The organism is Candidatus Pelagibacter sp. (assembly GCF_052049935.1).
Classification (GTDB): domain Bacteria; phylum Pseudomonadota; class Alphaproteobacteria; order Pelagibacterales; family Pelagibacteraceae; genus Pelagibacter.
Window position 1 is genome coordinate 1 of the sequence record NZ_JBNGZA010000008.1, and the last position, 56,967, is coordinate 56,967.

General features: G+C 28.1%; 65 protein-coding genes and 2 tRNA genes (1 of these 67 only partly in view). 33 read left to right on the plus strand and 34 right to left on the minus strand.

Annotated elements, in window-relative coordinates:
- Nucleotides 1-598 (minus strand): glycosyltransferase family 9 protein (locus ACTT90_RS04620; protein WP_440937657.1); only part of this gene is annotated, 598 nt, incomplete at its 3' end.
- A 45-nt stretch (nucleotides 599-643) separates the two neighbouring features.
- Here ACTT90_RS04620 and ACTT90_RS04625 point away from each other — a divergent pair.
- The 3 genes from ACTT90_RS04625 to ACTT90_RS04635 all read left to right on the plus strand — a co-directional run bounded on the left by ACTT90_RS04625 (nucleotide 644) and on the right by ACTT90_RS04635 (nucleotide 4,903).
- The gene (locus ACTT90_RS04625) at nucleotides 644-1,447 is read left to right on the plus strand and encodes an FkbM family methyltransferase (protein ID WP_440937658.1); all 804 of its coding nucleotides are present in this window, start codon (nucleotides 644-646) and stop codon (nucleotides 1,445-1,447) included.
- Between the two features lie 121 nt (nucleotides 1,448-1,568).
- Complete coding sequence (locus ACTT90_RS04630; protein WP_440937731.1) at nucleotides 1,569-3,620, plus strand: DNA gyrase subunit B; 2,052 nt, start codon at nucleotides 1,569-1,571, stop codon at nucleotides 3,618-3,620.
- Nucleotides 3,620-4,903 (plus strand): ActS/PrrB/RegB family redox-sensitive histidine kinase, encoded by a 1,284-nt coding sequence (locus ACTT90_RS04635; RefSeq protein WP_440937659.1) that lies wholly within the window; start codon nucleotides 3,620-3,622, stop codon nucleotides 4,901-4,903. The genes ACTT90_RS04630 and ACTT90_RS04635 overlap by 1 nt, the downstream gene beginning before the upstream one ends.
- Here the strand turns inward: ACTT90_RS04635 and ACTT90_RS04640 are convergent.
- From ACTT90_RS04640 to ACTT90_RS04650, 3 genes are read right to left on the minus strand one after another with little or no spacing between them, the layout of a single operon-like run.
- Nucleotides 4,900-6,702, minus strand: coding sequence for a cobaltochelatase CobT-related protein (locus tag ACTT90_RS04640; protein WP_440937660.1), 1,803 nt, complete (start codon nucleotides 6,700-6,702; stop codon nucleotides 4,900-4,902). The genes ACTT90_RS04635 and ACTT90_RS04640 overlap by 4 nt on opposite strands.
- Nucleotides 6,703-7,677, minus strand: coding sequence for a cobaltochelatase subunit CobS (gene cobS / locus ACTT90_RS04645; protein ID WP_440937661.1), 975 nt, complete (start codon nucleotides 7,675-7,677; stop codon nucleotides 6,703-6,705).
- Nucleotides 7,667-8,194: a J domain-containing protein gene (locus tag ACTT90_RS04650; RefSeq protein WP_440937662.1), complete on the minus strand. Its 528-nt coding sequence runs from the start codon at nucleotides 8,192-8,194 to the stop codon at nucleotides 7,667-7,669. The genes cobS and ACTT90_RS04650 overlap by 11 nt, the downstream gene beginning before the upstream one ends.
- Nucleotides 8,195-8,209: 15 nt before the next feature.
- Between ACTT90_RS04650 and ACTT90_RS04655 the strand changes: the two genes are divergently transcribed.
- A complete protein-coding gene (locus ACTT90_RS04655) occupies nucleotides 8,210-8,470 on the plus strand; it encodes a BolA/IbaG family iron-sulfur metabolism protein (RefSeq protein ID WP_440937663.1) in 261 nt (86 codons plus the stop codon).
- Here the strand turns inward: ACTT90_RS04655 and aroB are convergent.
- Entirely contained in the window at nucleotides 8,459-9,562 is a 1,104-nt protein-coding gene (gene aroB / locus ACTT90_RS04660; protein WP_440937664.1) for a 3-dehydroquinate synthase, read from the minus strand. The genes ACTT90_RS04655 and aroB overlap by 12 nt on opposite strands.
- Nucleotides 9,549-10,061: a shikimate kinase gene (locus ACTT90_RS04665; RefSeq protein ID WP_440937665.1), complete on the minus strand. Its 513-nt coding sequence runs from the start codon at nucleotides 10,059-10,061 to the stop codon at nucleotides 9,549-9,551. The genes aroB and ACTT90_RS04665 overlap by 14 nt, the downstream gene beginning before the upstream one ends.
- Nucleotides 10,062-10,121: 60 nt before the next feature.
- Between ACTT90_RS04665 and ACTT90_RS04670 the strand changes: the two genes are divergently transcribed.
- Genes ACTT90_RS04670 through truA form a run of 5 tightly spaced genes read left to right on the plus strand, consistent with a single transcriptional unit; the run spans nucleotide 10,122 to nucleotide 14,263 of the window.
- Nucleotides 10,122-10,304, plus strand: coding sequence for a hypothetical protein (locus tag ACTT90_RS04670; RefSeq protein WP_440937666.1), 183 nt, complete (start codon nucleotides 10,122-10,124; stop codon nucleotides 10,302-10,304).
- Complete coding sequence (locus ACTT90_RS04675; RefSeq protein ID WP_440937667.1) at nucleotides 10,279-12,057, plus strand: hypothetical protein; 1,779 nt, start codon at nucleotides 10,279-10,281, stop codon at nucleotides 12,055-12,057. Before ACTT90_RS04670 ends, ACTT90_RS04675 begins: the two co-directional genes overlap by 26 nt.
- Before the next feature lie 21 nt (nucleotides 12,058-12,078).
- A complete protein-coding gene (gene def, locus ACTT90_RS04680) occupies nucleotides 12,079-12,597 on the plus strand; it encodes a peptide deformylase (protein ID WP_440937668.1) in 519 nt (172 codons plus the stop codon).
- 3 nt (nucleotides 12,598-12,600) lie between these two features.
- On the plus strand, nucleotides 12,601-13,530 hold the full coding sequence (gene fmt, locus ACTT90_RS04685; RefSeq protein WP_440937669.1) for a methionyl-tRNA formyltransferase: 930 nt from the start codon (nucleotides 12,601-12,603) through the stop codon (nucleotides 13,528-13,530).
- Nucleotides 13,523-14,263 (plus strand): tRNA pseudouridine(38-40) synthase TruA, encoded by a 741-nt coding sequence (truA, locus tag ACTT90_RS04690; protein WP_440937670.1) that lies wholly within the window; start codon nucleotides 13,523-13,525, stop codon nucleotides 14,261-14,263. Before fmt ends, truA begins: the two co-directional genes overlap by 8 nt.
- Here the strand turns inward: truA and ACTT90_RS04695 are convergent.
- From ACTT90_RS04695 to rpmH, 10 genes are read right to left on the minus strand one after another with little or no spacing between them, the layout of a single operon-like run.
- Nucleotides 14,237-14,734, minus strand: coding sequence for an SET domain-containing protein (locus ACTT90_RS04695; protein WP_440937671.1), 498 nt, complete (start codon nucleotides 14,732-14,734; stop codon nucleotides 14,237-14,239). The two genes, truA and ACTT90_RS04695, sit on opposite strands and share 27 nt — an antisense overlap.
- A 33-nt stretch (nucleotides 14,735-14,767) precedes the next feature.
- Nucleotides 14,768-15,697 (minus strand): histone deacetylase family protein, encoded by a 930-nt coding sequence (locus ACTT90_RS04700; protein ID WP_440937672.1) that lies wholly within the window; start codon nucleotides 15,695-15,697, stop codon nucleotides 14,768-14,770.
- Complete coding sequence (dapE, locus tag ACTT90_RS04705; protein WP_440937673.1) at nucleotides 15,694-16,848, minus strand: succinyl-diaminopimelate desuccinylase; 1,155 nt, start codon at nucleotides 16,846-16,848, stop codon at nucleotides 15,694-15,696. The genes ACTT90_RS04700 and dapE overlap by 4 nt, the downstream gene beginning before the upstream one ends.
- Nucleotide 16,849: 1 nt before the next feature.
- Nucleotides 16,850-17,677 (minus strand): 2,3,4,5-tetrahydropyridine-2,6-dicarboxylate N-succinyltransferase, encoded by an 828-nt coding sequence (gene dapD / locus ACTT90_RS04710; protein ID WP_440937674.1) that lies wholly within the window; start codon nucleotides 17,675-17,677, stop codon nucleotides 16,850-16,852.
- A 3-nt stretch (nucleotides 17,678-17,680) separates the two neighbouring features.
- Entirely contained in the window at nucleotides 17,681-18,352 is a 672-nt protein-coding gene (locus ACTT90_RS04715; protein WP_440937675.1) for a pyrimidine 5'-nucleotidase, read from the minus strand.
- Entirely contained in the window at nucleotides 18,349-19,215 is an 867-nt protein-coding gene (gene argB, locus ACTT90_RS04720) for an acetylglutamate kinase (protein ID WP_440937676.1), read from the minus strand. The genes ACTT90_RS04715 and argB overlap by 4 nt, the downstream gene beginning before the upstream one ends.
- Nucleotides 19,216-20,898, minus strand: a complete 1,683-nt coding sequence (gene yidC, locus ACTT90_RS04725) for a membrane protein insertase YidC (protein ID WP_440937677.1) — start codon at nucleotides 20,896-20,898, stop codon at nucleotides 19,216-19,218.
- Nucleotides 20,898-21,149, minus strand: coding sequence for a membrane protein insertion efficiency factor YidD (gene yidD, locus ACTT90_RS04730; RefSeq protein ID WP_440937678.1), 252 nt, complete (start codon nucleotides 21,147-21,149; stop codon nucleotides 20,898-20,900). The genes yidC and yidD overlap by 1 nt, the downstream gene beginning before the upstream one ends.
- A complete protein-coding gene (rnpA, locus tag ACTT90_RS04735) occupies nucleotides 21,149-21,490 on the minus strand; it encodes a ribonuclease P protein component (protein WP_440937679.1) in 342 nt (113 codons plus the stop codon). The genes yidD and rnpA overlap by 1 nt, the downstream gene beginning before the upstream one ends.
- Nucleotides 21,491-21,499: 9 nt before the next feature.
- Nucleotides 21,500-21,661: a 50S ribosomal protein L34 gene (rpmH, locus tag ACTT90_RS04740; RefSeq protein WP_014953810.1), complete on the minus strand. Its 162-nt coding sequence runs from the start codon at nucleotides 21,659-21,661 to the stop codon at nucleotides 21,500-21,502.
- A gap of 98 nt (nucleotides 21,662-21,759) precedes the next feature.
- Here rpmH and ACTT90_RS04745 point away from each other — a divergent pair, with 98 nt between their 5' ends.
- Entirely contained in the window at nucleotides 21,760-22,479 is a 720-nt protein-coding gene (locus ACTT90_RS04745; RefSeq protein ID WP_440937680.1) for a TVP38/TMEM64 family protein, read from the plus strand.
- Here the strand turns inward: ACTT90_RS04745 and ACTT90_RS04750 are convergent.
- Nucleotides 22,480-22,553: transfer RNA gene (locus tag ACTT90_RS04750), tRNA-Thr, on the minus strand.
- A 103-nt stretch (nucleotides 22,554-22,656) separates the two neighbouring features.
- On the opposite strand from ACTT90_RS04750, the gene ACTT90_RS04755 reads away from it, so the two are divergent.
- The 15 genes from ACTT90_RS04755 (at nucleotide 22,657) to ACTT90_RS04825 (ending at nucleotide 34,305) form a co-directional block, all read left to right on the plus strand.
- Complete coding sequence (locus ACTT90_RS04755; RefSeq protein ID WP_440937681.1) at nucleotides 22,657-22,857, plus strand: hypothetical protein; 201 nt, start codon at nucleotides 22,657-22,659, stop codon at nucleotides 22,855-22,857.
- A 97-nt stretch (nucleotides 22,858-22,954) separates the two neighbouring features.
- Nucleotides 22,955-23,512, plus strand: coding sequence for a dCTP deaminase (dcd, locus tag ACTT90_RS04760; protein ID WP_440937682.1), 558 nt, complete (start codon nucleotides 22,955-22,957; stop codon nucleotides 23,510-23,512).
- Nucleotides 23,513-23,516: 4 nt separating this feature from the next.
- Nucleotides 23,517-24,776, plus strand: a complete 1,260-nt coding sequence (gene murA / locus ACTT90_RS04765) for a UDP-N-acetylglucosamine 1-carboxyvinyltransferase (RefSeq protein WP_440937683.1) — start codon at nucleotides 23,517-23,519, stop codon at nucleotides 24,774-24,776.
- Nucleotides 24,773-25,165, plus strand: coding sequence for a DUF2948 family protein (locus ACTT90_RS04770; RefSeq protein ID WP_440937684.1), 393 nt, complete (start codon nucleotides 24,773-24,775; stop codon nucleotides 25,163-25,165). The genes murA and ACTT90_RS04770 overlap by 4 nt, the downstream gene beginning before the upstream one ends.
- A 1-nt stretch (nucleotide 25,166) precedes the next feature.
- Nucleotides 25,167-26,453, plus strand: coding sequence for a histidinol dehydrogenase (gene hisD, locus ACTT90_RS04775; protein ID WP_440937685.1), 1,287 nt, complete (start codon nucleotides 25,167-25,169; stop codon nucleotides 26,451-26,453).
- Between the two features lie 2 nt (nucleotides 26,454-26,455).
- Nucleotides 26,456-26,671, plus strand: coding sequence for a translation initiation factor IF-1 (gene infA, locus ACTT90_RS04780; protein WP_075519823.1), 216 nt, complete (start codon nucleotides 26,456-26,458; stop codon nucleotides 26,669-26,671).
- Between the two features lie 5 nt (nucleotides 26,672-26,676).
- Nucleotides 26,677-26,751 (plus strand) — tRNA-Phe (locus ACTT90_RS04785).
- A gap of 88 nt (nucleotides 26,752-26,839) precedes the next feature.
- A complete protein-coding gene (locus tag ACTT90_RS04790; RefSeq protein ID WP_440937686.1) occupies nucleotides 26,840-27,055 on the plus strand; it encodes a cold-shock protein in 216 nt (71 codons plus the stop codon).
- Nucleotides 27,056-27,361: 306 nt separating this feature from the next.
- On the plus strand, nucleotides 27,362-28,756 hold the full coding sequence (gene hisS / locus ACTT90_RS04795; RefSeq protein WP_440937687.1) for a histidine--tRNA ligase: 1,395 nt from the start codon (nucleotides 27,362-27,364) through the stop codon (nucleotides 28,754-28,756).
- On the plus strand, nucleotides 28,734-29,780 hold the full coding sequence (locus ACTT90_RS04800; protein WP_440937688.1) for an ATP phosphoribosyltransferase regulatory subunit: 1,047 nt from the start codon (nucleotides 28,734-28,736) through the stop codon (nucleotides 29,778-29,780). The genes hisS and ACTT90_RS04800 overlap by 23 nt, the downstream gene beginning before the upstream one ends.
- Nucleotides 29,777-30,466: an ATP phosphoribosyltransferase gene (gene hisG / locus ACTT90_RS04805; RefSeq protein WP_440937689.1), complete on the plus strand. Its 690-nt coding sequence runs from the start codon at nucleotides 29,777-29,779 to the stop codon at nucleotides 30,464-30,466. The genes ACTT90_RS04800 and hisG overlap by 4 nt, the downstream gene beginning before the upstream one ends.
- 189 nt (nucleotides 30,467-30,655) lie before the next feature.
- A complete protein-coding gene (locus ACTT90_RS04810) occupies nucleotides 30,656-31,753 on the plus strand; it encodes a DNA recombination protein RmuC (protein WP_440937690.1) in 1,098 nt (365 codons plus the stop codon).
- A 37-nt stretch (nucleotides 31,754-31,790) separates the two neighbouring features.
- A complete protein-coding gene (locus ACTT90_RS04815; RefSeq protein WP_440937691.1) occupies nucleotides 31,791-32,477 on the plus strand; it encodes a hypothetical protein in 687 nt (228 codons plus the stop codon).
- Nucleotides 32,474-33,922, plus strand: coding sequence for an exonuclease domain-containing protein (locus tag ACTT90_RS04820; RefSeq protein ID WP_440937692.1), 1,449 nt, complete (start codon nucleotides 32,474-32,476; stop codon nucleotides 33,920-33,922). The genes ACTT90_RS04815 and ACTT90_RS04820 overlap by 4 nt, the downstream gene beginning before the upstream one ends.
- Nucleotides 33,923-33,987: 65 nt before the next feature.
- Nucleotides 33,988-34,305 (plus strand): thioredoxin family protein, encoded by a 318-nt coding sequence (locus ACTT90_RS04825; protein ID WP_440908714.1) that lies wholly within the window; start codon nucleotides 33,988-33,990, stop codon nucleotides 34,303-34,305.
- On the opposite strand, the gene ACTT90_RS04830 is transcribed toward ACTT90_RS04825, so the two are convergent.
- From ACTT90_RS04830 to ACTT90_RS04895, 14 genes are read right to left on the minus strand one after another with little or no spacing between them, the layout of a single operon-like run.
- On the minus strand, nucleotides 34,302-35,567 hold the full coding sequence (locus ACTT90_RS04830; protein ID WP_440937693.1) for a bifunctional folylpolyglutamate synthase/dihydrofolate synthase: 1,266 nt from the start codon (nucleotides 35,565-35,567) through the stop codon (nucleotides 34,302-34,304). The two genes, ACTT90_RS04825 and ACTT90_RS04830, sit on opposite strands and share 4 nt — an antisense overlap.
- On the minus strand, nucleotides 35,521-36,453 hold the full coding sequence (locus ACTT90_RS04835) for an acetyl-CoA carboxylase carboxyltransferase subunit beta (RefSeq protein ID WP_440937694.1): 933 nt from the start codon (nucleotides 36,451-36,453) through the stop codon (nucleotides 35,521-35,523). Before ACTT90_RS04835 ends, ACTT90_RS04830 begins: the two co-directional genes overlap by 47 nt.
- Nucleotide 36,454: 1 nt before the next feature.
- A complete protein-coding gene (trpA, locus tag ACTT90_RS04840) occupies nucleotides 36,455-37,255 on the minus strand; it encodes a tryptophan synthase subunit alpha (RefSeq protein WP_440937695.1) in 801 nt (266 codons plus the stop codon).
- Nucleotides 37,248-38,438 carry a tryptophan synthase subunit beta gene (gene trpB / locus ACTT90_RS04845; RefSeq protein ID WP_440937696.1) on the minus strand — a complete coding sequence of 397 codons (1,191 nt, stop codon included), beginning with the start codon at nucleotides 38,436-38,438 and terminating at the stop codon, nucleotides 37,248-37,250. The genes trpA and trpB overlap by 8 nt, the downstream gene beginning before the upstream one ends.
- Before the next feature lie 9 nt (nucleotides 38,439-38,447).
- Nucleotides 38,448-39,068, minus strand: a complete 621-nt coding sequence (locus ACTT90_RS04850) for a phosphoribosylanthranilate isomerase (protein WP_440937697.1) — start codon at nucleotides 39,066-39,068, stop codon at nucleotides 38,448-38,450.
- Nucleotides 39,065-39,742, minus strand: a complete 678-nt coding sequence (pyrF, locus tag ACTT90_RS04855) for an orotidine-5'-phosphate decarboxylase (RefSeq protein WP_440937698.1) — start codon at nucleotides 39,740-39,742, stop codon at nucleotides 39,065-39,067. The genes ACTT90_RS04850 and pyrF overlap by 4 nt, the downstream gene beginning before the upstream one ends.
- On the minus strand, nucleotides 39,732-40,019 hold the full coding sequence (locus ACTT90_RS04860) for an HU family DNA-binding protein (protein ID WP_440937699.1): 288 nt from the start codon (nucleotides 40,017-40,019) through the stop codon (nucleotides 39,732-39,734). The genes pyrF and ACTT90_RS04860 overlap by 11 nt, the downstream gene beginning before the upstream one ends.
- Nucleotides 40,020-40,030: 11 nt before the next feature.
- Nucleotides 40,031-41,752 (minus strand): S1 RNA-binding domain-containing protein, encoded by a 1,722-nt coding sequence (locus ACTT90_RS04865; protein ID WP_440937700.1) that lies wholly within the window; start codon nucleotides 41,750-41,752, stop codon nucleotides 40,031-40,033.
- On the minus strand, nucleotides 41,739-42,407 hold the full coding sequence (locus ACTT90_RS04870; protein WP_440937701.1) for a (d)CMP kinase: 669 nt from the start codon (nucleotides 42,405-42,407) through the stop codon (nucleotides 41,739-41,741). The genes ACTT90_RS04865 and ACTT90_RS04870 overlap by 14 nt, the downstream gene beginning before the upstream one ends.
- Nucleotides 42,404-43,738, minus strand: coding sequence for a 3-phosphoshikimate 1-carboxyvinyltransferase (gene aroA, locus ACTT90_RS04875; protein WP_440937702.1), 1,335 nt, complete (start codon nucleotides 43,736-43,738; stop codon nucleotides 42,404-42,406). Before aroA ends, ACTT90_RS04870 begins: the two co-directional genes overlap by 4 nt.
- Before the next feature lie 8 nt (nucleotides 43,739-43,746).
- Nucleotides 43,747-44,526 (minus strand): ATP-binding cassette domain-containing protein, encoded by a 780-nt coding sequence (locus ACTT90_RS04880; RefSeq protein WP_440937703.1) that lies wholly within the window; start codon nucleotides 44,524-44,526, stop codon nucleotides 43,747-43,749.
- A gap of 2 nt (nucleotides 44,527-44,528) precedes the next feature.
- Nucleotides 44,529-45,137, minus strand: a complete 609-nt coding sequence (locus ACTT90_RS04885; protein ID WP_440937704.1) for a hypothetical protein — start codon at nucleotides 45,135-45,137, stop codon at nucleotides 44,529-44,531.
- 3 nt (nucleotides 45,138-45,140) lie between these two features.
- Nucleotides 45,141-46,112, minus strand: coding sequence for a KpsF/GutQ family sugar-phosphate isomerase (locus tag ACTT90_RS04890; protein ID WP_440937705.1), 972 nt, complete (start codon nucleotides 46,110-46,112; stop codon nucleotides 45,141-45,143).
- Between the two features lie 11 nt (nucleotides 46,113-46,123).
- Complete coding sequence (locus ACTT90_RS04895) at nucleotides 46,124-46,735, minus strand: ribonuclease D (protein ID WP_440937706.1); 612 nt, start codon at nucleotides 46,733-46,735, stop codon at nucleotides 46,124-46,126.
- Nucleotides 46,736-46,750: 15 nt separating this feature from the next.
- Here ACTT90_RS04895 and ACTT90_RS04900 point away from each other — a divergent pair, with 15 nt between their 5' ends.
- Entirely contained in the window at nucleotides 46,751-47,710 is a 960-nt protein-coding gene (locus ACTT90_RS04900; RefSeq protein ID WP_440937707.1) for a complex I NDUFA9 subunit family protein, read from the plus strand.
- Between the two features lie 8 nt (nucleotides 47,711-47,718).
- Here ACTT90_RS04900 and ACTT90_RS04905 read toward each other — a convergent pair whose 3' ends face one another.
- A complete protein-coding gene (locus ACTT90_RS04905) occupies nucleotides 47,719-48,210 on the minus strand; it encodes a GcrA family cell cycle regulator (RefSeq protein ID WP_440937708.1) in 492 nt (163 codons plus the stop codon).
- A 135-nt stretch (nucleotides 48,211-48,345) separates the two neighbouring features.
- On the opposite strand from ACTT90_RS04905, the gene ACTT90_RS04910 reads away from it, so the two are divergent.
- Both ACTT90_RS04910 and argF read left to right on the plus strand, forming a co-directional pair.
- Nucleotides 48,346-49,509 carry an aspartate aminotransferase family protein gene (locus ACTT90_RS04910; RefSeq protein WP_440937709.1) on the plus strand — a complete coding sequence of 388 codons (1,164 nt, stop codon included), beginning with the start codon at nucleotides 48,346-48,348 and terminating at the stop codon, nucleotides 49,507-49,509.
- Between the two features lie 4 nt (nucleotides 49,510-49,513).
- Nucleotides 49,514-50,443 (plus strand): ornithine carbamoyltransferase, encoded by a 930-nt coding sequence (gene argF, locus ACTT90_RS04915; protein ID WP_440937710.1) that lies wholly within the window; start codon nucleotides 49,514-49,516, stop codon nucleotides 50,441-50,443.
- On the opposite strand, the gene ACTT90_RS04920 is transcribed toward argF, so the two are convergent.
- Nucleotides 50,435-50,974, minus strand: a complete 540-nt coding sequence (locus ACTT90_RS04920) for a c-type cytochrome (RefSeq protein WP_440937711.1) — start codon at nucleotides 50,972-50,974, stop codon at nucleotides 50,435-50,437. The genes argF and ACTT90_RS04920 overlap by 9 nt on opposite strands.
- Nucleotides 50,975-51,064: 90 nt before the next feature.
- Between ACTT90_RS04920 and kdsB the strand changes: the two genes are divergently transcribed.
- The 5 genes from kdsB (at nucleotide 51,065) to recR (ending at nucleotide 55,368) form a co-directional block, all read left to right on the plus strand.
- Nucleotides 51,065-51,796: a 3-deoxy-manno-octulosonate cytidylyltransferase gene (gene kdsB, locus ACTT90_RS04925; protein ID WP_440937712.1), complete on the plus strand. Its 732-nt coding sequence runs from the start codon at nucleotides 51,065-51,067 to the stop codon at nucleotides 51,794-51,796.
- A 1-nt stretch (nucleotide 51,797) separates the two neighbouring features.
- A complete protein-coding gene (locus ACTT90_RS04930) occupies nucleotides 51,798-52,631 on the plus strand; it encodes a prephenate dehydratase (RefSeq protein WP_440937713.1) in 834 nt (277 codons plus the stop codon).
- Nucleotides 52,632-52,768: 137 nt separating this feature from the next.
- A complete protein-coding gene (dnaX, locus tag ACTT90_RS04935) occupies nucleotides 52,769-54,433 on the plus strand; it encodes a DNA polymerase III subunit gamma/tau (protein ID WP_440937714.1) in 1,665 nt (554 codons plus the stop codon).
- 2 nt (nucleotides 54,434-54,435) lie between these two features.
- On the plus strand, nucleotides 54,436-54,753 hold the full coding sequence (locus ACTT90_RS04940) for a YbaB/EbfC family nucleoid-associated protein (protein WP_014953728.1): 318 nt from the start codon (nucleotides 54,436-54,438) through the stop codon (nucleotides 54,751-54,753).
- A 3-nt stretch (nucleotides 54,754-54,756) separates the two neighbouring features.
- Nucleotides 54,757-55,368 (plus strand): recombination mediator RecR, encoded by a 612-nt coding sequence (recR, locus tag ACTT90_RS04945; RefSeq protein WP_440937715.1) that lies wholly within the window; start codon nucleotides 54,757-54,759, stop codon nucleotides 55,366-55,368.
- Here recR and ACTT90_RS04950 read toward each other — a convergent pair.
- On the minus strand, nucleotides 55,355-56,967 hold the 3' portion of the coding sequence (locus ACTT90_RS04950; protein ID WP_440937716.1) for a malate synthase G. Its footprint extends 550 nt past the window's final position; only the last 1,613 of its 2,163 coding nucleotides appear in the window; its start codon lies beyond the right edge, outside the window; the stop codon is at nucleotides 55,355-55,357. The genes recR and ACTT90_RS04950 overlap by 14 nt on opposite strands.

Sequence of the window (56,967 nt, forward strand, 5' to 3'; positions counted from 1 at the left end):
ATATAATATTTTTTTTTGAGAGTTTATCGGCTAAATCAACATAGTTTTTTATATCCCAATTATTTTGATCGTGATGTGAGTCTATACTCATGAATATCTTTTTTTTACTTTTAGTATTATTTAATTTTTTTGAATTGAGAAAAAAACTTTTATCTGTTTTCTTAAGTTTTAAATTTTTAGTATAAATTATTAATCTTTCTGAAATAGTTAAATGATTTAAAGATTTATCTTTATTTATTATTAAATTTCCTTGTCCAAAAATCTCTTTTTTTTTTATATTCGATAAAATTACTGGTAAAATAAGTCTTGTAGCATTAGATGTAAGAATTATTTGATCTACATCATACGAGTTTATCAAATTTTTAAATGATATAATATTTCGTATTGTTTTAATTATTCCATATCTGTTATTATCAAAATATCTTATATCATGATAAAAACTCTCATTTTTAAAAACATGTTTTGCCTTACTTACTTTATTGGATAAAATATAAATCCTATTTTTATATGTCTTATGTAAAGATCTAAGAAGTGGTAGATGATATATCAAATCTCCGATACCTCTTGCACCTATAATTACTAGAGTTTTTTTTATCATTTGATATTATATAAACTAAATTAATTTACCTACCATCAGATATTTATGATTTTAAATTCAAAATATAATTTTTTATGTCCTTATAAAGTTAAAAATTTAATAAGAATTGGAAGAGAATTTGATGGCGGATACTTAATTTGTGAAGACTCTTTAAAGCATGTAAAAAACTTGATTACCCTTGGCGTTGGAGATGATACCTCATTTGAGCGAGATCTTAATAATAGAATAAAATTAAATAAAATATTATTATTTGACTATACTATAAATAATTATTTATTTGTTAAAATTATTTTAAAATACTTTAGACGATTTATAACTTTCAGATCTCCATTAAAAAACTTCACTTACAGCATAAAAAATTTTTTTGATTTTTTAAACTTTATAAAGAAACCAAATGTAAGTCTTTTAAAATTAAGAGTAGTAAGTCATATAAGAGAAAAAATTGATATTAATTTAAAGAAAATATTTGAAATGCATTTGAATGAAAAAAATTTTTTGAAAATTGATATAGAGGGTGGTGAATATGAAATCATTGAAGATATAATTGATCATAGTCAAAAGATAAGTGTTTTAATTATAGAGTTTCATTGGATTAACAGACAAAAAGAAAAGTTTATTAATTCTGTAGAAAAATTAAAAGAAAAGTTTGACATAATTCATATTCATCCAAACAATTATAAACAAATCCAAAATGATGAGGATTTTTTTGATGTAGTTGAACTGTCTTTTGTTAACAAATCAATAAATAGTTTTAATAATGAAAAGAGATATAATTTTCCAATAGATGGTTTAGATTTTGATTGTTTTCCTAATCACAAAAGTTTTATTTTTTCTTTTCAAAAAGATTAATTAAAAAGCAAGTAAAATAAGATCTATTTTGACAAAAAAAAATTAATTTATAACCTTTTAAATAATTAAATGTACGATCTTATAAAAAAAGATGTTATAATAATTTTTTCCATAAAATAAAATTATGAACAAAAATACATATCAAGCAGACTCCATTAAAGTCTTAAAAGGTTTAGAGGCAGTTAGAAAAAGACCAGGAATGTATATTGGTGATACTGATGATGGAACTGGTCTGCATCATATGGTTTATGAGGTTGTCGATAATTCAATAGATGAAGCTCTAGCAGGATTTTGTAAAAAAATTGAAATAACCCTAAATTCTAACGGCACCGTAACAGTGAAAGATGATGGTAGGGGAATACCTGTGGATATGCATAGAGGTGAGAAAAAATCAGCTGCTGAAGTAATTATGACACAACTACATGCTGGAGGAAAATTTGACCATGATTCTTACAAAGTTTCTGGGGGATTGCATGGTGTAGGAGTATCAGTTGTGAATGCATTATCAGAAAAATTAGAATTAGAAATTCATAGGGATGGAAAAAAGCATTTTATAAAATTTAAAAATGGAGAAGCCGAAAGCCCACTAAAAACAACAGGAAAATCAAAAGACACTGGAACTCAAATTACATTTCTTCCATCTAAGGAAATTTTTTCTTCTATAAAATTTAGTGGAAGTATTCTTATAAAAAGAATGAGAGAACTAGCTTTCTTGAATAAGGGAATAAAAATTATTTTTATAGATGCCACTCTGAAAAAAGAAAAAAGAAGTGAATTTAAATTTGATGGTGGTGTTTTAGAGTTTGTAAACCATTTAGATGAAAAAAGAGAAAAATTACAAAATAAAAATGGAAATGAATTATTCAAAAAGCCAATATACATTGAGGGAAAAAAAGAAAATATAGAAATAGAGTGTTCTTTAAAATGGAATGCTAGTTATTCTGAGGATGTTTATCCATATACTAATAATATTTTTCAAAAAGATGGTGGTACTCACTTATTAGGTTTTAGAAGCGCATTAACAAGAGTTGTAAACAAATATGCTAATGAACATAATTTATTAAAAAAAAATAAACTTACAATTTCTGGGGATGATATTAAAGAAGGACTGACTTGTGTCCTCTCAACCAAAATACCAGATCCAAAATTTTCATCTCAGACTAAGGATAAACTTGTTTCTTCAGAAGTAAGAATGATAGTAGAAACGATTGTTAATGAAAAATTATCAATTTGGTTTGATCAAAATCCGTCGATTGCTAAAATTATTTTAGCAAAAATAATTCAAGCTGCTCTAGCGAGAGATGTGGCAAGAAAAGCAAGAGAAAATGTAAGGAGAAAAGGCGCTCTAGAGTTGAGCGGACTTCCTGGAAAGTTAGCCGATTGTCAAATAGGCAAACAGGAAGGGACAGAGTTATTTATAGTAGAGGGAGATTCTGCAGGAGGCTCTGCGAAACAAGGAAGAAATAGATCAAACCAGGCGGTATTGCCATTAAGAGGTAAAATTTTAAATACTTACGTTGAGGATGTTAATTCAAAAAAAAATGGAAATGGAACAGATCAAAGAACTAAAGCTTTATCAAAAATGGTTTCATCTAATGAAATTCTGACTTTAATTAACGCTTTAGGTTTAGATCCAAAATCTCATGAAATAGATTTAAAAGATTTAAGATATGGAAAAATAATTATAATGACCGATGCTGATGTTGATGGCTCGCATATAAGAGCATTACTGTTAACATTCTTTAACAATAAACCATTTAACAAGCTTATTGAAAATGGAAATATATATTTAGCTCAACCTCCTTTGTTTAAAATTAATAAAGGTTCAAAAGGAATTTATATTAAAGATGAAAATGAATTAGAAAATTACATAATAAACAATAGTAAAGAGCTAAAAAAATTCAAAAAAGGATCGAAAGATTTTTTAAAAGCAATTGATTTAGAAAAGTCAAAAATGGTCATACAAAGGTTTAAAGGTTTGGGTGAGATGAATCCCGAAGAGTTATGGAATACTACTTTAAATCCAGAAACAAGAAATTTATTACAAGTTCAATATTCTAAAGATACAAAAAAAGATCAAAGTTTAATTCATACATTAATGGGCAATGATGTTGCTCTTAGAAAAGATTTTATTACATCAAATGCGATCAATGTAAAAAATCTTGATATTTAGTGAACAATTTTTTTGAAACATCAAAATATTTTACCTTAAAAAAATCCACCTATGTTTTCTTAAGATGGATAGGTATTCTTGGTCAATTATTTTCAATAAGTTTAGTCTATTTTATATTTGATTTTAAATTTGATTATTTTGCTTGTTTTTCAATAATTTTAATAGGAGGAATAAGCAATTTATACTTGGATTTTATTTACAAAAAGGTCCAAATTACAGAGCAAAGTTCTTTTTTATTCCTAGTTTTTGATACTTTGCAGCTTAGTATTTTAACTTATTTAACTGGAGGGATAACCAATCCATTTATTATCTTCTTAATTATCCCAAGTGTATTTTCTGCAGCAAATTTAGGTTTTAGAATTAATCTCAGTTTAGTTGTGATTACTTCGATTATAATAGTATTTTTAACTTTTAATTATCAGCCCCTTCCTTCGCCCTTAAATCTTGATAATAAACTTAATCAATATGTTTACTATTCAATTCCACTTGCATTAATTATAGCATTAGTTTTTTTAAATTATTTTGCGCTTTCTTTTGTGAAAGACTCTAGAATAAGAAAAGAAGCACTTCATAGAATGGAAGAAGTAATGGCCAAAGAGCATGAGCTATTATCATTAGGAGGACAAGCTGCTGCTGCAGCTCACTCATTAGGGACGCCGTTATCAACCATTAAACTGATTTCTCAAGAATTATCTAAACAACTAAAGAGTGATAAAGAAATAAGCAAAGATATTGAACTACTTTCAAGTCAAATAGAAAGATGTGAAGAAATACTTAAAAAATTAAGCATTAACCCTTCAGAAGAAGTTGAATTTATAGATGATGATTTAAGTATGAGAAATTATTTGAAAGATATTACTAAAAGTTTTGAGGAAGTTGGTAATAAAAAATTTATTTTTAATTTTGACCAAGATTCAAATCCAAAAAAAATATCGAAATCTATTGAAGTAGTTTATGGATTGAAAAACTTTATTGGAAATGCTTATAAATTTTCAAAAGAAACAGTTTTTATTAATCTGAAAAGTGATAGTACAATGACTGAAATAACCATTGAAGATGATGGCGATGGTTATCCAAAAGATGTACTACCTAAAATTGGAGAACCTTATTTAAAAACTTCTAATATAGAAAAAAAAGATAAAGCTGGCCTAGGTTTAGGAATATTTATTGGAAAAACTTTATTAGAAAAAAATTTTGCAAAAACTATCTGTCGAAATTCAAAAACACGATCAGGTGCTGAAGTTTTAATAAAATGGAAAAATAGAGAGTTATTTAATATTTAGTGAAATCTTTTTTTTGTCTCAAATAATGAACTTAATTGTGAAACCATAACGTCACCCAATTCATTAACATCAGTTATTTTTATAGCTTTATCATAATATCTTGAAACATCATGACCTATTCCAATAGCTAGTATTTCTATATCTGATTTATCCTCAATAAATTTAACCATTTTTTTTAGATGTTTTTCTAAAAAGTCACCTGAATTTACTGAGAGTGTGGAGTCGTCTACTGGTGCTCCATCAGAAATAACCATTAAAATTTTTCTTTCTTCTTTCCTTTTTTTAATTCTATTAAAAGCCCATTGTATGGCTTCTCCATCTATGTTTTCTTTAAGTAAACCTTCTTTTAACATTAAGCCAAGATTATTTTTGGCCTGTCTCCAATGTGTATCACCACCTTTGTAAATGATATGTCGAAGATCATTTAATCTTCCTGGTGTCTTTGGTTTTTCTTTTTTATTCCAAAGCTCTCTACTTTTTCCACCTTTCCAATTTTTAGTTGTGAAACCAAGTATCTCAACTTTAACTGAGCATCTCTCTAAAGTTCTTGATAAAATATCCGCACATATTGCGGCAATTGTAATTGGCCTACCTCTCATAGAACCCGAATTATCTATTAATAATGTTACAATTGTATCTTTAAATTCTTGATCTTTTTCTTTTTTAAAAGAAAGAGAATTATATGGATCCATAATAATTCTTGGTAATTTAGAACTATCAAGCAGACCTTCTTCTAAATCAAAGTCCCAAGCTCTGTTTTGTTTTGCTAACAATTGTCTTTGTAATTTATTTGCCAGTTTTGTGATTACATCTTGGAAACCTATTAATTGTTGATCTAAGGTTCGTCTTAATTTTGCAGATTCTTCCGAATTTTCTAAATTTTCAGCCTTAATTACTTCATCAAACTGATTGGTAAAGACTTTATATTCAAGATTTAAATTTTTGAGATTAGTTTTTTGAATTACTTGTTCAGAACTTTCTTTATCAGAGTCTGTATCTACAAGCTGTTCATCCATTTTGTATTCATCAATATCATAATCTGAGTCTAGACTAGTTTCAGTCTCTTCGTCTTTACTTTGTTCTTTTTGATCTTCGGACTCAGCTTCCTCATTTTCATTTGATGGATTATCTTGACCTTCGTCGTTATTTTCTTCTTTTTGTTCCTCATTTTCCTCAGTATCAAAAATGTCCATATTTTGAAGAATTTCAGAAAATTTAGATGAATATTTGTTTTGATCATCCAAATTTTCTTTTAAAAAATGAAAATGATCTTTAACTGAGAGATCAAAATCTTTTTCCCAAAATTCTAACATTCTACTCGTTAAAGAATTTAGTTTTACGTTATGAAAATGTTTAAGCATATAAAGTTCAAAAGCTTCAGCAACTGATACGTCTTCTTTAGTTTTAAGTTGGTCTTTTCTTTTAAGACTAATTATTTGTTCATAGTTTTGATTTAAGTTTTTTTCAATGCCTTTAAGCATTCTGAAGCCAAGTTGTTCATATCTTATTTTTTCAGCAATTGTGTATAGAGATTTACAAGAAGAATTTGATGGGAGATTTTTTTTAAAAACTAGATCATCAGAAAATTTTTTCTTAAGTGCCGCAGAATCAGACTCAGCTCTTAATCTTACAAAATCTCTAGGTCCAGCAAGATTATCTATTTCAAAAAAATCAAATTTCTTTGAACTTTTGTTTTTATCTTGTTTTTGATTTAACTCTAAATCATCAGATATAACGCGTACTGTTGATGAAAGGGCTTGTTTAAGTTTTTCTTTAAGAGAGGCTTCTTTGTTGCTCATTTAAATTTGAATATTTACTAAAGACTCTGGCAATTCTTCCCCAAAACATCTTTGATAATATTCAGCTATAGTATTTTTCTCTAGCTCGTCACATTTATTCAAAAATGTAACTCGAAATGCATATCCAGTATCTTTAAATATTTCAGCATTTTCTGCCCAGTGTAAAACAGTTCTTGGACTCATTACTGTTGATATATCTCCAGCTATAAATCCTTTTCTTGTCAATGAAGCAACTTTAATCATATTAGACACTTTTTCTTTACCTTTTGCATTGTTTAGATTTTTGTTTTTGGCAAGTACGATATCCATTTCACGCTCAAGACTTAAATAATTTAAAGTGGTAACGATATTCCATCTATCCATTTGACCTTGATTTATTTGCTGAGTTCCGTGATATAAACCCGTTGTATCACCCAATCCAACTGTATTAGATGTTGCAAATAATCTAAAATATTTGTTTTGTTTAATAACTTTATTTTTATCTAGTAGTGTAAAATTACCTTCAGCTTCCAAAACTCTCTGAATTACAAACATTACATCAGGTCTTCCAGCATCATACTCGTCAAAAACTAAAGCAACAGGATTTTGTATTGACCATGGTAATATCCCCTCATTAAATTGAGTAACCTGTTTTCCATCTTTTAAAACAATTGCGTCTTTTCCTATTAGGTCTATTCTACTTACATGGCTATCTAAGTTAACTCTTATACAAGGCCAATTTAATCTTGCGGCTATTTGTTCTATATGTGTTGATTTACCTGTTCCATGATAACCTTGCACTAAAACTCTCTTATTGAATGCAAACCCAGATATTAGTGCTAAAGTGGTATCTTTATCAAATTTATAACTCTTATCTATTTCAGGCACATATTCTGATTTTTCAGAAAAGGCATCTACCTCCATCTCAGAGTCGATCCCGAAAGTATTTTTTAATGATATTTTAATATCAGGTTTTATATTTAAATTAGGTGTCAATTTTTTCCTTATAAGTATTTTTTAGCTGTGTATATGCTAATGTGATTAATTTAAGTTTTTCCTCGTATTTTTTATTGCCAGCATTAATATCAGGGTGAAATTTTTTGACAAGGGCTTTGAATTTTTCCTGTATTTTCTGCCATTTTAAACCCACAGAAACACCTAGAACACTAAATGCTTTGATATCCTTATGATCAAATTTAAATTTGCTCATATGATTATAATCACTTTTAAATTTATCTTTATCCATCTCATCTTTAAGAGTGTCATTCCACAAAACTTTAAAAAAATTATCTGAAGAGCTAAAATTTTGAGTAGGTTTATGCCATGTCATATCAGATTTTAAAAAATCCATTATCTGATCATCATTCATGCCAGAAAAATAATTCCAATTTTTATTAAATTCCTTCACATGTTCAAGACATAGAAGTCGGTATTTTCTGCTATTATCTTTTTCAACCGGAGCTTTATATTCTCCAATTTCGTTACAATTATTCCAATCACAAATATTTTTCATGTTATAAATAAAGTTATGAAGATAAATAATTTAATTTCAATCATAAAAGAAAAAATTTCAAAAAATATAGTCTGTGAAGATTTAAAAATTGAAGATAAAAGCTTTTTACACAAAAACCATAAAGGTAATGATGGTTCAAGATTTCATATAAAACTTACAATTAAGTCTGATGAATTAAAGAACAAGTCAAAAATTGAAAGCAATAAAAAAATATATAAAATTCTAGATGAAGAGATGAAACAATTTATTCATTCTCTTCAAATATTAATTATCTAAAAATTTTAGAAAGAATTGCTTTAATTTTGAAGTATTAAATTTATTTTTATAATTTACTTTACCAATATAATTAAGAAGTATTAAATTTATATCATTAGATATATTTTTTTTATCATTTTTCATAAATCTAATAAGTTTATTAATATCTTTTTTTGAAAAATATTTTTTCACGTTATTCGGTAAGTTAGCTTTTTGATAATGATTAAAAATTTGATTAAAATCTTTATTTTTTATGATGTTGATTTTTTTACTAAAATTAATTGTGGATATCATACCTAATAGAACAGCCTCTCCATGATTTAATTTTTTTGAGTAATTTAACCCAGCCTCATATGCATGTGCAAAGGTATGACCAAAGTTTAAAATTTTTCTAATACCACTTTCTTTTTCATCTAGCTGAACAATTTTTTGCTTTACTTTACAACTTTCTAAAATTGATTTTTCTATATACGGAGATTTTAATTTTAAAATATTGACAACATTTTTATCTAAAAAGTTAAAAAATTTTCTGTCTTTAATAATTGAATGTTTTAATATTTCACCATAACCACAAGTTATCTCTCTTTTGGGTAATGATTTTAAAAAGCTAGTATCACTGATAACTATTTCAGGTTGATAAAAACTTCCTATCAAATTTTTACCATAAATTGTATTCACACCTGTTTTTCCTCCAATCGAAGAGTCAACTTGTGCAAGTAAAGTTGTTGGGATATTAATAAATTTTAATCCTCTTTTAAATAAGCTTGCAGCAAAACCTCCTGTATCACCTGTTATGCCTCCTCCTATCGCAATTAGACAATCGTTTCTATTAAAATCTTCTTTTTGCAAAATCTCTAGAATATTTAATATCGATTTAAAATTTTTATTTTTTTCGTTTGAATTAAAAAAAATTAATTTTGATTTTTTTTTAAATGGATATGTAATTTTTTTGATTTTGTTTTTATTTAAATTATTATCTATTAAAAATAGACAATTATTAAAGTTAATTTTATTTTGCTTAAATACACGATTTAGATTTTCAGCAATTTTGTCACCGATTATAATAGGATATTTCTTTGATGAGGTATTTACTAATAATTTATAATTTTTCATTTAATTTAATTATTTTATGTACAATTTCTTGTTTGCTTAAATTATCACATTTTATTTTTAAGTGTGATTTTGAATAAATTTTTGATCTTTCTTTAATAAGCTTTTTTAACTCATCTTCATTAAGTTTTGTGGCAACTGGCCTTTTCCTATTATTTTTAATCCTTTCAATTAGAGTTATATCGTCCCATTTTAACCAAACTGATAAATGATTTTCTAAAACTTCTTTTTGTATGTTCTTATTCAAAAAAGCACCACCTCCTAGAGAAATAACTCCCTGGTTTTTTCTTAAAATTGCTAAAGAAACTTTTTCTTCTAACTTTCTAAAAAAAAACTCACCTTTCTTTTCAAAAATATCTTTAATTGATTGTCTTGTTTTATTTTCTATTTCTAGATCAACATCAAAGAAATCAATATTCAATTTTTTTGAAATCATTTTTCCAATTGTGGTCTTACCAGAACCCATCATGCCTAAAAAAACTATATTTTTAAAAGATTTCATCAAGTTTATTTATTGAAAAAACACAAATATGTCTTAATTTGAAAATAATTCTTAGACTATATGCAATTACAAAAAAAAACAAGATCATCCAATTTCAATATAATTAGTCTTTCGATTAAATTAGTAATTGTTGCATTAATTTTTTTTGGTATTGTTTTTTTGCTAAATAAAGTTGATTTTCCCTCACCAAAGAAAACTATTGAGAAAATAATTCCCAATGAAAATTTCAAAATTGTTAAATAAAAAAAATAGTTTTTTTTTAATATTATTTTTTCTATTTTCATTTAACTCATATGCACAAGATGAGCCAGTTGATATCTGGAATATAGATAAATCTAAAACTGATGAACAAGTAATTACAGAAGAGAAAGATGAAACAACAGAAACAAACGAGGAAATTGTTGAGCAAAAAACAATTGATACAGAAGACTTAAAAATTGAAAGTGAAATATTACTGGATCAAAAACTCGAATCTAAAGATGTAAAAATACTTGGATTGTATGATCCTTCTGAAAATGGTTTGAGTATGCAGATGTGGCGTAATTCGAATGGAAATGAATTAAAGAGTATATTTGCAAGTTTAGATAAAATAGATTTATCAAAAGATGCAAATAAAATAATTGAAATTTCATTATTAACTAATGCAAATTATCCAAGTAAAGATATATCTTTTGAAGAATTTTCAAATATTAAATCAAATTGGTTAATTAAAAATTCAAATTTGGATTTAATAGAGGAATACTTAATAAGTAATGAATTATTAAATGAGAGTCCAGAACTGGTTAATCATTTAATAAATGAGCACTTATCAAAATCAAATCTTGAAAAAGCATGTCAAATTTTTGAAAAATCAAAAACTTCACCTGAAGATAAATATTTATTTAAATTTAAATTATATTGCTTGATAAATTCTGATCAAAAAGAACAAGCACAATTAATTTATGATTTAAGAAAAGAATTAGGATTTGAAGATGAATATTTTGAAATAAAAATAAATTATTTACTAGGCTTAACGGAAGAAATGCCTGAAGAAATTTCAGAAAATTCAATATTAGATTTTCATTTAGCACATAGAACTAATCCCAATTTTATATTTGAGCCAAATCAAAATACTTCAAAAATAATTTGGAGTTATTTATCTTCTTCAAATTTATTATTTAAAGCAGATCAAATAGATATTTCGGATCTCGAAAAAATATCTGTTATTGAAAATGCAACAAATGATCAAAATTATTCAGAAAAAGAGTTGTATGAAATATATAAAAAATTTCAGTTTAATATAAATCAATTACTTACAATAAAAGACTCATATAAATTGCTTCCAAAATCTGAAGGTAGAGCTCTTGTATATCAAGGAATTTTACTCACAACAGATATTCCAAAAAAACTAGAATTAATGAAAATTCTTAAAGACTCTTTCCTTGAGGAAAACATTGGTAATGCTTTTGACAGTGAGTTAGATAAATTTTTAACAAATATTGATATAGAGGATGTGCCATCAAATTTTACTACATTTTATAGTACTAATACAAATAAAACAGTAGCAAGTGAAAACTCTGAAATAAAATTTAATAATAAAATATTACATCAATCAAAATTAGTTAATTACTTTGATAATGGATACAAATTAAAGGAAATTGAAAAAGAAGTAGAAAATTTTTTAAAAAAAATAAAAAAGAATAAAAAATATTTTATTTCAAAAAAAGATATAATTTTTTTAGAGACTTTAAAATCTGATGGCATCAAAGTTTCTGAAAAATATAATGATCTTTATGAAATTGATGATGACAAAGAAATACCAACTGATATTCAAAATATGATAATTAAAGAAGATATAGGTGGCGCTTTATTAAGAATTGCACAAGTTATTGGTCAAGACAATATTGAAGAAATAGATGATGATACAATTTACTTTATAATCAGTACTTTGAATAAATTAGACATTGATCCAATAAGAAACAGAATGCTTTTAAAAGTTCTACCTTTAAAAGTCTAAAAATTAGATTAAAATAAAATTATGACCTTAAGAACTATTTTAACAGAACCAAATAAAATTTTAAGACAGATATCTCAAACTGTAGAAAGTGTGGGCAAAGAAGAACAGATGTTAATGGATGATATGTTAGAAACCATGTATGCAGCAAATGGAATTGGTTTAGCAGCAATACAAGTTGGAATACCAAAAAGAATTATAGTTATGGATATTAGTAAAGATGAAAATAAAAAAAAGCCTATGTATTTTGTTAACCCAGTTATTAAAAATAAAAATCCTATAAAATCTACCTATGAAGAAGGATGTTTGTCAGTACCTAATCAATTTGCTGAAATTGATAGACCAAGTAAATGTGATATTGAATTTTTAGATTATAATGGAAATAAACAAACAATAAGTGCCGAGGGATTATTAGCAACTTGTATTCAGCATGAAATGGATCATTTAGAAGGTGTTTTATTTATTGATTACTTGTCAAAATTAAAAAAATCGATGATTTTAAAAAAGCTTTCAAAATTAAAATCTAATTCAGCAGTACTATAATTAATGCTTAAAAAAATTATTTTTATGGGCACACCCATGTTCTCAGTGCCAATTTTAAAATCGCTCTATCAAAATGGATATCCAGTTACTTGCGTTTATACTCAGCCACCTCAAAAATCTAAAAGAGGTCAGAAAGTAAATAAATCACCTATACAAGGTATCTCCGAAACTTTGAATATAGAGTATAGAGCTCCGGAGACACTAAAAGATAATCAAGAAGAATATGAATACATCAAAAATCTACAGGCTGATCTTGCTATCGTGGTAGCTTATGGTCAAATTATTCCAAAAAATATTATAAGTCTTACAAAAAAAGGTTTCATAAATATTCACGCATCTTTGTTACCCAAATGGAGAGGAGCGGCACCTATCCAAAGATCAATTATGAATTTAGATAAAGAAACAGGGATTAGTATTATGAAAATTGATGAGGAATTAGATGCAGGTTCTGTGTCTAATCAATACAAATTAGAAATTGGAGATGAAAACGCAGAAGAAATTTCTGAAAAGTTGTCGTTATTAGCAGCTGAAAAAATACTTGATGAAATAGATGATGTTTTGGATGATAAAGCAAATTTTATAGAACAAGATCATTCCAAAGCAACGTATGCTCCTAAAATAGCTAAATCTGAGGGAAGAATTAATTGGAATGAAAAAGCCGAACAAATATTAGGAAAAGTTAATGGTCTTTATCCTGTTCCTGGTGCGTGGTTTAATTTTGATGGAGAAAGGTATAAAATTTTAAAGGCAAAAATTGGCAATGCAGTTGGAAAAGTTGGAGAAGTTTCATCTGATCAATTAGAGATAATTTGTGGAGACAACAAATCTCTTAAAATAGTTGAAATACAAAGACAAGGCAAAAGAGTGCAATCAATAAATGAGTTTATGCTTGGTTCTAGAATTAAAAAGGGCATGATCTTACCTAATGAATAGATATCAAATTCTAATCGAATACGTTGGCACTAATTTCAAAGGTTGGCAGATTCAAAAAAAAGGAATTACTGTTCAGGGTTTATTACAGCAAGAAATGTCTAAAATTTTAAAAGAGAAAATAAAAGTTTATGGGTCAGGGCGAACTGATGCAGGAGTTCATGCTATACAACAATCAGCTCATTTTGATTGTTCACATGAAATTAAAGATTTAAAAAAAATATTTAATTCGATTAATTTTTTTATAAATCCTTATCAAGTAACATTATTAAAATTAATAAAAAAAAATTCTAATTTTCATGCTAGATTTTCTGCAAAAAAAAGACTTTATAAATATGTAATAATTAATCGAACAGGTGTGCCAGCTATTGATAAAAAAAGATCTTGGCATGTAAGAAAAGATTTAGACTTAGGTTTAATGAAAAAGGGTGCCTTAAAATTATTAGGAAAAAAAGATTTTTCAACTTTTAGAGCTTCAAGCTGTAATGCAAAAAGCTCCATTAGAACTATGGAGAAAGTTACTGTCACTAAAAGTAAAAATAAAATTATAATAAAATTTCAATCTCAATCATTTTTACAACAACAAGTAAGATCTATGGTTGGTTGTTTAAAATACCTTGGTGAACAAAAATGGACATTAAATCAGTTTGTCAAAATAATTAAGTCTAAAAATAGAAAACTTTGTGCACCACCTGCACCTGCTGAGGGATTATTTCTTGAGAGAGTTTTTTATTAGATTTTTTTTATTACCCATTGCGAATTTCTTATTTATTCTCCATCTAGACTCAGCTCTTACAATGTAACCGCAACAATTTTTTGATTTACATCTACACGGGAACTGTTTGTAATTTTCATCAAATCCAAATCCATAATCACAAGTGAATTCTTCACCTTTTTTAATATCTTTAATTGCTTTAACCCATATTCTTAGTCCCTTGCCATCATAGTCGCAATTATTATCACATGAATGATTTATTAAACCTGCCGTGTTCCATGGAAAATCTCCATCAAGATCATATTTTTTATTTATAGTAAATAAATAAATTGGTTTACTGTTATCGTATTTATCAGACTCTTCAGTTTGTTTTTTTGTGATTAATTTGCCTTTGTAATCAATTATTTTAGTACCAGCTTTAATATCTTTGGTGGCATAAAGTCCTCTACCTTTTTTGTCAATTTTGGATTTGTTTATTCTATAAAGTTTCATTTCTTGATCTCTTTATTAGGAAAAAAATAATTATCAATTAAATTCTATTAAAGCATCCACATGTCTTTTAGTGCAGTCTCTTAATGCATTTAAATCATATCCACCTTCTAAAATTGAAACCACTTGGCCATTGCTATATTCTTTTGCAAGTTGTAACGTTCTTTTAGTGATCGTATAAAAATCTTCAGTTTCTAACTTTAATTGAGCTAAAGGATCATTTTTATGAGCATCAAATCCAGCAGAAAACAATATGAATTCAGGCTTAAATTCTTTTAGCTTATTAAGAGCATAATCATAAGCGTTTAAATATTGTTCTGAGTTTGTACCTGCCTCTAAGGGTAGATTAAAAACATTATTGAATTTACCTTTTTCGCTTTCAGATCCTGATCCTGGATAATAAGGAAATTGGTGAGTGGAAATGTAAAGAACTTTTTCGTTATCATAAAATATATCTTGTGTTCCATTACCATGATGAACATCAAAATCTATTATTGCTACTCTTTTGAAGTTAAATTTTTCTATTAGATAGGTAGCCCCAACTGCAACATTATTATAGATACAAAAGCCCATCGCTTTATCTTTTTCAGCATGGTGACCAGGTGGTCTTACTGAACAAAAAGCATTTTTGTATTTCTTTTCAATCACACCATCTATTGCTGTTATTATTGAGCCAACAGCGTCTATCGTAGCATCTTTGCTACCTGGTGAAACTATTGTATCTCCATCTAAAAATTCCAAACCTTTTGAGGGAAATGAGTTCCCTACAAAATCGATATAATCCGAGGTATGAGTTGATTTTAAGAGGTTTAAATCAAATTTTTTTGGTTTTTCCCAAATTAGGTTTTGATTATTAAGTTTTTTGAAATTATCTATGACTACTGAAACCCTATCTATTTTTTCTGGATGTCCATTACCCGTGTCGTGATTTTGATAAGTATCAGTTGTTATTAATCCAGTTTTCAATTGAAATAATTTTTTAGGATGGTTTCGTAGATTTTAGTAAGTTTTTTTAAATCAATTATTGAAACTGCTTCATCAATCTTATGCATTGTTTTACCAACTAATCCAAACTCAAGACAAGGAGTAATTTTTCTTATAAATCTTGCATCAGAAGTTCCACCAGTGGTAGATAGTTTAGGATTAATTTTAGTAATTTGTTTTACAACATCTCTTATCATAAAAGTAGTAGAGTTTGGTTTTGATAAGAAAGCTTCACCAGAAACTCTGTAATTAATTTCAAATTTTACTTTATCTTTTGATGATATTTTCTTGATAACTTTATTAAGTTTATTTTTTATAGAATTAGATGTGTGTTTATTATTAAATCTTATATTAAAAGTAGCTGAAGCTATGGCAGGAATTACATTTTCAGCGTGATTATTTATATCCATTTTAGTTATTTCTAAATTTGATGGCTGAAAATCTTTTGTTCCTGTATCGAATTTTATATTTTTAAATTCGTTTAATATTTTTATTATTGATGTAACAGGATTTTTTGCTCGATGTGGATATGCTACATGTCCTTGAACTCCATGAATTATAAGTTTTCCATTCATACTTCCTCGTCTGCCAATTTTAATCATTTCACCTAATTTATTTGGATTGGTAGGCTCACCTACAATACAAAAATCTATTTTTTCTTTTTTTCTTTTGAGATAATCGACAACTTTTTTTGTACCGTTTACAGCAATACCTTCTTCATCACCTGTTATTAGTAAACTAATTGAACCGTTAAATTTATTTTGTGAAACATATTTGCTAATAGCAGAAACAAAAGCTGCGATAGAACTTTTCATATCATTTGCACCTCTTCCAATTAAATGACCTTTTTTAATTGCAGGTTTAAAAGGATTGATTGTCCAATCTTTTGTATTACCTGGGGGAACAACATCTAAATGGCCAGCAAAACATAGATTGGGACTTTTGTTTCCAAGTCTTGCATATAAATTCTTCACTGGTTTTGTGTTTTTTTCAGTAAAGGTTAAAATTTTATTTTTAAAACCTAAAGATTTTAATTTTTTTTCTAAGTATCCCATCACTCCAGCATCAGTTGGTGTGATAGATGGAAATCGAATTAGCTCTTTAGCTAACTGTAGTTCATCAATTTTTGGCATCTTAGTCTCTTAAAAGATCGTTTACAGATGTTTTTGATCTAGTTTTTTCATCAACTTGTTTAATGATTACTGCACAATATAAAGAGGGTGCAGCAGGGTTATTTTTGTCTGGTAATGAACCTGGAACAACTACTGAGTAAGGCGGGATTTTCCCAAATGTAACTTCACCAGTTTTTCGATTAACAATTTTAGTTGATTGTCCAATATACATTCCCATACTTAATACTGATCCTTCCCCAACTATTACGCCTTCAACTACTTCTGACATAGCACCCACAAACACGTTGTCCTCAATAATTGTTGGCAAAGCTTGAGCTGGCTCTAATACACCACCGATACCTGTTCCAGCAGAAATATGACAATTTTTTCCAATCTGACAGCAACTACCAGCACGACTAAAAGTATCCATCATAGTTCCTTCATCTATGTAAGCACCTATATTTATATAGCTCGGCATTAACACTACATTTTTTGCAACATAAGAACCTTTTCTCATCGCTGTATTTGGTACCATTCTAAATCCTGCTTTTTCAAAATCATCATTCGTCCATCCCGCAGTTTTTCCTTTGAGTAAATGTGCTTTATCTCTCCAAGCAGAATACGGACCATCTAAAGTTTCCATTCCATGAATTCTAAAACTTAGCATGATTGCTTTTTTAAGGTGTTGGTGTGTCACCCATTCACCATTTATTTTTTCAGCAACTCTAGATTTGCCACTGTCCAATTCTTCAATTACTTGATTAATAGTATCTTTTAATTTTTGATCAGAGTTTTGATTTACTTGATCTTTATTTTCCCACGCTTCGTTTATAATATTTTCTATAGTCATATTTTACTGGTTTTTTAATAACCTTATTTCTTTTAAAAATAAAGTAAGATTTTCTATTTTATAATCAATATAGTCTTTATCAGATTCTTTTTTCCCCCATTCTTCATCGTTTATTAACCAAGCTGTTATTGTTCCTCTTTCTTTACCTATTGAAAGATTTTTTGCTATATCTTCAATGTATAAAGTTTCTTTAGGGTCTATTTTAAATTTTTCTATCATCAAATCAAAAGCTTTAGCTTCAGGTTTTGGATGATATTCTGCATCAACAATATCAAATATACCTTCAAATTGATCTTCAATACCAAGAGTTGAAGTTATATGTTTTACATGGTCATAACTACCGTTAGTAAAAACAAATTTTTTTAAGTTAATATTTTCTAATTCATATCTAAGAGCTGTGTCTTTCTCTAAAAATGATAAATCAATATCATGAACAAAATCTAAAAACTCTTTTGGATCTATATCATGATGGATCATTAATCCATTAAGGCTTGTATTATATTTATGAAAATAATTTGTTTGAAGTTCTTTAGCTTTTTTTAAATCTACATTAAGTTTATTTGAAATGTATTTGGTCATTTTTCTACTAACTTGACCAAAAACTGCTTCAAGGTCTTGATATAAAACACCATCACAATCAAAAAGAATGTTTTTTATATTTTTAATTTCCTTCATTTTCTTATTAAAGTCCCTGAGCCCTGATCGGATAAAAGTTCAAATAAAACTGAATGAGGCTTTCTTCCGTCAATTATACACACACCTTTTACGCCATTTGAAGCAACATCTAAACAATTATTAATTTTTGGTATCATCCCACCAGTAATAACTTCTTTTTGAATTAATTCTTCAGAGGTTACTGAATTTATTTCACTTATAAGTTCACTTTCTTTATTTAGAACTCCTTCAACATCACTCAATATTAATAATCTTCTTGCATTTAATGATTTGGCAATTGCACCTGCGGCCGTGTCTGCATTTATATTATAAATGTTATCTTGATTATCCTTACCTAAAGGAGCAATAACCGGAATTCTATCTGCTTTAATTGTGTCTTGAATTTTTGAATTTTCCACATTTGTTGGTAAGCCAACATAACCAAGTTCATCATTTTCTTTTGTGGCTTCAATTATTGAATTATCTTTTGATGTAAATTGTTGTGCCTTTATTCCTGTTTGTTCTAATGATTTTACTATTTCATGATTAAAATTTGATAAAACACTTTCAACTATTGTTATTATTTTCTCATCTGTAATTCTTAAACCATTTATAAATTTAGACTCGATATCTAATTCTTTTAGTTTTTCAGTAATTCTTTTTCCTCCACCATGGATAATGACTGGATTAAACCCTAATTTTCTTAGAGTTGAAATATCATTAATCAAATGATTGTATAAATCAGGATTAGTTAATACACTTCCACCACATTTAATAACAATATATTCATCATTATATTTTTCTAAGTATTTTTTTACTTGCTCTATTGAAGGTCCAGATTTAGGAATTATAGAATTTATCTCTGCATCACTTAAAGAGGACATCTATGTAGTAGTTTTTACAGTAGTTCTCTTCATTATGAACAGTTGTTGGGCCATTGTTAAAATATTGTTTACTGTCCAGTAAATTACCAATCCAGCAGGGAATGGTGCTAAGATTACAGTTAAAAATAGTGGAAAGAATGCAAAAATTTTAGCCTGCATTGGATCAGTAGGGGCAGGATTTAATTTTTGTTGCACCCACATTGATACACCCATCGCAATTGGCCAAGCACCAATAACTAAAAATGACGGTACATCATAAGGAAGTAGTCCAAATAAATTAAATAAACTAGTTGGGTCACGTTCACTTAAATCTTGTATCCATCCATAAAATGGCATTTGTCTCATCTCTATTGTTACAAATAAAACTTTGTATAAAGCAAAAAATACAGGGATCTGTATCATTATTGGTAAACAACCCGACATAGGGTTTACTTTTTCTTTTTTATAAAGAGCCATCATTTCTTGCTGTAATTTCATCTTGTCTTCTTTGTGCAATTCTTTAAGTCTTGTCATTTCAGGAGTTAAAGCTTTCATCTTCGCCATACTTCTGAATGAAAAGTTTGCAAGTGGAAAGAAAACCAATCGAATGCAAATGGTAACTGCTATTATTGCTAATCCATAATTACCTAACAATTTAAAGAAGTAATCAATTGCATAAAATAAGGGTTTAGTTATGAAGTATAAAAATCCCCAATCAATCACTAAATCAAATTTATCTATGTTAAGTTCTGCAGCATAACCATCAATTGTATCAACTCTTTTTGCAGCAACAATTATTTGCATATTATCCTCTATTGAGGAATTGCTACTTAATTCCATTGGTTCTGTGGATATATAATTTGCTCTAAACTTATTTTTATAATCAAAAGTAGTTTTAAATTCCTTATTTCTTGGAGGAACTATTGAACTAATCCAGTATTTATCTCCAACACCAAACCATCCTTTTTGTGCAGTCATTGAAAATTTTTCTTCTTCAATGTCATCATAATCCTGCTCGATTAGCTCATCATCTAATGCAGCTAACATTCCTTCATGTAGAATATAAAAATTAGATAACCCCTCTGGAATTTTATTTCTTATAATTTGGCCGTATGAGTAAAAGTCGTATTTTTTATCGGTCGAATTAATTACTTTTTGATTAATTGAAAATAAGAACTTGTTATCGATAGATATTTCTTTCTCAAAAGTTATTCCTTGATCATTAGTCCAAACAAGTTTAACAGGATTTCCTTCTCTAAGTTGATTATTACCAATTACAGACCAAATAGAATCAGAATTAGGAATATCAATGTTTTTATCAGTAGTAACAAAACCACTTTCTATAAAGTATCCATCTTCAATATTTCTGGGATTTAATAATGTAATATTGATGTCACTCTCTAAGGAAGTATCATAATTTTTAAATGTCAAATCATCAATAATCGCACCTTTGAGTGAAATTGAACCAATGATATTTTCATTTTCAAATTGTATTCTTTCATTTTGATCGATTGCTTCTTCTCTTGAAATTTTAACTAAATTTTCTTTTTGATCTAAACTAGGTGCATCAGAATTTTGTTCTACTTTGTCTTTTTCTGACAAATTTTGATTTCTTGGTTGAGGTTCGGGAGCAAAAAATAATGAATAGAGAATTATAACTGCTGCCGATAAAGAAATAGCTGCTACTACGTTTTTTTGATCCATTATTTTTTAACCTTAAGTTTTTTGTTAACAGGGTCAAAACCTTCGCCACCACCTAAAAATTTTATTGGATGACATGATAAAATTCTTTTTAAGCTTAAAAATGTACCTTTGAATAAACCATAAGTTTTTAAAGCTTCAATGCTGTATTCAGAACAAGTTGGTAAATATCTACATGAAGGAGCAAGTAAAGGGCTTATTAAATATTTATATCCTCTAATAAAATAAATTAATCCTTTAGTAAAAATATTCATTATTTAATTTTCTCAAAATCTTTAAATAGAGTTTCTTTTATATTTAAGTAGTCGTTATTTAGCATAGTTGGCTTAGCAATAACAAGAAATGAATAGTTAAAGTTTATGGACACTTTTTTAACTGCTTCATTAGTTATATTTCTTAATCTTCTCTTAATTTTGTTCCTTTTAACAGCATTTCCAATTTTTCTTTTTGTAACAAAGCTAATATTAAGTTTTTTGGTATCTTTACTTAAAAGTTTACCAAAAAAAATTGTCACAAATTTATTGCTGACTTTTCTTTTTTTTAGAAGTGATTTGAAATCTTCATTTTTAGAAAGAGCAAGAATTTTGCTTTTCATTAAATAGATTTATTTTCTTTTTCTTTTAACTGTCGAAGACACTGTTAGATTCTTTCTTCCTCTAGCTCTTCTTCTTTTTAAAAGTTTTTGACCACCTTTAGTTTTCATCTTTGAACGAAAACCGTGTTTCTTTAGTCTCTTCTTCTTTTTTGGTTGCCAAGTTCTTTTCATATATAAAAATTGATTAAATTTTTGTTAAAAATTGGCTCTTTATATTAACTAAATTTATAAATAGCAATTAGAAGATTTAAAATTTATTATAAATTTTTATGGAAAAAACAAAAAAAATCAAAATTTTTGTAGCTTTGTTCTATGTTTCAGCAGTTTTATTATTTTTATTTTTTTTCTTCTCAAATTTTACTTTTAAGGAACTGACAAGTTATGATTTTATAAAAAATAATAGGAATTATTTATTAAACCTAAGAGAATCTAATTTATATTTTGTGGGTTTTTTATTTTTTATATTTTGCATTATTTGGACATTGGCTTCTGGCTTTGCTACACCTTTAGGCTTGTTTGGTGGATTTGTTTTTGGAAAATGGTTAGGTGTAGTTATTGTTGTATTTGGTATGTCCTTAGGAGCCACAGGAGTGTACATCTTTGCAAACTATTTTTTAAAGGATTTTGTTAAAAAAAAATTTTTGAACAGATTTCAGAATTTAGAATATAAATTTAAAAAATCTGAATTAAATTATTTATTAGTTTATCGATTTGTAGGTGGAATTCCATTTGCCATATCAAACATTTTGCCTTGTATATTTAACGTCAAAACAATCAATTTTTTTATCGCAACACTTGTAGGCATTGTGCCTCAAGTTTTTATTCAAGTTTCACTTGGAAGTGGATTAGAAAAAATAATTGATCAAAATGAAAAAGCACCTAATTTAATGCAATTAATTTTATCTCCGGATATTTATATTCCAGTTATTGCTTTTATTGTTTTAGTAATTGTTACAATTATAATTAGGAAAATTTTTTATAAAAAATAGTGGTGCCCCCACCAAGAATCGAACTTGAAATTTATCCTTACCATGGACACGTTATGCCATTTAACTATGGGGGCGATAAAAAGTTTTATGTAATTTATTGATAATAAAGCATTTTTTACAAATTATTGCCTTAATTTTTTTGGAAATTTGTTTTATATCTACTTGAGGAATTTTTTTATGGGCATTCATTACGATTATAAATCTACTAAAGGAAATAAGTTAATGGAGAAGCAAGCAAAGCGTGAAAGAAAGCTTGCAGAAAAAAAAGCAAAAAGACTTGCTAAGGAAGGTCCAAAAAAAGAAGAACCAAAAGCTAAACCACTAGATCCAAATAAGCCTATATCTTTAGATTTTTTGACAAACCCAGATAAGGAATGACCACTAAAGATAAAAATGAGCGTTTAAGTTTAGCTCTAAGAAAAAATTTAAAAAAAAGAAAACTATTTCAAAAAAAAAATAAAAAAAAATCTAAATAATGTCTATTCAACCTGATTCTTGGATAAAAAAAATGTGTAAAGAATACAACATGATTGAACCTTTTTTAGATCATCAAGTTTCTGAAGGAAAAATTTCATATGGTTTAAGTAGTATGGGCTACGATGTAAGAATATCAGATGAGTATAGAATTTTTACTAATGTAAATAATTCATTAGTTGATCCGAAAAATTTTTCAGACGATAATTTTATTGAACGTAAGGGACCACATTGTATTATTCCACCTAATTCGTTTGTTTTAGCAAAAACTGTTGAATATTTTAGAATTCCTAAAGATGTTTTATGTATTTGTGTTGGAAAAAGTACTTATGCAAGAACTGGTATAATTTGTAATGTTACGCCAATTGAAAATGAGTTTGAAGGTAATATTGTAATTGAATTATCTAATACCACTCCTAACCCTGCAAAAATTTATTCTAATGAGGGAATTGCTCAGTTTTTATTTTTTAAATCTGAAACTCAGCCTGAGACTACTTACAAATCAAAGAACGGTAAATACCAAGGTCAAACAACAATACAAGTTGCAAAAATAAAATAATTCTATGGATAAATTTTTGATTGAGGGTCCGTGTAAACTCAAGGGCAAGGTTTTAATTTCAGGATCAAAAAATGCAGCGCTGCCTATATTAGCCGCAACACTTTTGTTTGATAAATCAGTTACAATTAAAAATTTACCAAGAGTAAGAGATATTGACACAATGTTGAGTCTTTTAAAATCTTTAGGTTCAAAAATCACTTTTTCTAAAGATAAAAAAACTGCAAAAATCATGAATAAGAAAAATATGAAGACTGTTGCAAGTTATTCTCTAGTTAAAACTATGAGAGGATCAATTCTTGTTCTGGGACCATTGGTTTCTAAATTTCAAAAATCAATCACCTCATTACCGGGGGGCTGTTTAATTGGTGCTCGACCAGTTAATTATCACTTATCAGCATTAAAAAAGCTGGGCATGAAATACGACATCAAAAAAGGATATATTCATGCAAAGTCTGATGGAAAATTAAGAGCAACAACAATTACATTTTCAAAAATTAGTGTTGGTGCAACTGAAAATACAATCATTGCAGCTTGTTTAGCTAATGGCAAAACTGTTTTAAAAAACTGTGCTGTTGAACCCGAAATAAAAGACTTAACAAATTTTCTAAACACAGCTGGAGCAAACATTAAATGGAAAGGTAGAACTTGTGAGATTGTAGGAGTTAAATCTTTGAATGAAATAGAATATTCTATAATGGCAGATAGAATAGAAGCTGGCACTTTTTGTGTTGCTGCAACATTATCAAGAGGAGAATTGGAGGTAAAAAATTTAAATCCTAAAATCATTAATACTGAATTAAATTTACTAAAAAAGGTTGGTGCTAAAATCAAAACTTCAGAAAATAAAATTCTAATTAAAGGACCAGACAAAATTAAACCAATAAAAAATATAAAAACAAAAGAGTATCCAAGTTTTCCAACCGATCTACAGGCTCAATTTATGGTTTTATTATGTAAGGCAAATGGCAAAAGCAGCATAACTGAAAGTATTTTTGAAAATAGATTCATGCACGTTGCAGAGTTACAAAGATTGGGTGCAAAAATAGTTATCAAAAATAATAAGGCTATTATAGAAGGTAAAACAGATTTCAATGGAGCAGAATTAATGTCGAGTGATTTGAGAGCCTCTGTTGCGCTTGTTTTAGCCGCCATAGTTGCTAATGGAAAATCGATAATTAACAGGATTTATCATTTAGATAGAGGGTATGAGAATATAGAGAATAAATTGAAAAAAATTGGTGTAAAAATTAAAAGAATAAAATGAGTGAAAAAAAATATTTAGCAAAAATTATTGCAGTAGATAATGAGGGGCTTCAAATGATTTCAGCTTGTTGCTCTGGAGCTAAAACAAATGTAGCAAACATAAAATATCTTAAAGAAAACAAAGTATTTTTATTATCAATTGAAAGAATCAAAGTTGAAGTTGGAGGAGAAGATAAAAAAGTTAGCAGTATATGTAAATTTGATTTTGTAAGCAGTGTAAAATCTAAAAACATAGATCAAAAAAACCAAGAACAACCACTTGAATTAATTTGTATAAATTATCTGAAAAAAAATGATGAATACGAGATTGATTTAATATTTAATAATAATGCTTTAATTTCACTTGGCACTGAAGCAATAGAAGTGAGATTAGAAGATCAAACAAATTAAGATGAAATCTTTAAATTTTAAAAGTAAAAACTTTGATAAATCACTAGAAAGCTTGTTAAATCAAAGAAGAAAAAAACTACAATCAAGCAGTGTTTCCGTAACCAATATCATTAGAGATGTTAAAAAAAATGGAGATAAAGCTTTATTAAAATATGAAAAAAGATTTAACAAAAATAATGTAATTGTCCCAACCTCAAAACAAATAAGTAATTCTATTAAATCATTAGATAAAAAAGTAAAACAAGCAATTGATGCTGCATACAATAGAATTTATAAATTTCACTCCTTACAAAAATTAAGAAATATTTCATACACTGACAAATATAAAAACAAGATTGATTATAAATATGTACCATTAGAGTCTGTTGCAATTTATGTTCCTGGATCCACAGCCTCATATCCATCAAGTGTTTTAATGAATGCAATTCCAGCAATTGTTGCTGGCGTAAAAAGAATTGTCATGATTAATCCTGGTTATAAAGGCAAACAAAATCCTGCAGTTTTGTATGCAGCTAAAAAATGTAAGATAAAAGAGATCTATTCAATTGGTGGTCCATCTGCAATTGCAGCTGCTGCTTATGGAACAAAAAAGATTAAACCAGTCAATAAAATCGTAGGTCCAGGTAACTCTTATGTTGCTGCAGCAAAAAAAGAAGTATTTGGTGATATTGGAATTGAGGCAATGACAGCTGGTCCATCTGAAATTTTGATTGTTGCTGATAAAACTTCAAATCCTGAATGGATTGCTAGTGACTTACTCGGTCAAGCAGAACACGATTCACTTGCACAATGTATTTTAATTTCTAAAGATCAAAAAATTTTAGAGCAAACTAAAAATGAAATTTCAAAACAATTAAAAGAATTGCCGAGATTATCAATTGCAAGCAAAAGCTTAACCACAAATGGAATACTCATGTTTGTTAATTCTGATACAAAGATTATAGAGATAATAAATAAAATTGGACCAGAGCACCTGGAACTAAATACAAAAAATTATAAATCTTTAATACCAAAAATTAAAAACGCAGGTTCAATTTGTTTAGGAAAATATGCAGTTATGGCAATGACAGATTATGGAGTGCCAGGAACAAACCATGTGTTACCTACAAATAAAACTAGTAAATACTCCAGTGGACTAAGTGTTTCAGAATTTGTTAAAAAAATCTCTTATATAAACTTATCAAAAAAGGGTATTGAAAGTCTTGGACCATCAGCTATAACACTTGCAAATTATGAGAGATTAGAAGGACACGCTCAATCAATCATAAAAAGAATTAGGAGAAAATAAATTTGTCAAAACAAGATCTACTTGAATTCAAAGGCAAGGTAACTGACTTGTTACCTAACGCAATGTTTAGAGTTCAATTAGAAAATGGTCATATCGTGACCGCACACACTGCCGGCAAACTTAGAAAGAATAGAATTAGAGTTTTACAAGGTGATAATGTTACGGTTGAAATGACACCTTATGATCTTACTAAAGGAAGAATAATCTTTAGAGGATAACTTAAGGCTGAGTAGCTCAGGAGTAGAGCAGAGCCCTGAAAAGGCTTGTGTCGGAGGTGCGAATCCTTCCTCAGCCACCACCCATAATTTTATTAATTTCTACTTGCTATTCCTATTAAAAAAACTAGTTTCACGGCTTTATAAATAACAAAAGGACTAAGAAATAAAATGAGTACATTAAAAGGTAAAGTTAAGTGGTTTAACGGTAAAAAAGGTTATGGTTTCATCGAAAGAGAAGATGGTGAAAAGGATGCCTTTGTTCATGCTTCAGCAGTAAAAGCAGCTGGTATGAGGTTTTTAAATGAAGGAGACTCACTTGAGTTTACTTTAGAAGATGGTCCAAAAGGCCCAAGCGCAGTTAACTTGGTAAAACAAGAAGGCTAATAAATTTTACAAAATTTTAAAGGGGGTTTGCGAAAGCAAACTCCCTTTTTTTTTACTTGTAATAATCCTAATTTATTCTAGAAGTTGCTCATGATTATAATAGCTTCAACAATTGAGACTAACAGAGCTACGCATAGATATATCAATCATGCTGGCTAAGGCTAGCTATTTTCAAATATAAAATAATTTTAAATTCACTAAAAAATAATATAAAACTATTAATATAAGCTTTGGTGGTGAAATAGTATCACGTCGGTTTGTGGATCCGAAGTCGTAGGAGCGTAACCTACCCAAAGTACCAATAAAATGGAAAAAGAAAAAAAACTCAATCCTTCGCTACCGTCTGGATTTGAAGATCGTTGGGATAAAAAGTTAGTCTTAAAAAAACAACTTTTAAAAGAGATTGAAAACAATTTTATTAAATTTGGAGCTGAGCCATTAGAGACACCCTCTTTTGAAATCAGTGAAAATATTGGATCGTTTTTAGCGGAAGACGAGGCCAATCCTATGTCTGATGTATTTAGTTTTAAAGACGGTGATAAAAGTATTACTTTAAGATATGACTTATCAAGTCCGTTAGCTAGATTTGTTGCTCAAAATAATCAAGAACTTCCATCTGTATATAAAAGATATGCAATTCAAAATGTCTTTAGAAATGAAAAACCAGGTAATGGTAGATACCGAGAATTTATGCAGGCAGATTTCGATATTATTGGAAATACAAATCCTGCCCAAGCAAATGCAGAGCTTTGTAATTTAATTACCAGCACTCTTTTAGATTGTGGATTAAATAAAGAGCAATTTACAATCAATGTAAGTAATAGAAAAATAGTTCAAGGCTTAATAAATGAACTTAATATTTCTGAGGAAAAACAATTAAAAGTTATCAGAGCCATTGATAAATTAGATAAACCAGGATTTGGTTTAACTGGTGTAGAAGCATTATTAAAAAAAGAAAGAAAAGATGCATCAGGAGCTGTAACAAAGGGTGCTGATTTAAATGATGATCAAGTTAAACAAATATTAGATTTTTTAAAAATTAAAAATTTAAAAGAATTAAAGCAAAAATTAACTAATAAATTATCGCAAGAAGGAATTAAAGAATTAGAAGATTTCTTTGAAGTAATTGGTTTTGGTAATGCAAAAGACCAGGTTCAGACTAATTTTACAATTGTTAGAGGCCTTGCTTATTATGATGGGTTTATTGTTGAAACTAATTTAAATTTTAAAGTAACAAACAATAAAGGAAAAGAAGTAGATATTGGAAGTATCTGTTCAGGTGGAGCTTATGCAAAACTTATCTCAAGATTTAAAGGTGTAGATACACCAGGTACCGGTATTAGCTTTGGTGTGGATAGATTGTTGTTTGCATTAACTCAATTAGATCAAATTAAAATTAAAGAACAAAAACCTGTTCTTTTATGTGTTATGGATCAAAAATATTTAAAAAATTATTATGAATTAGTAGATGAATTAAGAACTAATAACATTAATGCTGAAGTTTTTTTAGATACTAAAAAGAACTTAGGAAAACAGCTTACTTATGCAAACAAAAGAGGATTATTATTGGCAATTATTTGTGGTGAAAATGAATTTAAAGATAACACTGTAACTATTAAAGACCTTCAAGGCACTAAAGGTGAAAATAATAAAACTATTTCAAGAAAAGAACTAGTCAATGAAGTCAAAAAATTTATCTGAAAATATCCTTAGATCAGTAAAGTCTAAAGGATATAAATATATCAATTTACCTTCGGTAATTGAAGCAGATCATATTGTACAAAGATCTGGCGAAAATTTTAGAAAGTTTATTTTCTCATTTCATGATCAAGATGGTACCGAGCTTTGTTTAAGACCAGATCTAACCATTGCATCTTGCTTAAGGTATTTAGACAATAATTTAAAAGGTAAAGAAAAAATTTTCTATAGTGGTCAGGCTTATAGGAAAAATGATGATAAGAAAAAATCTATCATTAGAGATCAAATAGGATTTGAAATATTAGGATCAAAGGATGAAAAAAATGATGATAAAGAGATTATAAATACCTCTCTTAAATCTTTAAAAAATATAAAATTTTCATCTGGAACATTAACCATCGGTAATATTGAGATATTCAAATTACTTATTGATAAACTTGAAATCCCATCGCGTTGGAAATTAAGATTAATTAGACACTTTTGGAGAGAGGATTATTTCAATGATCTATTAAAAAGATTAGAGACTAATGCTGATATTGATCCAACAGTGGTTGATCTAGATAAAAAACTTTATCTAAATTTATTAAAAAAAGATCCAACTGCTTTAGTTGCAGGAAGATCTTATGGAGAAATTCTAAAAAGATTTGATGAAAAAATTAAAAACCCAAGAAAAGCTAGTGAAGGTAAAAAAGTATCTAAAATAATTAAAGAATTTTTAAAGATTAAATGCCCAATTAATAAAGCAGCTGATCAATTAAATAAGTTTTTTAAGAGAAATAGAATTAATCTTGCAGTTGATCAAAGATATTTTCCTCTTTCATCAAATAAAATTTCAAAATTAAATGTAGTATTTTCATCATCATTTGGCAGACAACTTGAGTATTACACAGGAATGGTTTTTAGAATTGATGTGAAAATTAATTCAAAACAAGTTCAATTAATCTCAGGCGGCAGATATGACAGTTTAATTTCTGATCTTGGTTCAAGCGAAAAAGTAAATGCAGTAGGAGCAGCTATTAATCTATGAGCCAGATAATTAAAATAGGAATCCCAAGTAAAGGAAGATTGAGAAAAGATGTTTTAAATATCTTTAAGAAAAATAAATTGAAGTTAATTTCAGAAAGAGGTGATAGAGATTTATTTGGCTCAGTAAAGGGTAAGAAAAATATTCAAATCATTTATTTGCATGCTAGAGAAATAATTGAAAGACTTGCAGATAAGTCATTAGATCTTGGTTTTTCTGGTTTTGATTTATTGAAAGAAAGTGAAATAACAGTTCAAAATAAAATTAAAGTTGAAAAGAAATATCCATTTGGACAAGCAACATTAGTAGTTGCTGTGCCTCAAAATTGGTTAGATGTATTTTCAATGGCTGATTTAGAGGAAATTGCTTTTGAATTTAAAGAAAAGAAGAAGAAAAGATTAAGAGTATCAACAAAATATCCAAGACTAACAAGAGAGTTTTTTTACAACAAAGGTGTTACTCAGTTTTCATTAGTAAAATCACATGGAAGTACAGAGGTTGCACCATTTACAGATTCTTCTGAGATTATTACTGACATAACAAGTACTGGAGCTACTCTTAAAGCTAATAATCTTAGAATTATAAATGATGGTTATATTTTAAAATCTGAGCTTTGTATGATGGTTTCAAAATCATCAAATAAAAATAAAGATTTTAATAGATTTACTAAATTACTTACGAAATATTAAGTCTTTAAAATAGACTAAGATAATTTTAACTATATCAAGATTTCTTAATACAGCATAGGCTCCAACAAGTAGACCAACTAAAACACCAATTTTTAAAATTAACATTAAATCCATATAAAATTTTAACTAATTGTTTAAACTATTCAATATTTTTATGAGAAAATATCTGTAAAATGTCATTATAGAATCATGAATACAATTTTAATAAGTTTATTAATTATATTAACCTTAGGTGTTGCTGTTCTGCTTTATTTGACTTTAAAAAGCAACTCAAAGAAAACTGATGAAAATAAAGATTTGGAAGAAATAGCGAATTTGAAAATAGAAATATCTAGCTTGAAGGATACGTTGAATTCAACAATTAATTCATCTTTGGGAGCCATGTCCACATCATTTAATAATCTTTCAACTGGGGTTACTAAAGATATGACTGAAGCACTGACTAAAGTTGATGAAAAAGTTGGCAATTTTAATCAACAAGTTCAATTATTAAATCAAAGCCAAGAAGGAATTACGAAGATTTTAGCTGGGGTAAAAAAATATGGAACTCTAGCTGAGTTTTCTCTGGACGCACTTATAAAAGATTTGCTGCCTGCCTCACAATATATGACGAATGTGAAGATGAAAGAAAATACAAGTGAAAATGTAGAATTCGCAGTTAAACTCCAAGGAGATGTTCTGGTGCCAGTTGACTCTCATTTTCCAGTAGAAAAATTTAAAGCAATTACTGATGGTCATGACGCGGATGATAAAAAGGCAGTAGCTGATGCTAAAGCCAAATTAGCTTCAGCGTTTAAAGCTAAGGCTAAAAGCGTAAATGAAAAATATATTGTTCCGCCGAAAACAACAGATTTTGCAATTGTTTATGCTCCAACCGAAAGTCTTTATAAAGAATTAACAGAGTATCAAGATCCAAGTACTAAAGAATTATTAACTCAAGAATTAATGAAAAAATATAAGATTGTTATTTGTGGTCCTAATACATTATCAGCATATTTACAGTCATTACATATGGGATTTCAATCTTTGAAAGTTCAAAAGGGTGCGACTGAGATTTATAACCATCTAAAAACAATCAGTACAAGATTTTCAAAACATTTTGAGAATATTGTAACTTTGAGAAAAAAATTAGAAGAAGCGATGGGCGTTGTGGATAAGTTTGGAACTGATGCAAGATCTATAACGAGAACTTTAGAAAATATTAAAGATCCTGAGCAAGTTGAAAAAGCACTACAAGCTGAAAATGTGGAAAAGTTTGTTGATCGAAATAGACAAGTTAAAAATTAATTTCTAATTTTTATTAATAAGGAATATAAGAATTTGAATGGAATGGAATAATAAATATATTTATCCAAAATCTACTAGATCGCTTTTAAATGGTTCAAGACATTATTCAGTCAATGAAGAAAATTTACCATCTGTTACAACAATTTTAAAAGCAACAGAGTCTGAAGAAAAAAAAGCAAAACTTGCAGAATGGAAACAAAGAGTGGGTCATAAACAAGCTGAAATTATTTCAAGAGAAGCATCCTCCAGAGGAAGCTCAATGCATGATTACTTAGAAAAATTTTTACTTGGTAAATTAAATTTAGATTTATTAGGAGATAATACTAGAGAAAGAATGATGGCAGACCAAATTATTGAAAATGGTTTAAGAAATAAGTTAGATGAAATTTGGGGATGTGAAGCAACATTATATTATCCTGGAAAATACGCAGGTGCAGCAGATTGTATTGGGGTTTATGAAAATAAAGAAACTATAATTGATTTTAAACAAAGTAATAAACCAAAAAAAGATGAATGGATTGAAGATTATTATCTTCAATGTGCTGCTTATTCTACAGCACATAATGTTGTCTATGGATCCAATATAACACAAGTTGTAATTTTGCTTTGCACTAAAGATAATGTCTTTCAACGTTTTATAGTGGATGGTGAAAGATTAAAAATATATCAAAACAAATTTTTAGAAAAAGTAGAGCAATTTTATGCTCAAAGGAGAGCTAGTTGAGCTACGTAGTTTGGGATATAGAAACAGATTCTGCTCAAACCGATTGGGCAACTATAATTGAATTAGGAGCAATCCTACTTGATGATAACTTTAAAGAGAAAGATAGATTCTCAGTTAGATGTAGAATGCCTCAAGATAGAGTGCCGTCTGCAACAGCACTATGTATAAATAAATCCAATGTAGATTTAATTACTAAAGGTAATCTAAGTCATTATGAAATGCTTGTTCAAGTTGATAAGAAGTTTAGAGAGTGGTCACCCGCAACTTTTTTGGGTTACTCAAGTATTAATTTTGATGATGAAGTTTTAAGAAAAGAATTTTTTAAATCATTAAAAAAACCTTATTTGACAAATACCGAAGGAAACTCAAGACATGATGCTTTAAATATCGTTAAAGCTGCATTTGCTATAGATGAGAATGTTTTAAAAACAGAACTTAATGACAAGGGTAATAAATCCATGAAATTAGAATCTTTGGCTCGTTTAAATGGTTTTGAGTCCTCTGGTGCCCATTCAGCCTTATTTGATACAGAGCTAACAGTAAAAGTTTTAGGTCTGATCAGAGAAAATCAACCAGATTTGTGGCGAGAATATATGAACACAAGTACCAAAGTTGTGGTTGAAAACATACTCAAACAAGAAAAAATGTTTACTATTAACGAAAATTATTTTGGCAAAAATTACTTATTTTTAGTTGCTCCATTACACCCAAATTCATTTATGCACCCTGTATATAAATGGGGTCAAGTTGTGAACTTATCTGAAAATATTGAGGAGCTACAAAAACTTAACTATCAAGATCTAAAAAAGGCCATGAAGAAATCACCAAGGTTTTATAAGACTATTAAGTCTAATAAAGCGCCTATTATTTTGGATAAAAGCTTAGCCATGAAAATTGACCCATATAAAAAAATTGACCAAAATGTACTTAATAAAAGAGCTGAATTAATGAAAACCAATGAAAAATTTTCACAAGACATCTGCAATATCTTAAGAGAAGCTGCAGAAGAAAAAATGGAAATTTCATCACAAGTTGATCTTGAACCAGAGGAGACAATTTATTCAGGAGGATTTGATACTTTTAATAAAGACGTACCATTATTTCAAAAATTTCATGAAAGTGATTGGAAAGGTAAATTTTCAATGTTAGATAAATTTAAAGATGATCGGCTTGTAACTTTTGGACATAATTTAATTTATAATGAGGCACCAGAGATCCTTCCAAAAGATATTCATAGAAAGATCAAAAGAAGAATAGCATCAAGAATATTAAGTACAAATAAGGAAAAATGGTGGACTGTTTCTGCATTTTACTCTGAGTGTGACGAGATAAGAGAAAATGAAGATAAAATGTTTTCATTTAAAACTGCTGATGAGAAACTAAAATTTTTAGATGGAATTAATGATTATGTAATGAATCTTGAACAAAAATATTCAGACGCTTAGTTAATAAGTCCAAAAAAATATTTTTTATCCATTGAATATTAGATTGAATCAACTATATCTCAATTATGCTTATAGATTTTAAAGACGAAGATTTCGAAAATAAAATTAAAAATGAAGATGTATCTGTAATTCAGTTTAGTGCTGCATGGTGTGGACCATGTAAGGCATTAAAACCTGTGATGGATAAACTAGCTGATGAGTACAAAGATAAAGCTGGTTTTTATTATGCTGACATCGAAGATGGTGGTATCAACACAGGAAGCGCAGCGGGTATTAGGGGAGTTCCAACTGTTATCGTCTACAAAAAAGGTGTTGAAGTTGATAGAAAAGTTGGTGGTGTACCTGAAGGTGCTATGAAAGAATTTTTAGATAAAAATATTTAATTTTGATTTAAAACTTCACCTGCCAAATACAAAGATCCTGTTATTAATATAAGATCACCTTGCTCAGGGTTTATACTTTTTAGGGCGTTTTCAATACTATCTGAATAGTTAGTATTTTTTATATTTTTAAATTTTTCTTTAAGTTCTTCACCCTTTATAGAATTAGGCTGATTAGGAATATCAATTGTAGTCAAAGAAGTAATATCTTTGAAATAACTGATATATTTTTCGTGTTCTTTATTGGCCATCATTCCAATTATCAAATGCTTTTTACAATTAAGACTATTTAGATAATTATTTAGTGCAATTGAACCATCTTCATTGTGACTACCATCCACTAAAAGTATATTATTTTTTACCAAATTTTTGAGTTTTCCGGATTTTATTTCTTGCAGTCTTGCAATACTTTTGATGTCAGTAATGCCTTTTTTTATCTGTTCATCTTTAATTTCAAAATCTAAAATCCTTAATGTTGCAATTGCTGATGAAATATTTTCTAATTGAAATTGACCAAGCACATTAGGAGCCGGTAGTTTTAAGCCACCAAATTTATCTTCATAATAAAAAAAACGATTTTTTCCTTCTGAAAAACTAAAATCTTCATTGAAAAAATACTTATTTGATTGATTTTTAGCGATAGTATTTTTGATACATTCAGTTGTTTTAATATCTCTTTGCTTTGCAACAATAATATTAGAATTTAAGAGAGCTGAAGTTTTTTCAAATATTATCTTCTCTACATCTTGTTGATCTTTTGGCAGCCAATCGAGATGATCAAGCGAGATAGAAGTAACAATACTTGCTAAATTTTTATTTAAAATATTTGTAGCATCAAATCTGTGAAATAATCCAGTTTCTATTAAATTAATATTATTAGGATACTTTGCTGCTTGATAAAAATAACAAGCAGTTAGTATTTCAAAAAAAGTAATAGGCTCATTAGAATTTGCTTCTTCAACAATTTCAAACAATGATACTAATTCATCATCAGTTAATTCTTTATTATTATAAACAAATCTTTCATTAATTTTTTGAATATGAGGACTAGTGTAAACATTACATTTAATGTTTGCAGCTTTTAAAATTGCAAAACAGGCTTGGATAGTAGAATTTTTACCATTAGTTCCAACTACTGAAATAGCTTTGATTTTGTCTTGAGGATTGTCTAATTTTTTACAAAGATTTTTTATTCGATCTAAACTTAGATCTATTTCTTTAGGATGCAGCTTTTGTAAGCGATTGACTATCTTCTGAAGTTTCATTTTCTTCAGAATTTATAACAGAATTCTTATTTAATAATATTGATAATAAAATTCCTAATTTTTCTTTTAAATCTTTTCTATCTACAATTAAATCAACGAAACCGGTTTTTTGTACATATTCACTTTTTTGAAATCCTTCTGGCAATTGTTCTTTAACAGTTCCTTGAATTACTCTTGCACCAGCAAAAGCAATTAATGCTCCTGGTTCTGCAATATGTAAATCACCTAACATTGCATATGAGGCTGTAATACCTCCAGCTGTTGGATCAGTAATACATACAAGATAAGGTAAATTATTTTTCTTTAATTCATTGATTGCAAGTGTAGTTCTTGTCATTTGAGAAAGAGAAATTAAACTCTCCATCATTCTCATTCCACCGCCAGCACTAATACATAAAAAAGGTGTTCTATTTTCTATTGCATGCTGAATACCATATAAAAAAGCTTCACCCTCAGCAGCTGCCATTGAGGCTCCTAAAAAGTCAAAATCAGACGCAACAGCTGTAATTTTAATATCATTTATTGTGCCAGTTACCACCATCATACCACAATCCATACCAGTCTTTTTTCTAGCACTTTTTAATCTATCTTTATAAGACTTAGAATCTGTCCAGTTTAGTGGATCATCATTAGGGATAGGTGTTTTAAAAATTTCGTAATTATCTTTTCCGAATAAATAATCAAATCTTTGTTTAGGTTTTATTCTATGATGTCTATTACAATCAGGACAAACCCACATATTGTTTTCAAAATCAGCTTTAAGTCTTGGTCCCTTACAACAAGACATCCAATCACTATTAGCGATATCTTCTTTAGAAGCTCTTTTGTGGAGGGATTTTTTAATATTTTTTCCCGCCTCTATTATTTTATTTATCCAATTAACCAAGTTATAATTCCTTTACAAAACTGCTAATTAACTTACCTAAATTTTGTGGTAAATTTTTGTCTCCCAAATTATCTTGAATATATTTCACAAAGGCAGATCCCACAATAACCCCAGATGGCCTGGTGTTAGCCATTTTTTTAGCATCTGCAGGAGTTTTGATCCCAAAACCAGTACAAACAGGAATATTTGAAATTGCTTTTATTTTATCAATAAAGTTTTTTACAGTACTTTCATCAGCAGATTTTTGACCAGTCGTTCCAGTAACTGTAACTTGATATAGAAATCCTGAGGAAATTTTTATTATATTTTTAAGCCTTTGCTCATCTGTAGTGGGTGCCACAAGTTTAATTAAAGATAATTCATTTTTATTTAAATTTTCTCTTAAAATATTTTCTTCTTTCAATTCGTGAGGTGCATCAACTACTAGCACTGCATCTGCACCAGCCTTTTTAATATCCTCTACAAAATTTGGGATAGGGTACTTGTATAGATTAGCAATATAGCCCATTAAAACTATACCCACTTCAGAATTATAGTCTCTAATTTTTTTTACAAGTTTAATTGTATCTTTTAAGGTGAAATCATTTTCTAAAACATGATCATGAGCTTTTTTAATAATCGGTCCCTCAGCAGATGCCTCTGATGTACAATAACCAATCTCTAGAATAGAAACACCATTATCTATTGCTTGTTTAATTAATTCAAAACTTGTGTCTGGATCAGGATAGCAGCCAACAAAATAGCTTACCAATTTTGTTTTTGGTGAAGATGATTGGAAAATATTTTCTAATCTCTTACTCAAAATCTTTTCCTATATGTTTTTCAATAGTATCTAAATCTTTTTCACCTCTACCACATAAAGATAGACAAATTAGGTAATCTTTTGGTTTATCTTTTGCAATTTTAAGCAAGTAAGCAGCACCTGCCATAGGTTCTAATGCTGAAGATATTCCTTCATATTTTGCAATTGTTTTATATGCATTTAAAATTTCTTCATCTGTTGCAGATGTATAGGTTACAGCTTTTTGATCATGCAAATAACTATGTAAAGGCCCAACACCAAAATATTGAATACCTGCACCTAAACTATTTCCGCCTAGAGATTTTGAACCATCATTAGATTGCAATAAGTATGTTTTCATACCTTGCATAATTCCTGGTGTTCCATGTGATAGGGCGGCAGTTTCAGCGGCTTCTACTCCAACTTTTTCTACATTTTTATCATCTAAAAATTCATAAATTGCTCCAGCAAAATTAGATCCACCTCCTACACAACCAATAATCATATCTGGAATTTTCTTTTCTTGCTTCATTGATTGTTCTCTTATTTCTCTACCAATAATACTCTGTGCAAATGCAACTATTTTTGGAAAAGGGTGAGCTGATACAACTGAACCACAAATATAAGCACTGTCAGGATCAGTTGTCCAAGTTTTAATAGCTTCAGTAATTGCCTCTTTTAAAGTGCCTGGTACAGCCTTTAACTTGGCACCGTAGTGTTTTGCTTTGATAATATTTTGATTAACTCTTTGAACATCCACATCTCCCATAATTCCAACCAATGGTAATCCAAATTTAGCAGCAACAGCAGCTGTAGCAGAAAAATGCTGACCAGCTCCACTTTCACATAACAAATACTTTTTACCCATTCGCTTTGCTAACAAAACTTGAAATAGAGAGTTATTAATTTTGTGACTTCCAGTATGATTTAAATGTTCTTGTTTAAATAATATTTTTGCACCACCAATATGTTTTGTTAGGTTTTCAGCATAATAGAGAGGCGAGGGTCTTCCGATATAATGTTTACAATGGTAGGCATATTCATCTAAAAAATCTTGATCTTTTATAGCTTCTTCAAATCCTTGGCTTAATTCATGAAGAGCGGGCATTAAAGTTTCTCCAACTGCAATACCTCCCATAGCATTTTCACCTTCGCCATAATAACCAAGTTCGTCTGGACCCGTTTTTAAAGAATTCTTACTCATATTATTTTTTTAAGAATTTAGATTATGTACTGAATTTAGAAACTTATCAATTTTATTTATATCTTTGATACCCTCTGTCTCAAGTCCTCCACTTATATCTATACAAAAGTTTTTATCTTTTAAATTTGGCACATCTTCTATTTTAATGTTACCTGCAATCATTAAAGACAGTTTTGTATTTACCTTATCTAGATAGTTGTGATCGAAAGATACTGAATTATGATAGCCTTTTGAGTCAAATAGTATTACGTCTGAAAAATCTTCAAAATCTTTGTATTTTAAAACATCTTTTTCTTCAGAGACCGTTACAACGGATATAATTTTTTTATTATATTTTTCTTTAATCGTTTTAATTTTTTGAGGCTCACAATCATAGAGCTGATAATAGTCAAAGGGCAACTCTTTAACTTTTTTTAATATATCATCATCAGGGTTAACTAAAACAGCTACATATGATGTTCTTTTTTTATCAATTTTTAACAATTCTTTTAATTGATCATCAGAGACAAATCTTTTTGATTTTGGCCAATTACAAATAAAACCAATCATCTTAGGAGGATATTTATGATTAATAATATATTTTAAAGTTTTTGTGTCTTTCACCCCACAAATTTTACAATTTTGTATCATTTCTCTAAATGATCAATGAGGTTTTGAATATTTTTTTTTATATTACCTTTTGTAATAGGTCGCCCAATTACAAGCCAGCTGCTTCCATTTTTATATGCTTGTTTTGGACTTGATGTTCTTTTTTGGTCATTGCTATTAGTGTCAAATCTAATACCAGGTGTGATGATTTCTTTTTTAAATACTTTTTTTACAATTTTCACTTCCTGAGCAGAACAAACTAGCGCATCTAATTTTGCTTTTTGTGCTAGTTTTGCCTGTTGTAAAACTAAATTTTTAATATCTTTGTTAAAACCAATTTCTTTTAAAGATTTATTATCAAGTGAAGTTAAAATAGTGACACCAATAAGTTTAATTTTGCCTGCTACTTTTTTTGTAGCTTTTAGAGCATCCAAACCAGAACTTATGTGCATTGTTAGATAATCTATATTTAAATCTTTGAGTGCTTTTACAGCTGAGACACATGTATTTGGAATATCATGTAGCTTTGTATCAATGAAAACAGTTTGATTTTTGATTTTACTTATAAAGTTTCTTCCATCTTTAGAATTTAAAAATTCTAATCCAAATTTATAGCCAATTTCTAATTTTGAGGTAATTTGTGTTTTTCTGATTATCTCTTTAGCTTTTGATATGCTTGATGTATCACATGCTATAAAAATTTTGTTATTCATCATTTAATGCATTAAACATTTCTTTAGACATTTTCCATTGTATAGTTTTTTTTTCAGGAACCTCAACTTTTTCACCAGTTTTTGGATTTCTTCTCAATGATTTTTTTTGTGTATTTGTAGAAAATACACCAAACTTTCTTAATTCAACTCTTTCACCTCTTTTAAGAGATAATTTAATTTCCTTTAAAATTATATCTACCAATAAATGCAAATCTTTTTTTCTGAAATTTGGGTAATTTTTGTGTAATTGGTCTAATAATTTAGATTTTACTATAGACAAAATTTCTTGTTTTACTCTTTTTCTTTCTTCTTTAAATCTTCAGAAAGGGATGAGAAAGGAAGATTTTTTCCAGATGATTCTGTTCCATACTTATCTAATGCCTCTTTTCTCTCAATTTCCTCAAGTAATTTCATGCTTAGTGAAATTTTTCTTTTATTTAAATCTAATTCTGAAATTGCACAATCAACTTTTTCACCACCAGTAAATCTAGATGGTCTTGCATCTGCAGCGCTAATTGCAATTTGGGATTTCTTAATTAAGAATTCCAACTCACATCCCTCTGGTTTAACAAAAATACCTTTATTGTCTGTAGAGATAATTTTTACAGTTATGATTTGATTTATTTTTTTATCTTTAAACCATTCTATTGGGTCAGGATTAACTTGCCTGTGTCCAATTCGAATTTTTTGTTCGTCTGGTTTAATTTCAAGAACTTTAACTTTAATTTTGTCACCCTTTTTATAATTTGATAATTCTTTTTCACCATTATTAGAGTATGTTAAATCGTTACAATGCAAGAAAGCTTCTAGATCAAACCCATCGAATTTAACAAACAAAGAATATTCATTTTTAGCGTTAACTACACCATCTATAATAGTACCTACAGGGTTATTTTTTTCAAAAATCTCATACGGGTTTTCTTGAGTTAATTTATAAGAAATAGCAACTCTTCTTTTGTCTTTATCTATTTCAGTAATTACACAATCTATTTCATCACCCACTTTAAATAGTTTTTTTGCAGACACATTCTTTTTGTTCCAACTTAATTCGCTCGAATGAAGCAAAGTTGTTAAACCAGGTTCAAGTTCACAAAAAGCTCCAAAGTCCATAATTTTTTGAACTTTAACTTTATAAATTTTATTTAATTCATAATTTTCAATATGATCAAACGGATCAGGTGATAATTGTTTTACACTACAACCTACTTGTAGTTTTTCTTTATCTACTGAAATAACCTTTAAGTCGTGTTTTTCTCCAATATTGAAAACTTCATCAGGGTGATTGACTCTTGAATAGGAAATTTCTTGTAAGTGAACAAGCACATCAAGTTCCCCATTAACACTAAAAAAACATCCAAAAGAACTATATCCTTTAACTTCAGCATTTTTTATTATGTCACCAACATTGTATTTTTCTATTATTTTCGCTTTATCTTCCTTTTTAAAAGAAGAAACAATTTCTTTTCTTGAAACGCAAGCATTACCTCTAACTTTGTCTAGCTTAATTAAAGCAAATTTCTGAGGTTCATTCATTAGATGACTAATATCTTTCATTGGCTTATCACTTATTTGTGAACCAGGTAAAAACATTAATGACCCAGTATCTATATGTTCGACAATACATCCACCTTTGCACTTAGATGTAATTTTTCCCATTATAGGCTCTTTATTTTCATAAGCTTCAACAAGTTTCTCCCATCCTTTAATTTTTTGTGCTTTACTGGCTGATACTAAAACTTCACCATTTTTATCTTCTATTTTTTCCAGAAGAACTGGTATTGTTTCACCTATTTTAATTTTTTCAGTTAAACCAATGCTTTTAAGTTCATTGATATCTAAAACTGGCTCACTTTTTAATCCGTCAATAAATAAAAAGACGAATTTTTCTGTAATGTTGTTGATTTTACCTTCAATTATTTTACCCTCTTCAATATTGATTTTTGAGAGTTGGTTGCTTAAAAGTTTTTCAAATTCCTTGGATGACGCGCTTGTTAAATCTTTATAAATTTCCATTATTTTTTAGTTTATTATCTATTAATTTTTTTATTTTTAAAAAACACGCTCTTTTAGTTAAATTTGAGGTATTTATCAATATAGAATCTTTAGTTTTCTTAAGAGGAGCAACTTTTCGATTAAAGTCACTATAATCACGATTTTTGATGCTTTTTAACACTTTTGAATAAGTAATATTTGTATTTAATTTCTTTAATTCTTTAAATCTACGTAAAGCCCTGACTTTTAAATTAGCGGTTATAAAAAACTTAAAATCAGCATCGGGTATTATATTGTAAGTTATATCTCTGCCATCAAGACAAGAGCCACTATAATTTGAGGGAGGATTGTAGGCAGCCTTAATCTGAATATTATGTACAATATTTCTTACATTTATATTTTTTGAAATTATAGATGCTTCCGTGCCAACTTCATCAGAAATAAGCTCCTTTTTTTGTAAATCATTGATGTTTAGTCTACTAATTTTTTTCTTTAGAAAAGATAAATTAAATTTTTTTGGATACTTTAGTCTGTAATATGCTGCTAATCGATAAAGTTTTCCAGTGTCTACATATAAAAGATTAAAGCTTTTAGCTAATTGTTTTGCTAAAGTTCCTGCCCCAGCTGCTGCAGGGCTATCAATTGCTATTTTAAGAATTTTTTCTCTTTTTTTCAAAGAATTCTTCCACCAACTTTTTTTATTAATCTTATAAATTCAGGAAAAGAAGTTTTAACAGACTCTGGATTGTATATTTTCCAATTTCCTCCTAATGAAAGAGCCACAATCACAGATACCATAAAAATTCTATGGTCTTTCATAAAATCTTTAATAACAATATTTTTGTTAATCACTAATTTTGGATTTCCCCAAATTTTGATACCGCTATTTTTTGTAAATTGCGCTTTAATTCCAATTAATTTCAAAATTTTGAGTCCCCAATCCAATCTTTTAGACTCTTTTTTGTTCAATTCTGATAATTTATAAAAGTAACTTATTCCATTACTTAATCCAGCAATAATAAATAACAATAAAAATTCATCTATAGCTGAACTATTATACTTTGGATTTAATTTTATAGATCTAAAGTTTTTTGTATATTTAACAATTATATCAGAAACTTCTTCACCATTTATTTTTTTTTTATTTTCATAATTGATATTTGCTCCCATCAATTTTAAAATTTTTATGAAACCAGTCCTTGTTGTGTTAGTATTAATATTCTTTAATTTAATTGAAGCATTTTTAGTGAGCAAGGTAAGTGTAATGAAAAAAGCTGCTGATGATATATCACTGGGTATTTTGTAGTTAAATGAATTAAATTCTTTTTTTCCTTTAATTTTTATTTTATCAAATCCATTTTGTTTTTTTGTTTTGATTGGCACTTTTAAAACATTTTTAAACATAAGCTCAGAATGATTTCTAGAACTTTTACATTTTAAGTAAGTCAAACCATCTGTTTTAAGCGCTGCAATCATTACAGCTGATTTACATTGCGCAGACCCTAAATTTTCAGAATATTTTATTGGTCTAAGATTTTTTGCCTTATCAATTATTACAGGAAGAAAGCCATTATTACTTTTTATATCTGCACCAAACTTTTTTAATGGAACTATAACTCTCTTCATATCTCTTTTAGATAGAGATTCATCTCCTATAATTTTAATTTTTTTATCTGTATCGATTACTGCGGAAAGAAATAACCTTGCACACGTACCAGAATTCCCAGCATCAAATATTAAATTTTTTTTATATTTGTAACCTTTAAGACCTTTTCCATAAACAGAACATATATTGTTGTTTAGATGCACTTTTATTCCAAGTTTTTTAATACAATTAATGGTGTTTATAACATCCTCAGATTTTAAAATATTTTTTGCTGTGCTTTTTCCATTTGCAAGAGAAGATAAAATTACAAATCTTATACTTAATGATTTATCCCCAGGTAAATTAAGAGATTTACATGTAATTTTTTTTAATTTTTTTTTGATTTCAATGTAATTTTTCAATTTATGTATTATTTAAATTTAAAATTTTCTCCAAAATAATATTTTGTTGCGTCTTTATTATTTATAAGTTGATTAGGAGTACCCTCTGCAACAACTTTTGAGTTAGATAAAATAATAGCTTTGTCACAAACTGCTAGCAAATCTCTTGCCTGATGATCTGTTATTATAATTGTTAAATTATATTCTGTTTGTAAGGTAACAATTATATTTTGAAGCATTTGTATTGTCTGAGGGTCTAATGCAGCTAATGGCTCATCCATTAATAAAATTTCAGGATCACCTAGTAAACTCATACTTATCACTAATCTTCTTTTCATTCCTCCACTTAAAAATTTTGCTTCTATTTTTCTAACAACATCTAATTCAAACTTTGAAATTAATTGTTCAATTTTAGATTTTCGTTCTTTGCTGTTTTTTATTTGAATTTCTCCAACAGCATTTAAATTGTCTTCAGTAGATAAGTCAGAAAAAAAACCTCCAATCTGTGGTACTAGAGAAATTTTAAATTTTTTTGATCTCTCATATATTGGGTATTGTGATATGTCTTGGTTATTAATAAATATTTCACCTGAATTTGGTTTTACTAATCCTGTGATAATATTCATCAAAGAAGATTTTCCAGCACCATTAGGCCCAAGTAATCCTATAACTTGACCCTTAGAGATATCTAATGAAATATTATCAAGAACAATATGTTTTTTATTAAATGATAGTGAAATTTTTTTTAATGAAATTAGTGGTTTCTGCTTTTTAATTTTTGTAATCCTAAATTTTTTTATAACTGACATTTTTAATAATTTTCAATTGTAACTTTTTTTTTATTATCAAGCATATATACTTTTGAATCTAGAGTTATCAAATCAATTTCTACTACATCAGAATTTATTTTATAATCCTCTCTCAAAATTTTTATATTACCTGTTAAAATTGCTTTATTTTGGATTTTTTTTGGATTTTTAATTAGTTCTTGCTCAGATGCGTCTAAAACTATGTAAAGTTCGTCACCATATATTTTTTCATCATTTGAAATTATTGTTACATTTTCTAAAAATTTAGTTTCAAAGCTTTTATTGTCAAAATCAGCAAAATTAGAAACAATATTAATTTGCTGTCCATCAATTGTATTTATTTGACCTTTAACATTGGTTAAAAAAAGTTGATTAGAGTTTTTAGCATCAATCTCACCATAATCTGCAACTAAAGAAAAAGTGTCACCTTTTTTATTTTTTGAATTATATTTAATGTTTCTAATTAAGTTTTGGTTGTTATCGATTGAATCTTCTTTAATTTCAATTTTATCTTCTTTTTTATTTTTAAAAAAGTAATTAAAAGTAAAAGTATATATAAAAAAAATTAATATTGTGAAAAGAAAACCTTGAATGAATACTTTCTTATTCATTAACTATTTAATATCTGACTCTAAAAGATTATGTATATGAATTATGCCAATAGTTTTATTTTTTTGTGGTTTTTTATAAACACAAAGACTAGTTATTTTTTTTTGATTCATTATAGAAAGTGCACGCGCAGCCAAAGAATCTTTTTCTATTGATATTGGTTTCTTTGTCATAATATTTTTTATTTTTATTTTTCCAAAATTTATTTTTTTTTGTAAAACTCTTTTAATATCCCCATCAGTCAATATACCTGTTGTTTGTAATTTACTGTTTCTTATTATTAGAACTCCAAGTTTTTTATTTTCCATTAAATTAATTGCTTTTTTCATTTCATAATTTTCATTAATAAATGGTATTTTATTTTTGATAAGCATACAATCCTCAACAGTTCTTAATTTTTTTCCAAGAGATCCTGCTGGATGAAACTTTTTAAAATCTAATTTATCAAATTTTTTTAATTGCATTAGTGAAATTGCAATTGCATCACCCAAAGCTAATTGTGATGTTGTACTTGAGGTTGGAACAATCCCATAACCTGACTCCTGGACCTCAGGTATAAATAATTTTATATTTGAATTTTTGTATAAAATTGAATTTTTTTTGGAAACAATTCCTATTAGTTTTATTTCATTCCTATTTGCATACTCAATTAAATTTTTTAACTCTTCTGTGTTGCCAGAATAGCTGATTAAAATCAAAATATCTTTTTTGGATATACTTCCTAAATCTCCATGAGAGCAATCACCTGCTGAAAGTGTAAATGATGGTGTGCCTATAGAAGAAAGCGTTGCAGATATTTTTGAAGCTATTAATCCACTTTTTCCAACTCCACATAAAATCACTTTGGATTTGCATTTACTAATTTCTTTAACGGCAATATCAAAAGAAGCTGAAAGTGAATTTTTAAGATTTTGTAGAGCCTTTATTTCAAGTTCAATTACTTTTTTTCCTATGTTGCGATAACTTTTATTTTTCATATATAAAAAACTTAATGTGCCCAAATATCATCTTTAAATAACGCCAAATCTAATTCAACTCTAGTATTTAAGAAATTTAAACACTGCTTGTAAAGATTAATTCTATTTTCTCTAATTAATATTTCTTCAAGTTTAGAATGTATTTCGTGTAAAAATATTACATCGTTTGCACAATATTTTAATTGAGCTGAAGTTAGCTCTCCTCCAAAGTCAGAACTTTGAAATTGTTTGCTAATATCAACATTTTTAAATTCTTTAATTAGTGTTTTTAGCGAATGATTGTCAGAGTAAGATCTCGCAAGTTTTGATGCAATTTTCGTATCAAGTATATTTTTTGTTTTTGCTTTTAAATAATACTTAATATGAGCAAGATCAGCCCTTCCATAATGGAATATTTTTGTCACATTTTCATTCTCTAAAATTTCTTTAAGATTTGGAGCAATATAATTATTTCTGTCTAGTTGAATTATGTGAGCATCATTTTTTCCACTAGAAATTTGTATTAAACATAAAGGATCTCTTTTAACGTTAAGACCCATGAATTCACCATCTACAGCTATTACATTGCCTAATTGCAAATCATCTGGTAAATCATTTTTATGAAGTTTTATATCAGTAGACATTTATAGAGTGTATATATGAAAGCAAAAAATTGTCTAATTTTTGGTGGAACCGGTCAAATTGGAAGTAATTTACTTCGAAAATTAGCAAAAAATAATTTTAAAGTTACTGTTGTTACAAGAAATTTACATCAAAAAGGAAATTTTATTAAAACCCAAGCAAATGCCGGCTATATTGAAATAATAGAAGCTAATCCATTCGATGAAAAATTTATTCGACCATTATTTAAAAAAGCAGATATTTGCATCAACTTAGTAGGTATTTTATTTGAAAAGGGTAAAAATAATTTCAAAAATATACACACAAACTTTCCTTCATTGCTGGCATCTCTATGTAAAGAGTATGAATTAGATCAATTTGTACATATATCTGCACTAGGGATAGATGATTCTCCTGAATCAAAATATGCAGTTAGTAAGCTTAAAGGAGAAGAAATTATAAAAGAATTTTTTCCAAGCACTACAATATTAAGACCCTCTGTTGTGTATTCTGTAGATGATAATTTTACGACAACTTTTATGACTTTATTAAGTCGACTTCCTATATTCCCTCTTTACTACAATGGTCAAACAAAATTTATGCCTATACATTGCTCAGATTTAACAGACATAATTTTTAAAGTATTAATTGATGAAATTAAATCTGAATTAATTGAATGTGGTGGCCCTGAAGTTTTAAGTTTTAAAGATATAGTTGAGACTTTGATGCAATTAATCCAAAAGAAAAGATTGTTGTTACCATTGCCATTATTTTTTGGAAATATTATTGCCAAAACTATGGAATTCCTTCCTAATCCTTTGTTAACAACTGACCAATTGAAATTATTGAAACATGATAATGTCTATTCAAATAAATTAAAAACTAATTCAAGTATAGGAGTACCTAGCAAAAAGATATTTAGAGACGAAGTAAAAAAATATTGCTACATGTGGAAAGAAGGTGGGCAGTTTTCTACAGAAAAGTATTTAAATAAATAACAAAAATTCTATGCTGATTTAATTTTTTTCTCTATAAAATCAGGAACGTCATCTTTAGCAACAAATTCATCTTTTTTGCCTTTAGGTTGATAAGCATATAGTAAATGTAATTTGCAATAAGAGAAATCCTTTAAAGATGATCTTCCACAAAAATAGAAGCTTTTTTCGTTAGGATGTCCTATAGGCCATTTACAAGAATTTTCATCTAGCTCTTCTAGTTGCTTTGGATTTTCTGGTTCAAAATCATTTTCAATAATTAAAGATTTAAATTTACTTTTTCTTGATCTTTTTTGACTAGGATCTGAATTTAAATTTGCACCAGAGTTATAATTATTACCTGAAGATCTTGTTTTAATTTTTGCAGACAAATTTAGACGATGAGCTTTACCGATTACTGCATTTCTACTTACGCCGCCAATAATTTCAGCAATTTGACTTGCCGTATTGCCTTTTCCCCATAATTCTTTTAATTTTTCAACTTTTTCGTTAGTCCAACTCATATAATCAACATATTGTGCAGGTAATTTTCATAAATACTATATAAAGTTAAATTATAATATTAAACAACATATAATTTAAAGTTATTAACAATACTAATTTCAATTTAAAATTGTATAAAAATAAAAACAAATTTTATGAGCAACTTAGTAAAAAATTACAACCGAAAGAAAATTTCTTTTTCACGAGGAAAGGGAAGTTATTTATATTCAACTGATGGAAAAAAATATTTAGATTTTGTTCAAGGTATAGCAGTAAATTCGCTAGGACATTCTAATCCAAACCTAATAAAGGTATTAAAAAATCAAGCTCAAAAAATTTGGCATGTATCTAATGCATTTATAATTCCAGAGGGAGAAAAATTAGCAAAAAAATTAGCATCAAAAACATTTGCTGATTATGTAATGTTTCAAAATTCTGGTGCAGAGGCCACTGAAGCTGCGATTAAATGTGCAAGACGTTATTTTTATTCTATCGGTAAACCAAAAAAAAATAGAATTTTATGTGTGAAAAATTCTTTTCATGGAAGAACAATTGCTGCAATTCATGCAAGTGGCTCTAAAAAAATGACAGAAGGATTTGGCCCAAAAATCAGTGGATTTGATCACTTTATTTTTGGAGATCATAAATCCTTTAAAAAAAAAATCACTAAAAACACTGCCGCAATAATGATTGAAACAATCATGGGAGAAGGAGGTATTAAGGTTATACCTGATTGGTGTTTAAAAGAGATAAGAAAAATCTGTTATAAAAAGAAAATTTTATTAATTTTAGATGAAGTTCAATGTGGCATAGGAAGATCTGGAGACTTTTTTGCTTTTGAGAGATCAAAAGTTAAACCAGATATTGTGCCAATTGCAAAGGGTATTGGAGGTGGTTTTCCAATTGGTGCAGTTTTAATGAATAAAAAAGTTGCATCTGCAATGATACCAGGCACTCACGGAACGACTTTTGGTGGAAACCCTTTAGCTATGAGTATAGGAAATAAAGTTTTCGATATTATCTCAAATAAGAAATTTTTAAAAAATGTTAAAATGAAGTCAAATTACTTTAATCAAAAATTGAATGAAATTAAAAATAAATACCCAAAAATTATAGATCAGATTAGAGGCAGAGGTTTACTTATTGGCGTAAAATTAAGAGTAGATCAAACTGAATTTATTAAAAAATTAATGGAAAATAAATTACTAACAATTAGAGCTGCTGAAAATGTTGTGAGAGTCTTACCACCTTTAAATGTTAGTAAAAAAGAAATTGATCAGGCAGTTAAAATTTTTGATAAAGTTTGCAAAACTTTTTAGTTCTATGAAACATTTTATCCATCTTAAAGATATATCTTCCACAGATTTAAGAAAAATTCTAACTGATGCGAAAAAGAGAAAGAGTCTAAGAAAAAAACTTAATACTTTAGATGTGGATAAAAATTCACCTTTAAGAGGAAAATTACTAATTCAAATGTTTGAAAAGTCTAGTTTAAGAACGAGGTTAAGTTTTAATTTAGCAATTAAACAATTAGGAGGTGGAACAATCACCCTTAGATCAAATGAATTACATCTCGGACAGGGTGGAGAAAGTCTTGAAGATACTGCAAAAATTTTATCAACATATGGGGATGGTTTTATGCTTAGAACTGATGATGATAAAAAAATAGATAATTTTGCGAAATTTTCCAATATACCTGTAATTAATGGATTGAGCCCATCTTCTCACCCTACTCAAATTTTATCAGATATATTTACTGTCGAAGAATTGACTAAAAAAAATATATCAAAATTAAATATTTGCTGGATAGGTGACTCTAATAATGTTTTGAATAGTCTTATTGCTGCATCTGTAAAATTTAAATTCAATTTAAATATTGGATGTCCAAATAATTATTTACCCAATAAAGCTATTCTTAATTGGGCAAAAAAACATAATAAATTTATTAAAGTGAACAGTGATCCAAAAATTTCTATTAAAGATGCTGATGTTGTCTTTTCTGATAAAGTGATATCTCTCAACGATAAAGTTAATGTAAAAAAAAAATTAAAAGACTTTAAAAAATATAAAATCACCAGTTCACTTTTTAAATATGCAAAAAAAAAATGTATATTTCTACATTGTCTTCCCAGAGGTAATGAAGTTGATAATAAAGTTTTCCAAAGTAAAAACTCTCATGTATGGCTACAAGCACTCAACAGAGTTCATGTGCAAAAAAGTATATTACTGTTTTGTTTCGGTAAATTAAGGTAGTGGTAACGGACTATCAGAGTTAGAGTTTAGGTATTTTATAACAGATGCTCTGTCTGCTTCTTTTCTAAGACCCGCATAAGCCATTTTGGTTCCCTTAATATGTTTTGCGGGTTTTATCAAAAATCCATTTAACTCTTCAAATGTCCATTCTTTTTCATAAGCTATTAGCGCTTTAGAATATTTGTAGTCCTCAACTCCTCCAACTTTTCTTCCAACAACATTATATAGAGCTGGGCCAATTTTATGTTTGCCACCCTTATTAATTGAATGGCAAGCTGCACATTTTTTGAAAATTTTTTCACCACTTGCTACATCACCTAATGCCATTAGAGCGGCAATATCTACAACTTTTTCAACAACTTCAGTTGTTGTAATTGAGCTACCAGATGCTTGTTCAACTTCAACTGCGTAACCTGGTGTTTTTGGTTTTTCTACATAGAATAATATATTAGAAACCTTACCTATCCCAATTACTAAAAGAGCAACTAGTAAAACAGCAGCAATAATTTTATTTATTTCGAATGAATCCATTTTATAATATTGAAAGTACGTATAACATGTAATCTTAAAAATAAACTTATTTTAACTGGATAATTTTGCCTCTGTATAATCCATAGAACAATGAAAACACTTGTAATAATACCGTCTAGAATGTCAGCAACACGATTACCTGGCAAACCTCTTCTAAAAATAAATAATATTTCTATAATTTCTACAGTATATAAAAAAGCTGTGGAAGCCGATATTGGTGATGTAATTGTAGCTACAGAAGATCAAGAAATAATAGACGACGTAAAGAAAAATGGAGGTGAAGCGATTTTAACCGATAATAACCATAAAACTGGCACAGATAGAATATATCAAGCTCTCAAAAAATATAATCAAAAAGATATCGATTTTGTGATGAACATTCAGGGAGATGAGCCAATGATTAATATTGAGGATATAAAAAGTTTGAATATTAAATCTCACAATGAACATTCAAGCATGAGTACATTAGCTTCTATAATTGAAAATCAAGATGATCTTAAAAATCAAAATGTAGTGAAAGTTAAAACTAATGAAATTCTTAATACTCAAAATTTTCCTACAGCAGTTAAATTTCAAAGAATGATTGATCTTGAAGAAAAAGTTTATCATCATTTAGGCATTTACTGCTATTCAGTAAGCACTTTAGAAAAGTTTATTAATTTACCCCAAACTGAAAATGAAAAAAAAAATAGACTAGAACAATTAAGAGCTTTAGATAATGGAATTGATATAAATGTGTCATTAGCAAAATATAGTCCAATAGGGGTTGATACTTTGGAAGATTATCTAGCTATAAAAAAAATAATGGAATATAAAAATTGATATGAAAAAAATTTATTTTCAAGGAACTTATGGAGCTTATTCTCATATTGCTTCTAAAAATATCGATGAAGATGCAGAAGTAATTCCCTGCAAAACATTTGATGAATGTTTTGAAAAAGGAACATCAGATCCAGACTCTAGAATAGTAGTCCCAGAATCGAATAGGATTACAGGAAATATTGGCATTGAATATTTAATTTTTAAATACAGATTAAATATTTATGCTGAATACTTTCAAAAAATAGAACATAATCTTTTAGGAACATCAGACTCTGATTTAAGAGATATTAAAGATGTTTACTCACATGCTCAAGCGCTATCTCAATGCTCAAATTTTATAAAAAAAAACAATTTGATTGAACATGTTAGAGCAGACACAGCTGGATCAGCAGAAATGGTTTCAAGTTTCAAAGACAAAAGTAAAGCTGCTATAGCTTCAGTTTTAAGTGCAGAAACTTATGGCTTGAAAATATTAAAGAATAATATTGAAAATGAAAAAGGAAACCTTACAAGATTTTTGGTAATGGGTAAAAATATTTACCAACCGGAATTTAAAGAAGAAAAATATATAACTTCATTTTTATTTAAATTAAAAAGTAAACCTGCTGCGTTGTATCAATCATTAGGAGGGTTTGCCATTAATGGTGTTAACTTAACGAAATTACAAAGTTATCCAGAAAAAAATTCATTTGATTCTTATTTCTTCCTTTGCGATTTAGATGGACATATTGAAGACACCAAAGTTCAAAAGTCTTTAGAAGAACTTGGTTTACATTGTGAGGATTTTCACGTTCTAGGTGTTTTTGAAGCTTCTAAGACAAGAAGTAAAAAATAATCTTTTCTTGAAGAAAATAAAAATTTACTGCTATAATAGTTTTGGAGGCTAGAGGTGGGTGCTGCTTGAACCCGACCAGATCTTAACGGAAGCAGTCGTAGAGACAGTTATTCAGGTTCTAGTCTCCTTGTAATTTTATGAATAAAAATAATAAAGTTTTAGCTTTAAAATATAGACCATCAACTTTTGATGAATTAATTGGCCAAGAGGTAATGGTTGAAACAATAAAAAATTCAATTCTTTCAAACAAAACACCTAATGCATATTTATTTACAGGTATTAGAGGAGTAGGAAAAACAACAACAGCAAGGATTGTTGCAAAGGCTCTAAATTGTATCAATGGAGTGGAAAAAATTTGCAAAGAAAATCTGTGTGAAAATTGTGAAGCTATTTCAAATTCTAATCACATTGATGTTTTAGAAATGGATGCTGCTAGCAAAACTGGCGTGGAAGATGTTAGAGATTTAATTGAATTTTCTAGATATGGACCAACTTCAGCTAAATATAAAATTTTCATCATTGATGAAGTTCATATGTTGAGTAAACAAGCTTTTAATGCGTTATTAAAAACTTTAGAAGAACCACCAGAATATCTAAAATTTATTTTTGCAACAACCGAAATTAAAAAAATTCCTATTACTGTTGTTTCCAGATGTCAAAGATTTGATCTTTCCAGAATTAAATCTTCAGAATTATTTGATTTTTTAAAACAAATATCTTTAAAAGAGAATGGTTTAATTTCTGATGATGCTCTTAAATTGATTGTAAAAATTTCAGAAGGCTCAGTGAGAGATTCGTTATCTTTGTTAGATAGAGGTTTGTTATCAAATTCTGAAAATGAAGAATTGTCTCTTGAAAAAGCACAACAAATTTTTGGCTTCTTTGATAAATCTAAATTAATTGAGTTGTTTAAATTTATTTTTGAAGGCAATGAAGCAAAAGTAATAGATATATATAGAAAAATTTATGATCAAGGAGTTGATCCAAAAGTATTCATAAATGATTTTCTTGAACTTTTATATTATTTTAAAAATATTAATTCATTAACAGTAGAAAGTACAAACTTTGCACTTAATGATGTCGAATTTAATGAAATCAAAAAAATTTCTGAAAATTTAGATAGCAGTTCTTTAATTCTTTTTTGGCAATTTACTATTAAAACATTAGGAGAACTTGATATTGTTTCAAATCAAAACTTAACTATTGAAATGTTCTTGTTGAGATTGATTTATTTAACCGGTGTTAAAGAAAACAAACCTCAAACACAAAAAAAATTAAAAGATGAGACCAGTGAAAAAGTAGAATTACCAGAAATAAAAAGTGATGGAAATTCGAATTCGAATAAGACAATCAATCAAATAAAAAATATTTCTCAAAATAAAGAAACTGAGCCTAAGAAAGAAACATCAAAAATAGAAAGTATAAATACTTTTAAAATAACCTCGTTTGATGATTTGATAAAAATTTGTAATGAAAACAAAGAAATAAAATTAAAATACGAATTAGAAAATAATGTAAATTTAGTTAAGTTTGAAAAATTAAGAATTGAAATTTCATTTAATGAAAAATTAGACAAAAACTTTATTAAGGATTTAACATTTAAATTGCAAGAATGGACAGGCGAACGTTGGATAATTACATTAAGCAAAGCCACAGGTGAAATTTCTTTAAAAGAAAAATTAAAAAAAGAAAAAAATCAAAAAATAGAAACAATTCAAAAATCAAAATTTTTTTTAGATTTAAAAGAGAAGTTTCCGGATATTAAGCTTATAGACATTAAAGAAAAAAGTGAGGATAAATAATAATGACAGATTTTACAAAGATACTAGACAAAGCTAAAGAACTAGAAGCAAAAATGAAAGAAAGCCAAGAGAAAATTAAAAATATAAAAGTTGAGGGTTTCTCAGGATCCAATGCAGTTAAAGTAATTTTAGATGGCGAAGGTGAAATGTGTAAAATTGAAATATCAGATGAAATTTTGAAAGAAGATAAAGGTATTATAGAAGATTTAATTGTAGCAGCTCATAACAATGCGAAATCTGAATTAAAATCAAAAACGAACGAAGAGATTTCCAAAGCAGCTGGTGGTTTTAATATTCCCGGATTTAAGTGGCCTTTATAGTAGATGCAAAATATTAATGAGATAGAAGAGTTAATTAGAGTAATTTCAAAATTACCAGGATTAGGACCAAAATCTGCAAAAAGAATTGTTTTAAAACTTATAAATAATAAAGATGAACTGGTAAAACCTATGGCAAACACTCTTGCACAGGTCTATAAAAATGTAACTAGATGTCAGTCATGTGGATCTTTAAAATCAAACATTACAGGTTGTTTAAATTGTGAAAATCTTAAAGAGAAATTTAATAAAATTTGTGTCGTAGAAGACATCGCTGATAAATGGTCAATTGAAAATTCAAGCATTTTTAAAGGTTATTTTCATATTCTTGGAGGAACGATCTCTTCAGCAGGTGTAAACAAAGAAGATTTATTAATAAACTCATTAGTTGAGAGAGTAAAAAAAGAAAAAATTGAAGAGGTAATTATTGCAACTAGTGCAACTGTTGAAGGTCAAACAACAGCATATTACATTCAAGACAGTTTGAAAAATACTTCAGCAAAAATAACAAAATTGGCACAGGGATTACCAGTTGGTGGTGAGATAGAAAGTTTAGATGATGGAACTTTGTATTCTGCTTTTAAATACAGATCAGATTTAAAAACTAGTTCAGATTAGATTTAATTTCTAATCTATTTTGATGCAATAAGGGTTCTGTATAACCTGAAGGTTGTTTAGTGCCCTTAAAAATTAAATCACAAGCAGTTTTAAAGGCAATAGAATTGTCAAAATTTTCACTCATTTTAATATACTTAGGATCGTTTTTGTTTTGTTCATCAACTACTTTTGCCATTTCTTTCATTATTTCTGTAACTTGAATTTTTGTGGTTACTCCGTGATGTATCCAGTTTGCAATGTGTTGTGAAGAAATTCTTAATGTTGCTCTATCTTCCATTAAACCAATATTATTTATGTCAGGAACTTTTGAACATCCAACACCTTGATCGACCCATCTTACTACATAACCCAACAGTGTTTGAGCAGAATTGGAAATTTCCTGATTTATTTCATCTACAGACCAGTTCGGTCTATCAGCAACTGGAATTGTCAATAAATCATCAAGTTTAGCTTTTTGTCTTTTTGTTAATTCTTTTTGAACATTAAATATATCAATCTCATGATAATGAAGAGCATGAATTGATGCAGCCGTAGGCGAAGGAACCCATGCACAATTTGCTCCTGCTTTAAGATGACCAGTTTTTTGTTCTAGCATATCTTTCATCTTATCTGGCATTGCCCACATACCTTTTCCTATTTGTGCTTTACCAGAAAATCCACACGACAATCCAATATCAACATTATTATTCTCATAAGCTTGTATCCATTTAGAAGATTTCATGTCACCTTTTTTAATCATTGGACCAGCCTCCATAGATGTGTGCATTTCATCACCTGTACGGTCTAAGAAACCGGTATTAATAAAGAAGACTCTATTTTTTAAAGATCTGATACACTCTTTAAGATTTGATGAAGTTCGTCTTTCTTCATCCATAATTCCGATTTTACAAGTATACTTTTCTAGACCTAGCACTTCTTCAACTTTTGTGAAAATTTCATCTGTAAAAGCAGTCTCATCTGGTCCATGCATTTTTGGTTTAACAATATAAATTGAACCAGTTCTAGAATTACCTTTTCTTTTAAAATCATGAAGAGCTGCAGCTGTAGTAACGAATGCATCCATTAAGCCTTCTGGAATTTCACTTCCATCTTTTAATAAAATTGATGGATTAGTCATTAAATGTCCAACATTTCTTATTAGCAACAAACTTCTTCCATGAAGTTTTAATCCTTTACCATCTTTTGAAATATAACTTCTGTTTGGGTTTAATTTTCTCTCTAATGTTTTACCTTCTTTCTCAAACCGACTAACTAGATCACCCTTCATTAAACCCAACCAATTTCTATAACAAAGAACTTTATCTTCAGCATCAACTGCAGCAACACTATCTTCGTTATCACAGATAGTAGAAATAGCAGACTCCAAAATGATATCACTTATACCAGCATGATCCTGTTGCGCACTAAATGCTCTTGGATTTTTTAATATCTCAATATGAAGGTTATTATTTTTTAGAATTATTGCAGAAGGGTTGTCTGCTTCTCCACGGTGACCTATAAACTTATTTGTTTCTTTTAATGTTGTAACATCAATACCTTTTAAAACTTTCAATTCACCATCTTGAATTGCTGTACCAGTAATTTTTTTCCAACTAAAAT

What these genes read in the sequence shown, in the direction of transcription:
- pyrF (WP_440937698.1), bottom strand. Translation starts at nt 39,742, where the DNA reads ATGATGAATAACAAAATTTTTATAGCATGTGATACATCAAGCATATCA.
- rnpA (WP_440937679.1), bottom strand. Translation starts at nt 21,490, where the DNA reads ATGAAAAGCAAAATTCTTGCTCTTTCTAAAAATGAAGATTTCAAATCA.
- murA (WP_440937683.1), top strand. Translation starts at nt 23,517, where the DNA reads ATGGATAAATTTTTGATTGAGGGTCCGTGTAAACTCAAGGGCAAGGTT.
- ACTT90_RS04675 (WP_440937667.1), top strand. Translation starts at nt 10,279, where the DNA reads ATGAAAATTTCAAAATTGTTAAATAAAAAAAATAGTTTTTTTTTAATA.
- ACTT90_RS04930 (WP_440937713.1), top strand. Translation starts at nt 51,798, where the DNA reads ATGAAAAAAATTTATTTTCAAGGAACTTATGGAGCTTATTCTCATATT.
- ACTT90_RS04640 (WP_440937660.1), bottom strand. Translation starts at nt 6,702, where the DNA reads ATGAGCAACAAAGAAGCCTCTCTTAAAGAAAAACTTAAACAAGCCCTT.
- ACTT90_RS04790 (WP_440937686.1), top strand. Translation starts at nt 26,840, where the DNA reads ATGAGTACATTAAAAGGTAAAGTTAAGTGGTTTAACGGTAAAAAAGGT.
- ACTT90_RS04770 (WP_440937684.1), top strand. Translation starts at nt 24,773, where the DNA reads ATGAGTGAAAAAAAATATTTAGCAAAAATTATTGCAGTAGATAATGAG.
- argF (WP_440937710.1), top strand. Translation starts at nt 49,514, where the DNA reads ATGAAACATTTTATCCATCTTAAAGATATATCTTCCACAGATTTAAGA.
- dnaX (WP_440937714.1), top strand. Translation starts at nt 52,769, where the DNA reads ATGAATAAAAATAATAAAGTTTTAGCTTTAAAATATAGACCATCAACT.
- dcd (WP_440937682.1), top strand. Translation starts at nt 22,955, where the DNA reads ATGTCTATTCAACCTGATTCTTGGATAAAAAAAATGTGTAAAGAATAC.
- truA (WP_440937670.1), top strand. Translation starts at nt 13,523, where the DNA reads ATGAATAGATATCAAATTCTAATCGAATACGTTGGCACTAATTTCAAA.
- ACTT90_RS04890 (WP_440937705.1), bottom strand. Translation starts at nt 46,112, where the DNA reads ATGAAAAATAAAAGTTATCGCAACATAGGAAAAAAAGTAATTGAACTT.
- ACTT90_RS04905 (WP_440937708.1), bottom strand. Translation starts at nt 48,210, where the DNA reads ATGAGTTGGACTAACGAAAAAGTTGAAAAATTAAAAGAATTATGGGGA.
- ACTT90_RS04815 (WP_440937691.1), top strand. Translation starts at nt 31,791, where the DNA reads ATGGAATGGAATAATAAATATATTTATCCAAAATCTACTAGATCGCTT.
- ACTT90_RS04825 (WP_440908714.1), top strand. Translation starts at nt 33,988, where the DNA reads ATGCTTATAGATTTTAAAGACGAAGATTTCGAAAATAAAATTAAAAAT.
- aroB (WP_440937664.1), bottom strand. Translation starts at nt 9,562, where the DNA reads ATGAAAAATTATAAATTATTAGTAAATACCTCATCAAAGAAATATCCT.
- hisG (WP_440937689.1), top strand. Translation starts at nt 29,777, where the DNA reads ATGAGCCAGATAATTAAAATAGGAATCCCAAGTAAAGGAAGATTGAGA.
- trpB (WP_440937696.1), bottom strand. Translation starts at nt 38,438, where the DNA reads ATGAGTAAGAATTCTTTAAAAACGGGTCCAGACGAACTTGGTTATTAT.
- ACTT90_RS04800 (WP_440937688.1), top strand. Translation starts at nt 28,734, where the DNA reads ATGAAGTCAAAAAATTTATCTGAAAATATCCTTAGATCAGTAAAGTCT.
- ACTT90_RS04670 (WP_440937666.1), top strand. Translation starts at nt 10,122, where the DNA reads ATGCAATTACAAAAAAAAACAAGATCATCCAATTTCAATATAATTAGT.
- fmt (WP_440937669.1), top strand. Translation starts at nt 12,601, where the DNA reads ATGCTTAAAAAAATTATTTTTATGGGCACACCCATGTTCTCAGTGCCA.
- hisD (WP_440937685.1), top strand. Translation starts at nt 25,167, where the DNA reads ATGAAATCTTTAAATTTTAAAAGTAAAAACTTTGATAAATCACTAGAA.
- ACTT90_RS04865 (WP_440937700.1), bottom strand. Translation starts at nt 41,752, where the DNA reads ATGGAAATTTATAAAGATTTAACAAGCGCGTCATCCAAGGAATTTGAA.
- ACTT90_RS04715 (WP_440937675.1), bottom strand. Translation starts at nt 18,352, where the DNA reads ATGAAGGAAATTAAAAATATAAAAAACATTCTTTTTGATTGTGATGGT.
- ACTT90_RS04810 (WP_440937690.1), top strand. Translation starts at nt 30,656, where the DNA reads ATGAATACAATTTTAATAAGTTTATTAATTATATTAACCTTAGGTGTT.
- ACTT90_RS04920 (WP_440937711.1), bottom strand. Translation starts at nt 50,974, where the DNA reads ATGGATTCATTCGAAATAAATAAAATTATTGCTGCTGTTTTACTAGTT.
- ACTT90_RS04650 (WP_440937662.1), bottom strand. Translation starts at nt 8,194, where the DNA reads ATGAAAAATATTTGTGATTGGAATAATTGTAACGAAATTGGAGAATAT.
- ACTT90_RS04885 (WP_440937704.1), bottom strand. Translation starts at nt 45,137, where the DNA reads ATGAATAAGAAAGTATTCATTCAAGGTTTTCTTTTCACAATATTAATT.
- ACTT90_RS04755 (WP_440937681.1), top strand. Translation starts at nt 22,657, where the DNA reads ATGGGCATTCATTACGATTATAAATCTACTAAAGGAAATAAGTTAATG.
- argB (WP_440937676.1), bottom strand. Translation starts at nt 19,215, where the DNA reads ATGTCCTCTTTAAGTGATGCAGAGATAAATTCTATAATTCCTAAATCT.
- ACTT90_RS04895 (WP_440937706.1), bottom strand. Translation starts at nt 46,735, where the DNA reads ATGTCTACTGATATAAAACTTCATAAAAATGATTTACCAGATGATTTG.
- ACTT90_RS04880 (WP_440937703.1), bottom strand. Translation starts at nt 44,526, where the DNA reads ATGTCAGTTATAAAAAAATTTAGGATTACAAAAATTAAAAAGCAGAAA.
- dapE (WP_440937673.1), bottom strand. Translation starts at nt 16,848, where the DNA reads ATGCCAAAAATTGATGAACTACAGTTAGCTAAAGAGCTAATTCGATTT.
- ACTT90_RS04695 (WP_440937671.1), bottom strand. Translation starts at nt 14,734, where the DNA reads ATGAAACTTTATAGAATAAACAAATCCAAAATTGACAAAAAAGGTAGA.
- rpmH (WP_014953810.1), bottom strand. Translation starts at nt 21,661, where the DNA reads ATGAAAAGAACTTGGCAACCAAAAAAGAAGAAGAGACTAAAGAAACAC.
- recR (WP_440937715.1), top strand. Translation starts at nt 54,757, where the DNA reads ATGCAAAATATTAATGAGATAGAAGAGTTAATTAGAGTAATTTCAAAA.
- kdsB (WP_440937712.1), top strand. Translation starts at nt 51,065, where the DNA reads ATGAAAACACTTGTAATAATACCGTCTAGAATGTCAGCAACACGATTA.
- def (WP_440937668.1), top strand. Translation starts at nt 12,079, where the DNA reads ATGACCTTAAGAACTATTTTAACAGAACCAAATAAAATTTTAAGACAG.
- ACTT90_RS04745 (WP_440937680.1), top strand. Translation starts at nt 21,760, where the DNA reads ATGGAAAAAACAAAAAAAATCAAAATTTTTGTAGCTTTGTTCTATGTT.
- ACTT90_RS04910 (WP_440937709.1), top strand. Translation starts at nt 48,346, where the DNA reads ATGAGCAACTTAGTAAAAAATTACAACCGAAAGAAAATTTCTTTTTCA.
- ACTT90_RS04625 (WP_440937658.1), top strand. Translation starts at nt 644, where the DNA reads ATGATTTTAAATTCAAAATATAATTTTTTATGTCCTTATAAAGTTAAA.
- ACTT90_RS04900 (WP_440937707.1), top strand. Translation starts at nt 46,751, where the DNA reads ATGAAAGCAAAAAATTGTCTAATTTTTGGTGGAACCGGTCAAATTGGA.
- ACTT90_RS04830 (WP_440937693.1), bottom strand. Translation starts at nt 35,567, where the DNA reads ATGAAACTTCAGAAGATAGTCAATCGCTTACAAAAGCTGCATCCTAAA.
- yidD (WP_440937678.1), bottom strand. Translation starts at nt 21,149, where the DNA reads ATGAATATTTTTACTAAAGGATTAATTTATTTTATTAGAGGATATAAA.
- yidC (WP_440937677.1), bottom strand. Translation starts at nt 20,898, where the DNA reads ATGGATCAAAAAAACGTAGTAGCAGCTATTTCTTTATCGGCAGCAGTT.
- ACTT90_RS04940 (WP_014953728.1), top strand. Translation starts at nt 54,436, where the DNA reads ATGACAGATTTTACAAAGATACTAGACAAAGCTAAAGAACTAGAAGCA.
- ACTT90_RS04850 (WP_440937697.1), bottom strand. Translation starts at nt 39,068, where the DNA reads ATGATACAAAATTGTAAAATTTGTGGGGTGAAAGACACAAAAACTTTA.
- ACTT90_RS04665 (WP_440937665.1), bottom strand. Translation starts at nt 10,061, where the DNA reads ATGAAATCTTTTAAAAATATAGTTTTTTTAGGCATGATGGGTTCTGGT.
- hisS (WP_440937687.1), top strand. Translation starts at nt 27,362, where the DNA reads ATGGAAAAAGAAAAAAAACTCAATCCTTCGCTACCGTCTGGATTTGAA.
- dapD (WP_440937674.1), bottom strand. Translation starts at nt 17,677, where the DNA reads ATGACTATAGAAAATATTATAAACGAAGCGTGGGAAAATAAAGATCAA.
- ACTT90_RS04655 (WP_440937663.1), top strand. Translation starts at nt 8,210, where the DNA reads ATGAAGATAAATAATTTAATTTCAATCATAAAAGAAAAAATTTCAAAA.